This window comes from Umezawaea endophytica (assembly GCF_025061645.1).
GTDB lineage: Bacteria > Actinomycetota > Actinomycetes > Mycobacteriales > Pseudonocardiaceae > Umezawaea > Umezawaea endophytica.
This window is the reverse complement of the sequence record NZ_JANYMP010000002.1, coordinates 228,583-286,253: the sequence shown is the minus strand read 5'-3', so window position 1 is coordinate 286,253 and position 57,671 is coordinate 228,583. Positions and strand designations below refer to the sequence as shown.

Below are 57,671 nucleotides of genomic sequence, written 5' to 3'. Positions count from 1 at the left end.
CCGCGTCGCCGTCACCGTCCGCCCGCCGGTCCGACCGGCGGGCGTCGCGGTTGTCGGACCTGGCCCACTGCACGAGCAGCGCCACCATCACGACCAGCAGCGGCAGTTCACCGGCCGCCCAGGCGATACCGCCGCCGAGCCGCTGGTCCTCCAGCCTCGACGTGACCCACGGCAGGCCGAGGGCGCGGTAGAAGTTCTCGCCGATGACGGTCTGCGAGCTCATCAGCGTGATGCCGAAGAACGCGTGGAACGGGATCGACGCGAACAGCAACCCGAGGCGCCCCAGCGGGGGCAGGCGGTTCGGCGCCGGGTCGATGCCGATCACCGGCCAGTAGAAGACGTAGCCGACCAGGATGAAGTGGGCGTTCATCGCGAGGTGCGCCCAGTGGCTGGGCAGCGCGGCGTCGAACAGGCCGGAGAAGTACAGGCCGTAGAACGAGCCCACGAACAGGAACAGCGCGACGAACGGGTTCGTCAGCAGCTTCGCGACCGGCGACTGGACGAACGCCAGGATCCAGTCGCGCGGACCGGTCGGTCCGTCCTTGCCGGACGTCGGCAGCGCGCGCAGCGCGAGCGTCACGGGGCCGCCGAGCACCAGCAGGATCGGCGCCAACATGGAGAGCAGCATGTGCGCCCCCATGTGCACGCTGAACATCGCGGGCGCGTACCGGCCGATGCCGGAGGACGTGGCGAGCAGGATCGTGGCGCAGCCGAGCACCCAGGCCACCGTGCGGCCGACCGGCCACGCGTCGCCGCGCTTGCGGAGCCTGCGGACGCCCGCCAGGTACAGGACCGCGAGCGCGATGGACGCGGTGCCGAAGATGAGGTCGAACCGCCAGTCGAAGAACAGCCGGAACGAGGTGGGCGCGCCCGCGAGGTCGTAGCCGATGTACAGCTCGACCCTGCTGGGCAGCGACCTGCCGTCGGTCGGCGGGGGCGTGCGGCTCAGCGCCGCCGCGATGCCGAGCGTGACGAACATCAGCAGGACCTCGATGCCCGCCAACCGCAGCAGCGCGGAGCTGGAACCGGTCCGCACGACGTCGCGGACGCCGCGGACCCGTTGCAGGTAGCCGAACCCGCCGAGCAGGAGCAGAGCAGCGATCTTGGCGACCACGAGCAGGCCATAGTTCGTGGTGAACAGGTCGCCCAGCGGCAGCCGCACCAGCGCGTTGATCACGCCGGAGACGGCCATCACGATCCAGCAGACGAGCGCGATGGCGGAGAACCTGGTCGTGGCCAGCGCCAGGTCGGACCCCCTGCGGCGGCCGTGGGTCAGCAGCGCGATCAGGCCCCCGACCCACAGCGCGGCGCCCACGAGGTGGAACAGCAGGCTGTTGGTGGCCATGTCGTGCGAGCCGCCACCGGAGGAGTGCCCGGTGACCGCGACCGGGAGCAGGGCGAACAGCGACAGGAAGAACAGGACCGCCGTCCAGCCCCACGACAGGACGATCGTGCTGCCCAGCGCGATCAGCGCCACGACGACGGCGGTGATCATCCACGCGCGGGCCTGCTCGATGAACCCGGCGGCCTGGAGCAGCTCGGCCGGGTTGAACATGACGGACACGGGTTGCCCGACGGCGTCGGCGGCGGTGAACGGCACGGCCAGCACGGCGCCGAGCGTCCACAGCAGCGCCGTCCACCCGGCGGTGCGCAGCGCCGCGTACCCGTCGGCGGCCAGCAGCCCGGAACTCTGCGGCGGCACCAGGAACGCGGCCAGCAGCAGCGACCCGATGGTCACCACCGCCGCGGACTCGGTGAGGACCCGGACCACGATCAGGCCGGTGCGGTCGTTGCCCGTCGCGGCCAGCAGTCCGGCCGCGACCAGAGCCGCGACGCCCGCGCCGACCACCAGCAGGGGGACGAGTCCCGTGCGCCTCCTGCGGGGGCTCGGCGCGGACTCGACGTCGGTGAGGGCTTCGGATGACACGCATCGAGCCTAGGCCGCCTGTCACGCCCCTGTTCCCCGGCCTGTTCCCGCACGTCGGCGGCGGGCGTGGCCGAGCGGAGGCGGCACGCGCGCCACCCACTACGGTTTCGCCCCGTGAACCGCCCTTCTCGCGCGCTGCCGTTCGCGGTGGCGGCCTTGGCCCTAGCGGGCTGCAGCTACTCGATCAACGGCTCAGCGCTGCCCGATCCGAGCGTCCAGACGACGACCTCGACGAAGTCGTCGGCACCGTCGTCGTCGGCCCCCGGTGGGCCCGCCCCGAAGGTCGCGACGCCCCGCACGGTCGCGGGCGTCGACCCGTGCAAGATGCTGGACGCGAACGACCTCAAGGGCATCGGCGTGCTCAAGCGCGACCCCCGCCGCCAGGACGACACGATCCAGGAGTCGTGCCAGTACCTGCTGAACGACGGCAGCCAGAACGGGCGGACCGTCGTCACGGCCCTCTACCAGCGCTACGAGCAGGTGCGGGAACGGCAGAAGGGCGGCAAGGAACAGCTCGTGGAGGGCCACTCGACGTGGATGTTCTGCCAGTTGAGCGGCCCGGAGGAAGTCTGCACCGCGACGGTCGCCGTGAACGCGAACCGCAGCATCCTGGTGGCGATGGCCCAGACGGGCGGTGTGCCCGACCAGATGGTGGTGGTCATGGCTCCGCTGCTCAAGGCCGCGCTGGCACGGATTCCGGTGGCGTAGCGGCGAGTTCTCGGGCGCGGGAGCGGGCGGCGAACCAGACGGCGGGCACCATGAGCGCGCAGACGCCCGCGACCACGCCGAGCGACACCGTGAGCGAGCTGAGGTGGGCCAGCCCGCCGACGATGGGCGGCCCGGCCAGGAAGCCGGTGTACGCCACGGTCGTGACCAGGCCCAGTTCCCTCTCGCCGCCGGTTCCGTCGGCTCGACGTCCCGCCTCCCCGGCCAGGTCCATGACCACCGGGAACGCGAACGCCAGCCCCAGCCCGGCGAGCGCGAACCCGAGGTAGCCCGAGGCGGGTGTCGGGACGACCACGGCGGTGGCCAGTCCGATGGACGCGACGACCGCTCCGCCGATCAGCAGCCGGTAGGGGCCCCACCGGCGCTGGACGGGCTCGCCGGACAGCCGGGCGACGGCCATGGTGATGGAGAACACGGCGTACGCGGCGGCAGCGGCGGCGTCGCCCATCCCCCGTTCCCGCACCAGGAACAGCGCGGACCAGTCGGCCGACGCGCCCTCCGCGATGGCGGAGCAGAACGCGATGCCCGCCAGCAGCCACAGCACCGGACGGCGCAGCACGGTCGGCTGCGGGCCGACGGCGACCTCGCGGTCGCGTTCACCGGACTCGCCGGGCACCCTGCGGTGGACCAGCAGCAGGACCAGGAGTCCCACCGCCGCGGCGACCAGGAAGTGCGGCAGCGGCTTCCAGGACGCGGCGGCGGCGACCGCGGCGCCGATCGAGCCGATCAGGCCGCCGAAGCTGAAACCCGCGTGGAACTGCGGCATCAGCGGCCGGTCCAGCTCCCGCAGGACGCCGACCGCCGCGATGTTCATCGACACGTCCAGCGCCGCGATGCTCGACCCCAGCAGGAACAGCACCAGGCCGAGGTGCAGCGGGGTCGACGCGAGCGCCAGCAGCGGGAGGACCAGCGCGCTGGCGACGCCGCTGGCCAGCACGACGCGGCGGGCGCCGAGGGCCGCGCAGACGCGGGCGGCGAACGGCGCGGTGAGCGCGAGGCCGACGCTGGCGCCGAGCAGCGCGAGTCCGAGCGTGCCCTCCTGGGCGCCGACCTGGGTCGCGAGCGCGGGCACGCGGGCGGCCCACGAGCCGAAGACCGCGCCGTTGAAGACGAAGACGACGAAAACGGCCAGTCGGGGTGACGGCAAGGCGGTCCTCCTCCACGGATCGCCACCAGCATGACTGAAGCGCTTCAGATCCGTCCAGTCCGATCATCGCGGCCGATGGCTACCCTCTGCGGTGTGGACATCGCCCGACCGCGCAAGCCGACCCTCGACACCGTCGCCGGTGTCGTCGGGGTTTCGCGCGCCACGGTGTCCAACGCCTACAACCGGCCGGACCAGCTCTCCACCGCGCTGCGCGAGCGGATACTGGCCGCCGCGCTCGAACTCGGCTACTCCGGCCCGGACCCCGTGGCCCGCAGCCTCGCGACCCGGTCCAGCGCCGCCGTGGGCTTCATGCTCGGCCAGCCGCTGACCGCGGCGTTCTCCGATCCGGCGGTCAGCGTGGTGCTCGACGGACTGGCGTCCACTGTGGACGGTCGTGACCACTGCCTGGTGCTGATGCCGGGGAACGAGACCGGTGGCCCGAGGCCGGAGACCGTGGCCAGGGCGCAGGCCGACGTGTTCGTCGCGTACTCCCTGCCCGACGACGCGCCCGCGCTCGCCGCCGTGCGCGCCCGCGGGCTGCCCATGGTGGTCGTGGACCAACCCGTGCTCGCGGGCGCCGCGCGCGTCGAAGTGGACGACACCGGTGGCGCCCGTTCGGCCGCAGAGCACCTACTCCTGTTGGGGCATCGCCACTTCGGCGTGCTCACGTTCGCGCTGCGCCCCGGCGGCAGGACCGGACCGGTGGACGAGCGCCGCCGGGCCGAGGCGTCGTTCCGCGTCACCAGGGACCGGCTGGCGGGCTACCTCGACGTGCTGGCGGACGCCGGGATCACCGACGTGCCGGTCTGGGAGGCCAGCGGCAGCAGACGGGAACTGGGCCGCGCGGGCACGAGATGGCTGCTGGAGCGGGATCCCAGACCCACCGCCCTGCTCTGCGCGTCCGACGAACTCGCCTTCGGCGCCCTGCGGGCCGTGCGCGACGCCGGGCTTTCCACGCCGGACGACGTGTCGGTCACCGGCTTCGACGACGTGCCGGACGCCAAGCACGCCGACCCGCCGCTGACGACGGTCAGGCAGCCACTGGCCGAAAAAGGGCGAAGAGCGGGCGAACTGGCGCTGAGACTGCTCGACGGCGAGAGCCCCGGCGGACCGATCAGGGTGCCGGTGGAACTCGTGTTGCGGGCATCCACCCGGCCCCCAAGGTGATCTGCGTCACTTTCGGCCTTTCTTAACCAGTATTCGGGTCTCCGAACGGAAACGACCAAACGTCCTCCGGCGATGAGACCGTTGGGGACGGCTACGCTGCTACGGCACGTGGTCGGCATCCCCTCTAGCCTCCGTAGCTCAGTGGAGAGAGCGAGGGACTTCTAATCCCGAGGTCGCAGGTTCGAATCCTGCCGGGGGCGCTGCTGGTCAGATCGATTCGGAACACCGGGCATGGTCGAAAGTCGCCCGGTTCCCGATCGGTCGGAGCGGATCGTGTGGTCGCATGTGGACGGTTTTGCCGGTCACATGCGACCACATCCGCGGAACGCAAACGAGTGACTGTCACCGAAGGTACGCGTCGAATCACGCAGTGCTTCGCGAACGGTCACCCGTTCACCGATCTCGACGGCTTCCCGTCATGATCCGCCCGGTTCTCGGGCCTACTCGAAGTCCGCGCGGTGGTCGCGCGCCCACTCGGCGAGGGTGCGGCCCGGCCTGCCGGTCACCCGCTCGAAGTCCGGCGAGACCTCCGGCGGCTCCTCGGCGAATTCCGCCTGGTAGCACAGGATGTACTCGGCGATCTCCATCGGGAACCCGCCCTCGATGTAGCTCCGCCGCGCCTGGCCGAAGGTCAGCGGTTCGAACCTGAGCGGCCTGCCGATGCCCTCGGCGACGGCGGCGGCCTGCTGCCGGTGCGTGAGCCTCTCCGGGCCGGTCAGCGTGTACGCCCTGCCGTGGTGCCCGTCCTCCAGCAGCGCGACGACGGCGACCTCGGCGATGTCGGCCTCGTGCACCGGAACACCCGTGCCGTCCGGGAAGGCGTTGCGGACAACGCCTTCCGTGCGAACCGAGTGCGCCCACACGTCGAGCTTGTTCACGGCGAACTCGTGCGGCCGAACATGCGTCCACTCCAGTCCGGATGCCTCAATGCGTTGCTCCACCTGGAGCAGCAGCTCGAAACTGCCGGGCCGACGGGTGGTGATCGCGCTGCCGGTGAGGGCGACCACGCGGCGCAGCCCCGATTTCACCGCCAGCGCGAGGAAGTCCTCCGCCCGGTCGACGGCCTGCTGGTCGCGGGCCCCGGCAGGCAGGTAGTAGACCCGGTCGACGCCGTCGAGCACGGCGCCCAGGTCGTCGGGGCGGTCGAGGTCGCCCTTGACGACCTCGACGCCGTCGGGCAGGTCCGCGGTCGCCGGGTTTCGGGTGAGCGCGCGGACTTCCTGCCCCGCGGTCAGGAGTGCGTGGACGACGGCGCGGCCGGTGGTGCCGGTCGCGGCGGTTACCAGGACGGTCACTGGACTTCCCTTCGGTATTAAAACTTGAATACCGACGCTAGCGAGGCCGAGGGCTTACGTGCACATGGAAATTTCTGTGACTCAGGTCACCAGGCCGCTACAGGCTCCCGGCGGAGGCAGTTCCCCGGCCGCGAACCGACCCGGCGAAACACCCATGACGTCGCGGAACTCGGCCGTCATGTGGGACTGGTCGTAGTAGCCCGCCTCGGCCGCCAGGCTCGCCAACCCGCCCGGCCGAACCCCTTCGAGCACCGTGCGGACGCGGTCGATGCGCACGAAGTGCTTGGGCGAGACGCCGACGGCCTCGGTGAACACCGAACGCAGGTGCCGTTCGCTGACGTTCAGCTCGCGGGCCGCGGCGCCGACCGGCCGACCCCGCAACAGGTCGACGGCCGCGCGCACCAGGTCCCCGCGCTCGTCGCGGGTCGATCGGCGGGCGAGGGCGCGGCGGACCGCGGTGACGTCGGCGGAGTCCCGCTCGCCCCAGAGCTCCCGCAGCGGCACGACCCGGTCGACCAGGTCCCGCGCCGGGAGTCCCAGCAGGGCACCGGCCCGGCCGGGCTGGAGGCGGATCATCACGCAGGACCGGAACCGCTTCGGCACGTGGTAGCGGGCACGGGTGCGCGGACCGATCACCACGAACGCCCCCTCCCGCAGGGCGAGCGTCGTCGCGTGGTCGGGTTCGGCGAGCACCGCGTTCACGGTGGCACCGCCCGGCGTCGCGACGGTGACCCGCGCGATCCACGGCCGCAGCCCGTCGGGCACGCGCAGGACCTGTTCGTCGAAGCTCACCCGGTCGACGGTAGGCGCGTTCGCGGCTCGCGGGTGTGCCGGAACTTCCTATCCGGCGGGTGGTTCCCGGCGGCACCGTGGCGGCATGATCCTGATCTCCGGTGCCACCGGCACCATCGGCCGCGAGGTCGTCCGGCAGTTGACCGACCTCGACGTCCCGCTGCGCGCCATGTCCCGCGGCGGCGGTGGACCCCACGGGGTGCGCGCGGACTTCGACGACCCGAAGTCGCTGCGCCGCGCGGTCGACGGCGTCGACGCCCTGTTCCTGCTCACCGCTCCCGCCACGGCGACCTCCCGGCACGACGTGGCGATGCTCGACGCGGCACGCGAGGCGGGCGTGGCGAAGGTCGTGAAGCTGTCGGCGATCGGGACCGGCTCGACCACCGCCGACGGTCGGGTGATCGGCGCGTGGCACCTGGCGGGTGAACGGGCCGTGCGGGCGAGCGGGGCGGCGTGGACGATCCTGCGGCCGTCCAGCTTCGCGTCGAACGTGCTGCGGTTCGCGGCCGAAGGGCGGCTCGCCAACCTGACCGGGGACGGGAAGCAGGGCGTGGTCGACCCCCGCGACGTGGCGGCGGTGGCCGTCGCCGCGCTGACCGCCGACGGCCACGCCGGGCGGACGTACACGCTGACCGGTCCGGAGCTGCTGAGCGTGCCGGAGCAGGCCGCTCAGCTCGGGCAGGTCCTCGGCAGGGCGGTCGGGACCGTCGAGGTGCCACTGGAACACCTGCTGGGCTCCGGGATGGACCCCGCCGCCGCGGAGGAGGTGACCCGCGGCACGGCGTGGGTGCGCGCGGGCCACAACGCGGTCGTGACGGACGACGTCGAGCGGGTGCTCGGTCGCCCGCCACGCCGGTTCGCCGACTGGGTGCGGGACAACGCCGGGTTGTTCGGCTAGCCGTCGAGCCTGCCGTGCGCGCGGTCGGGCTGGGTGACGACCTGGCCGACGGCCAGGTGGGTGGTGGCCTCCGGAACCGCGCCGACCACCGGCAGCCGCACCGAGGTCCCGGCGAGGTCCAGCATGACCTTGGGGAGCCGGGACGGGGCGCTGATCTGGCTGGTGTCGGCACCGGCGATCACCAGGCCGAGCCGGTGGCCCTGCCGGACGACGTGGTCCGTTGTGGACAGTCGGAAGGTCATCGTGTACTTCGTGCCCGCGACCAGGGTTGTCGGCGTGGTCAGCGACGCGTGGTTGGCCAGGTCCGCCCAGCCGCGCGCGATGATCTCGGCCGTGACGGACGTGGTGGTGGTCGCGGTGTCGAGGTAGCAGGCGTCGTCGCCGGTGCGGCTCTCGCCCCAGCACGACTCCGTCGTCAACGTCCGGATGCCCTCACCGCTGCGGATCGTGGCCGGGCCGTAGTCGACCAGGAACGCCGAGAGGTGCGCGGTCGACGTGGACGGCGTGGCCGCCACGGTCAGGGAACTCGTGCCGGAGATCCTCAGGTCCGACGTCAGCGCGCCGGTGCGGAACAGCGTCCTGGACGCCGAAGTGCTGTCGGGGGAAGCGATCCAGGCGTTCGCGGAGCCGCTGCCGTTGTCGGTGAACGCGGCGGCGCCGGTCGACGGCGAGGTGGTCAGCCCGCCGGACTCGGAGGGGCGGAACACCTGCCGGGCCGTGCCGGCGGGCGGCCAGGTCAGGTCCTCGGTCCAGGTGTCCGGGGTGCGCTCGACGCTCGCCTGCGGCTCGGTGTCGATGCCGTTCTGAACGTCGAGCAGGTAGTGGTCGAACCAGCGGTGCAGGGTGTCGACCCACGCGCCCCGGCGGAAGTCGAACGGGTCGACGTGGCCGGTCTGGGAGAGCCAGAGCTTGCGCGGGGTGCTCGCGGGCAGGGCGTCCCACCACTGGCCGTAGTTCAGGGTCTTCACGTTGAGGTCGGCCTGGCCGTGGACGGCGAACACGCTCGCCTTGACGTTGGCGGCGTTGCGGACGAAGTCGCGCTGGGTCCACATCGGGGTCACGTCGCCGTTCGACGGCGAGCCGTTGGTCATCTCGGTGCGGACGGCTCCGCAGCGGGACCTGGCGTTGGCGTTCTCGTGGCCGGAGGCGAGGCTCGTCGGGGAGCCGAACCCGCTGAAGGAGACACCGTCGGAGCGGAACCAGTCGTACCAGGAGCTGATCGCCGCGATGGGGACGATGGTCTTCAGGCCCGCGACGCCGGTCGCGGCGACGCCCTGGGTGATGGTGCCGTCCCAGGACTTGCCGATCATGCCGGTGGCGCCGGTCGACCAGGTCGCGGCCACCGCCGTGCCGCCCGTGACGGCGGTGTAGCCGGTGGCGCGGCCGTTGAGCCAGTCGATGACGGACTTGCCGGAGGAGATCTCGGCCCGGCCGCCGGTGTCGAGGCAGCCGCGTGACCGGGAGGTGCCCGCGAAGTCGACCAGGACCACCGCGTAGCCGCGGGGGACGAAGTAGTTGTCGTAGAAGAGGGGGAACTTGACCGCCCTGCCCGCCGAGTCGTAGGTCTTCCGCTCGCTCTCGTTGCCGCGGCCCGCCGACTGGTAGTACGGGCTGGCGTCCATGATCACGGGCACTTTCTGGGCGGTGGCCGGGCGGATGACGTCCGCGGCCACCCGGTCCCCGACGCCGTCCGCGTCGAGGTCGAGGCCGGTGTCCACGTAGACGGTCTCGCGGATCGCGTCGGCGAAGGGGAAGACGGGTTGCGTCACGCCGTCCCTGATCGTGGTCGACGGAGGGGCGGCGGTCGCCGGGGTGACCCCCGCGGTGAGGACCAGGAGGGTTGCGGCAGCAGCGATGAGCGATCCGCGACGCGTCATGAGGTGGACAGTACGAAGGGGTGCCGGAGGTGGGGAAGAGCCGAAAGTCGGATGCGGTGGTTTCGTCACAGCGGGACGCGGCGAGGTGGGAGCCGAACGGAGCAGCGGACGAGGCGTTTGGCGCGCGCGTTTTTTGTCGGACCTCGCCCGTAACGTCAGGGGTGGTGGTTCGGTCGTCTCGGTCGTTCGGAGGGGAGCGCTGTGGACACGATCAGTGTTACGGCCCTGTCGTTCACGGAGTACGTGATGAGTGGGCAGCGGGGGCGGATCAGCATCCTCGGGGAGCAGCGGGCGATGTACCTGGCTGAGGACCCGAGGATGTGCGGGTTCTACAACCCGGTGCGGGACGCGATGCGTCGGGCGGTGTCGTCGCCCACGCCCGAGGTGGAGATGCGCGAGGCGGTGTTGGCGGCCAACCGGAACGGGCAGTTGCGGGCGTTCGAGGAGTTGGCCGAGGGGTTCCTGCCGTGGTTGCGGAAGGCTCGGGTCACCGGGGTGCCGGTGTCCTCGGCTCGGTGGACGGCAGGGGACCTGACGCTGAAGGTGAGGCCGCACCTGGGGTTGCGGCTGGCCAACGGGTCGCTGGCGGCCGTGCTCGTGTACGTGAAGGAGGCGCCGTTGACGCGGGAGGCGGCGACGGTGGGGCTGCGGATCTTGCAGCAGACGATGGACGAGACGCTGCCGGGCGGGGAGCCCTGGGTGCTGGACGCGCGGCGGGGGCGGGTGTTCCGGCTGGGGAAGCGGACCAACCTGGGGAAGTTGGACGCGTTGATCGCCGCCGAGTCGACCGGGTACGTGACGCACTGGCGGTTGAGCGCCTGAGGGGTGGCCCCTCTCCCGATCCGGCCGAGGGGGAGGACTGAGGACCTGCCCGGTCGTCGGTCCGCCGGATCGGAACCCCCAGTAAGGTCGGCCACGCCGTGCGCCGGTCGGGGTTGGGGCCCGGCAGGCCGCGGGGTGGTTCGTACGGGTGGTGTGCGCGGTCGAGTTCGCCGTGCGCGTGCTCGTGTCGAGGGTGGTCGGGTGCGGGTCGGGGATGCCGCACCCGACCATCCGTCGTGTCAGGCGCCGTCGAGGTTCGCCGGGTTGTGCACCGGTTCGCCGCCGACGAGGGTGGCGAGCACCTCGATGGCGCCGATCTTCTCCGCCTCGCGGCTCCTCGGGTCGTCCGCCAGCACCGCGAAGTCGGCCAGCTTGCCCGCGGCGATCGTCCCCCTGGTGTCCTCGACGCCGCAGGCGTAGGCGGAACCCCTGGTGTAGGCGGCCAGCGCCTGGTCGACGGTGATCGCTTCCGCGGGCCCGATCCTCGCGCCGTTCCGCGCGGTGCGGGTGACCATGAACTGCACGGCCCTCAGCGGCGCGCCCTCGGTGACCGGGCGGTCCGAGCTGCCCGCGATGGTGATCCCCTTGTCCAGGAACGACTTCCCCCGGTAGAGCCAGTCCGTGCGGTGCTCGCCCATGATGGCGCTGTAGTCGTCTCCGTTGTCGTAGAGGAACGTCGGCTGGATGACCGGGATGGCGTTCAGGTCGGCGATCCGGTCCAGTTGGTCCGGCCGGGTGGTGCCGCAGTGCTCGACGCGGTGCCTGGTGTTCTCGCGCGGGTGGCGCCTGCGGGCTTCTTCCAGGGTGTCCAGGGTGAAGTCGAGGGCGCGGTCGCCGATGGCGTGGATCGCCAGTTGCCAGCCCGCGGCGTGGCCGTCCAGGATCGCGGCCGTCATGCGCTCCGGGTCGTCCTGGAGCTGGCCGCTGTTGTCGGTGCCCTCGTAGGGTTCCGTCATGGCCGCCGTCCTGGCCATCATGCCGCCGTCGGTGAAGACCTTGAGGGCGCCGAGGCCGAGCCGGTCGCCGCCGAAACCGGTGCGCAGGCCGAGGTCGATCGCCCTGGTGACGCGGTCGTCCCGGTGGGACGTGATCGGGTGCAGCACGTCCGCCGAGACCATGAGCTGCACGCGCAGCGGGAGCCGGTCCCGTTGGTACGCGGCGATCTCCAGCGGGCTGCTGCCCACGATGCCGCCCGCGACGCCCGCTTCGGCGGCGGTCGTGACGCCCTGGGCGAGGCACTGACGGGCGCCGAGCGCGACGTGGTCGGCGATCTCGTCGACCGAGTAGGGCAGGCGCAGGGCGCGGACGGCCGTCTGGGCGCCTTCCGCCAAGCCGCCGGTGGGGGTGCCGTCGCGGTCGAACTCGACGCCGGGGGTGCCGGGGGCCAGCACCGCGGCGGGGAGTTCCCGCAGGACCAGGGAGTTCACCACGCAGGCGTGGCCGGAGCGGTCCTGGACGTAGACGCGGCGGTCCCGCGTGACGGCGTCGAGGTCCGCGGCCGTCAGCGGCCGGTCCAGGACGCGGTGGTCGTAGCCCGCGACCTCCAGCCAGCCACTGGTGGGGGTGATCTCCCGCAACCGGGCGATGATCTCGGCGACGGTGCGGCAGCCGGACACGTCGGCGGTGACGCTCGCCCGGCCCGCCCACGCGAGGTGGGTGTGGGCGTCGACGAAGCCGGGCAGGAGCACGGCGCCGTCCAGGTCGACGGTCCGTTCGGCCCTGAGGCCCGCGACCTCCTCGTCCAGGCCGACGATCTGCCCCCGCCACACGCCGACGGTGGTCGCTTCGGGTCGTTCGGGGTCCATCGTGATGATTCGGCCGCGCACCAGCTTCATATCGAGGATCACAAATCGGCAGGTTACGCAGCTTCGTCCAGTTCGGTTAGCCTTCGGTTACTTAGGTTAGGCTGACTTGTCTTTTATCGAAGAAGGGATGGCCATGCGGGTTGTCATGTTCGGCTACCAAACCTGGGGGCACCGGACCTTGCAGGCGTTGCTGGATTCCGAGCACGACGTCGTCCTGGTGGTCACCCACCCGAAGAGCGACCACCCGTACGAGCAGATCTGGAGCGACTCGGTCGCCGACCTCGCGGCCGAGCACGGTGTCGAGACGCTGATCCGCAACCGGCCCGACGACGAGGAACTGGTGTCGCGCCTCAAGGAGGTCCAGCCGGACGTCATCGTGGCGACCAACTGGCGCACCTGGATCCCACCGCACATCTTCACCCTCCCCGAGCACGGCACCCTGAACGTGCACGACTCGCTGCTGCCGTCCTACGCCGGGTTCTCGCCGCTGATCTGGGCGCTGATCAACGACGAGAAGGAGGTCGGCGTCACGGCGCACATGATGGACGACACGCTGGACGCGGGCGACATCGTGCTCCAGAGGTCGGTGCCGGTCGGGCCGCGCGACACGACGGCCGACCTGTTCCACAAGACGGTGGAGCTGTTCGGGCCGATCACGGTCGACGGGCTCGCGGAGATCGCGTCCGGCAAGACCGAGTTCACGAAGCAGGACCGCGCCAAGGCGTCGTTCTTCCACAAGCGCGCGGACGAGGACCTGCGGATCGACTGGACCTGGTCGGCGGAGGAACTGGACCGGCTGGTGCGGGCCCAGTGCGCGCCCTACCCGAGCGCGTACGCGTTCCACCGGGGCAAGCGGCTGGAGATCGTGGAGGCCGAGGTGTCCGAGGCGAAGTACGGCGGAACGCCCGGCCGGATCTTCTACCGCGAGGGTGACGGCGTCGCGATCGTCGCGGGCGCGGAATCCCGCCGCGGCCGGAACCACGGGCTGCTGGTGAAGCGCGTGCGGACCGAGGACGGCACCGAACTGGGGGCCGCGCAGTACTTCACGACCATGGGCGGTTACCTCGCCAGCCGCCCGTAACGGGACCTGCCCGCAGCCCGTCCTCGGTGATCGCTGATCATAGGCCCGTCGATCACCGAGGACGGGAGAGCCGGGCGCATGGACCGCAAGCAGGCCACGGCGTTGACGAGCCTGGTCATCGTGATCGTCCTGGCGGCGCTCGCCTGGTACCTGGACAGGGCGAACACCGACTCGCCCACGACCGCGCCTCCCCCGTCCGCGGGCGACTCGACGGCTCAGCTCGCCGGGCTCGCCATCGCGCCCGAGGGCAAGATGGCCGGTTACAGCCGCGACCGGTTCCCGCACTGGGCGGGCCAGGGCAACTCCTGCGACACCCGCGAGGTCGTGCTCCAGAAGCAGGGCACGAACGTGAAGAACGACAAGGACTGCAAGGCCGTCGAAGGCACCTGGGTGAGCCCGTACGAGGGGCTGACGATCACCAACGCGGGTGAGATGGACATCGACCACACGGTGCCGCTCGCCGAGGCGTGGCGCTCCGGCGCCGCCGCGTGGACCGACGACCAGCGCAAGGCGTTCGCCAACGACCTGGGCGGCGTCCAGTTGATCGCCACGTCGGCCAAGACGAACCGGTCCAAGGGCGACCAGGACCCGGCGAAGTGGAAGCCACCGGCCCAGGGCTACTGGTGCAAGTACTCCAAGGACTGGATCGCCGTGAAGGCGGCCTACAAGCTGACGATCGACCAGGCCGAGCACGACGCGCTGGCGTCGATGCTCACCACCTGCGCCCCCTGACCGGGGTCCGCGCCCCCTACAGCCGCAGGCCCTTCATCTGCTCCGACACGTCGCCGTAGACCTCCGTGCGGCGCACCCACGCGGCCGAGCCGGAGGACGCGGACGGGATCGGGCCGAGCGGCCGCACGGGGTCCGTCACCCCGTACTCCAGGCGGTACGCCACCAGCCCGGTCGCCGCCAGCAGCCACGGGGCCGGGTCCGGGCAGATGATCTCGCCGAGACCGATCCGGAACCACACCGGCAGCCGCAGGTCGGCCGCCAGCGCCCGGTCGATCTTGGACCGCGCGGCGGCCCAGATCTCCTCGCGCGCCTTCTCCCCCGCGACGATGGCCTCCAGCCGCCACGCCTCCTGGGTCGCCCGCTCGTCGGCGGCGAGCCGGTCGGCCGCCTCCTGGGCGTTGCTCTGCCGCGCGCCGATGTGCCAGTCCAACTGGTGGATCTCGTGGCCGATGCTCTCGCGCTCGAACTTGGGCTTGCGCCCGGCCTCCAGCCTGCGCCGCCCCGCTTCGCGGCGGGCCTTCAGCTCCTCGAACTCGGCGACCTCCTGGCGGACCCGCACGCGCACCGAGTCGGCCAGCACCTCCTGCTCGGCGTCCCACGCCTTGCGCAGCGCTTCCACGACGTCCGCGATCTCCTCGTCGACGGCGTCGAGGTCCTCGTCCAGACCGGCACCCGCGCCCGACAGGCGGCGTTCGAGCACCAGCAACCGCGCGCTGACCCTCCTCAGTTCGAGGTCGAGCCTCTTGGCCTCAGTGTCGAGGCCTGCGACCGCGGGCTCGACTACGTCGAGCCGCTCCTTCTCCGTGGGTGCCACACGTCCAGCCAACCGCAAGTGGCGCTCCCGCTGACGGCTCGACCGCGAAAACCACGCGGACGGGCCCACGACTACCCCCGGCCAGGTCAACGGTCGGACACGGAACGTGACACCCCCCTGAACAGGACTGAACGGACATCGGAAGGTGTATGTCTAGAAGATGTCGACCTCCGTGCACGAGACCGAACGCAAGTACGAAGCCCCGGCGGGCAGTGACCTGCCGCCGCTCGACGGGTTCCCCGGCGTGGCCGCGGAGGCCAGGCCGGAGCGGATCGAACTCGAAGCCGTCTACTACGACACCCCGGACCTGCGGCTGGCCCGCGGTGGCGTGACGCTGCGCAGGCGCACCGGAGGGGACGACGCGGGCTGGCACCTGAAGCTGCCGGTCGGCGAGGACACCCGCGAGGAGGTCCGGGTGCCGCTGGGCAAGGCGAAGAAGCCGCCGAAGGAGCTGACCGGCCTGGTGCAGGTGCACGCGCGGGGTGCGGCGCTGGCGCCGGTCGCGCGGATCCGGACCACCCGCGAGCGGTGGCAGCTCGTCGACGAGCACGGCGACCTGCTGGTCGAGGTGGTCGAGGACCTGGTGTCGGCGGAGGTCGTGGACGAGGGGTCCACGACGGACTCGTGGCGGGAGATCGAGGTCGAGCTGGGCGAACGCGGCGGGCGCGAGCTGCTCGACGTCGTGGAGCGCAGGCTCTACACCGCGGGCATCCGCAGGTCGACGTCGTCGGCGAAGCTGACCCGCCTGCTGGCCGACCGGATGGGGCCCAAGCCGCCCGGTCCGCGCACCGGGCGCAAGGCGACCACGGGCGACGTGGTGCTGGCTTACCTGCACGAGCACGCCGCCGCGCTCAAGCACTACGACCCGGCGGTGCGCCGCGACCAGGACGACGCCGTGCACCAGATGCGGGTGGCCACCCGGCGGATCCGCAGCGCGCTCCAGGCCTACGGCAAGGTCGTCGACCGCGAGCGGACGCGGGAGTTGACGACGGAGCTGAAGTGGCTGGCCGGGGTGCTCGGCGAGGCGCGCGACCTGGAGGTGCTGCGGGAGCGGTTCTCCGACGGCGTCGCTCGGCTCGACCCGGACCTGGTGCTCGGCCCGATCGCGGCCCGGCTGACCAGGCACTTCTCCCCGCTGGAGCAGGCCGCGCACGCGACCAGCGTGGCGACCCTCAACAGCGCCCGCTACTTCGCGCTGCTCGACGCGGTCGACGCGCTGCTGGCCGCGCCGCCGTTGACCCCGCTCGCGGCGGAACGGGCGACCAAGGCGCTGCCCGCCCTGGTCGACAAGAGCTACCGCAGGCTGGCCCGGCACGCCGAGGAGGTGCTCGACACGTCACCCGGCGAGGTGCGCGACGTGGCGCTGCACGAGTCGCGCAAGGCGGCCAAGCGCTTGCGCTACACGACGGAGGCGGCCGTGCCGGTGTTCGGCAAGGGCGCCAAGGCGTACCGCAAGCGGATCAAGGGGATCCAGACGCTGCTCGGTGAGCACCAGGACAGCGTGGTGGCCCGGCCCGCCCTGCGGGAACTCGGCGTGCAGGCGCACCTCGACGGCGAGAACGGGTTCACCTTCGGTCTGCTGCACGGCCTGGAGAGCGGCGCGGCGGCCCTGATCGAGCAGCGGTTCCCGGCCGTCTGGCGGAAGGTCGGGAAGCCGAAGCTGTCCTGATTGGTCTGGACCTTGACAGCTCCAGGGCTGGCTGTAACGGTGAAATCAGCCGCCGCCGCACGGTTGGTTCCAGCCTGGCCAGGAGGATTTCGTGGGGATCGGTGGAAAAGCACGGCGGGTGCGCGGTGCCGCTCTGGCACTGCTGCTCGCCGGAACCACAGCGGTCGCGGTCGGCGCGGCGAGCCCAGCTCAAGCAACCCCGGAGACGTCGTTGCGCCAGATCGTGCCCGCGCCCGTCAAGGTCACACCCCGTCCAGGGGTGTCCTACTCGCTGACCGCGAACGCGAGGATCCAGACCCAGCCCGGTTCGCCGGACGCGCGGAAGGTCGGCGAGTACGCGGCCGAACTGCTGCGCCCCGCGACCGGCTACCGCCTGCCGGTGTCCTCCGGCGTGACCCCGAGGGGCGTGACGCTGCTGCTCGTCGGCGCCGACCCGAAGGTCGGCAAGGAGGGCTACCAGCTCGACGTGACGCCGTGGGGCGTCGTGATCCGCGCACGGGCCGCGGCTGGCCTGTTCGCGGGCGTCCAGACGCTGCGGCAGCTACTGCCCGCGAAGATCGAGGCGAAGACGAAGCAGTCCGGGCCGTGGACCGTGCCCGGCGGCAGCGTCCTCGACTACCCGCGCTTCGGCCACCGCGGCGCGATGCTCGACGTGGCGAGGCACTTCTTCTCCGTCGACGAGGTGAAGCGGTACGTCGACCAGATCGCCGCGTACAAGGTCAACTACCTGCACCTGCACCTCGCGGACGACCAGGGCTGGCGCATCGAGATCAAGAGCTGGCCGAGGCTCGCGACGTACGGCGGCAGCATCGAGGTCGGTGGCGGCAAGGGCGGCTACTACACCCAGGAGCAGTACAAGTCCCTGGTGACGTACGCCGGATCCCGTGGTATCACGGTGATCCCGGAGATCGACATGCCGGGCCACACCAACGCGGCCCTCGCGTCGTACGCCGAGCTGAACTGCGACGGCGTCGCGCCGCCGCTCTACGACGGCACCGAGGTCGGGTTCAGCTCGCTGTGCATCGACAAGCCGATCACCTACCGGTTCGTCGACGACGTGCTGCGCGAGCTGGCCGCGTTGACGCCCGGCCCGTTCCTGCACATCGGCGGCGACGAGGCCCACTCCACGACCGAGCCGGACTTCAAGACCTTCATGGACAAGGTGCTGCCGCTGGTGAAGAAGCACGGCAAGCTGGCGCTGGGCTGGCACGAGTTCGTGAAGACGAACCCGGCCACCTCCGCCGTCGCCCAGTACTGGGGCACCGACACCGAGGACGCCGACGTGGCCGCCGCGGCCGCGCGGGGCAACAAGGTCCTGCTCTCGCCCGCGTCCAAGGCGTACCTGGACATGAAGTACGACGAGAACACCGAGCTGGGCCTGGACTGGGCGGGCTACACCGACGTCCAGGACGCCTACGACTGGAACCCCGGCGCCTACCTGAAGGGCGTGCCGGAGTCGGCCGTCCGCGGCGTCGAGGCTCCGCTGTGGACGGAAACCCTCGACGAGTCGTCCGACGTCGAGCAGATGGCGTTCCCGAGGCTGCCCGCCATCGCCGAACTCGGGTGGTCGCCGCAGTCGACGCACGACTGGACGGACTTCTCCAAGCGGCTCGCCGCCCAGGGACCCCGTTGGCAGGCTGCGGGGGTCAACTACTACGCCTCGCCCCAGGTGCCCTGGGGGAATTGATCGCGCAACGGGGTGAGGACCCGCGCGTAGGTCCTCACCCCGCTCGCTCAACGACCGTTCAGGCCGTCGAGGTACTCCTGCTCGAACTTCTCACGGTCGGCGCCGTAGGCGACCCGGATCTTGTTCCCCCGCTGGGAAACCACGGTTCGCCCGCTCTGCGGGCCGTCCTGGACGACGGTGATCCGGGTGTCGCGCTCCTCGGTGATCACGCCCTCGTCGCGGAACGCGCGCAGCGCGGCCACGGCGTCCCACCAGAAGTAGATGCCGAGCGGAATTCCGTTCCTCATCACGGGTTGCGTCATGATCGCGTGGACGATCCGGGCGCTGGGCGTGGTGAGGTCCGCGCCGAGCCGGTCCACGTAGTCCTGCGTGATGGGAACGTGGTTGGTGGTGTCCAACGGGGTCAGGTGCACCCCTGGCAGCGCGCGGAGCACGGCGGCGGTGGCCGCCGGGTCCATCCAGGCGTTCAACTCCTGGGTGTTGTCGAACCCCGGCAGGGCCGAGCCGAACAGGTTGCCGGGCACGTGGACCGCGCCGTTCATGGCGTGCACCGCCGCGATCCGGCGGGTCAGCCGGTCCCCCTCGGGCAGGGCTGTCGCCAGGTTCGACAGCGGGCCGGTGGCCAGGATCGTGACCTTGCGCGACGACGACGCCAGTGTTCGGCGGATCAGGTCGGCGGCGGTTCCCGTTGCGGGACCGGGGTTCTCGTCCCGGTCGCCGAGCGCGCCGGACAGCACGTCCTCCACGTCCACGCGCGCTTCGGCGGGCGCCGGGTGCACGGCCTCGTGGACGCCTTCGGCGACCGGGACGTTCGGCAGGCCGCACTGGCGGAGCACGCTGATCGCGTGCTGCCGCACCCGGCCGGGATAGCCGAAACCGCTGGTGGTGACCGTGACGGCCCGCAGGTCGATCCGGCCGCGGTGGTGTTCGGCGCACAGGTAGGCCAGGGTCGCGGCGTCGTCGATGTCGAGGTCGCTGTCGTAGATGACCGGCGGTGGCCCGCCGGCGGACGCGGGTGTGGCGAGTGAGAGCAGGCCCGCGACGAGCGCGAGCAGCAAGGTCCTCATCGAGTTCCCCCCGGAGTGGTCGATGGATCACGACCACGATAGCGAGGGGAACCCGACGAGGAGGGCCTAACCGTTCAACGCCAACGATTCCTCGTCGGTGAGCAAGCGCGAGCGGATCAAGAAGCGCACACCTAGCGGAGCCTCCAACGAGAACCCGCTGCCTCGCCCCGGCACGACGTCGATGGTGAGGTGGGTGTGGCGCCAGTACTCGAACTGCTTGGCGGACATCCACACCGGGACGGGCTCGTCGTCCACGACGAGGTCGCCCAGGTGGGTATCCGAGCCGCCCGTGCGGAACTCGCCCGCCGGGTAGCACATCGGGGCGCTGCCGTCGCAGCACCCGCCGGACTGGTGGAACATCAGCGGCCCGTGGTCCGCCCGGAGGCGGCGGATGAGTTCCGCCGCCTCCTGCGTGAGGGCTACCCGGTCCATCAGAAGAAGCCCTGCGCGTTCTGCGAGTAGCTGACCAGCAGGTTCTTCGTCTGCTGGTAGTGGTCCAGCATCATCCGGTGGTTCTCGCGGCCGATGCCGGAGTCCTTGTAGCCGCCGAACGCCGCGTGCGCCGGGTAGGCGTGGTAGTTGTTCACCCACACCCGGCCCGCCTGAATGTCGCGGCCCGCGCGGTACGCCGTCCCACCGTCGCGGGACCACACGCCCGCCCCGAGCCCGTACAGCGTGTCGTTGGCGGTCTTCACGGCGTCGTCGTAGTCGTCGAACCGGGCGACCGACACGACCGGGCCGAAGATCTCCTCCTGGAAGATCCGCATCTTGTTGTCGCCCTCGAAGATCGTCGGCGTGACGTAGTAGCCGCCGGACAGGTCGCCGCCGAGGTCGGCGCGCTCGCCGCCGGTGACCAGCTTGGCGCCCTCCTGCTTGCCGATGTCGATGTAGGAGAGGATCTTCTCGAGCTGGTCGTTGCTGGCCTGCGCGCCGATCATCGTGTCGGTGTCCAGCGGGTTGCCCTGCTTCACGGCCTTGGTGCGCTCGGTCGCGTCGGCCAGGAACTGGTCGTAGATGGAGCTCTGGATGAGCGCGCGCGACGGGCAGGTGCAGACCTCGCCCTGGTTGAGCGCGAACATCGTGAAGCCCTCGAGGGCCTTGTCGTAGAACGAGTCGCGCGTCGCGGCCACGTCCTCGAAGAAGATGTTCGGGCTCTTGCCGCCCAGCTCCAGCGTCACCGGGATGATGTTCTCGCTGGCGTACTGCATGATCAGCCTGCCGGTGGTGGTCTCACCGGTGAACGCGATCTTCGCGATCCGGCTGCTCGACGCCAGCGGCTTGCCCGCTTCGACGCCGAACCCGTTGACCACGTTGAGGACGCCCGGCGGCAGCAGGTCCGCGATGAAGCTCAGCAGCACGTGGATCGACGCGGGCGTCTGCTCGGCGGGTTTGAGCACGACGCAGTTGCCCGCCGCCAGCGCGGGGGCGAGCTTCCACGTGGCCATCAGGATCGGGAAGTTCCACGGGATGATCTGGCCGACGACGCCGAGCGGCTCCTGGAAGTGGTACGCCACCAGGTCCTGGTCGATCTGCGAGATCCCGCCCTCCTGGGCGCGGATGACGCCCGCGAAGTAGCGGAAGTGGTCGATGGCGAGCGGGATGTCGGCGGCCAGCGTCTCGCGGACGGGCTTGCCGTTCTCCCAGCACTCGGCGACCGCTATCGCCTCGAGGTTCTCCTCCATGCGGTCGGCGATCCGGTTGAGGACGTTCGCCCGCTCGGCCGGGGAGGTCCGGCCCCACGCGCGTGAGGCGCCGTGCGCCGCGTCCAGCGCCTTCTCGACGTCCTCCGCCGTGCCCCTGGCGATCTCGGTGAACACCTGCCCCGTGACGGGGGTGGGGTTCTCGAAGTAGGCGCCCTTGGCCGGGGCCACGTACTCGCCTCCGATGAAGTGGTCGTACCGCTCCTGGTACGCCACGACGCTGCCCTGCTGACCAGGTGCCGCGAACTCCGCCATGTGTCGCCTCCCGCTTCTTTGCGTGATGTGGGTCTCACGGTAGGCAGCCCTACGTTGCATGTTCGTTTCATCCGTTCGGGTGAACCGGCAGGTTGCGGTCACGGGTAATCGCGGGTCATCCTGGGTGTTGGAGGTCGCATGCACCCAGCCGACGACGCCCAGCGGCGCTCGCGCGCGCTCAGCCGGGTGTACGACTCGGTGCTGTCGGGTGTCGGCGGCGAACCCCGCCCGGTCATCTCCGAGTCGTGGCACCGGTCGCTGGCGGCGCGGGTCGACCCCGAGCAGCGCGTGGCGCCGGTCGTGTACGAGGCGTCGCAGGTCGTGGACCTGCGGGACGCCCACCCGCTCGCGTCCGTGCTGCCGCTGCTGCGCGAGACGCTGGTGAGCATCGCGGACGAGGCCATGCACGTCATGATCATCACCGACGCCGACGGGAACGTCCTGTGGTGCGAGGGCGAGTCGGGGATCCGCCGGGCCGCCGACCGCGTGCACCTGACCGAGGGCGCGCAGTGGAGCGAGTCCGCCAGCGGCACCAACGCGATGGGGACCGCGCTGGCGCTGGGCAAGCCGGTCACCGTGCACTCGGCCGAGCACCTGGTCCGGGCCTACCACGGGTGGACGTGCGCGGCGAGCCCCGTCCGCGACCCCGACACCGGTCGGATGCTCGGGGCGGTCGACATCAGCGGCCCGCTGCGGACCGTGCACCCGGCGATGGGGGCCCTGGTCTCCGCCGCGGCCCGGCTCGCCGAAGGGCAGTTGCAGGTGCAGGTCGCCACCCGCGACGAGCGGTTGCGGGCGCGGAACATGCGTCACCTCACGGCGTTGCGGGGTGAGCCGGGCGCGTTGCTGAGCCCCACCGGGCGGGTGCTGGCGACCGAGCCGCTGGGGATGCTGCCGAACCGGATCCCGGTGGCCGTCGACCGACTGGTGCTGCCCGACGGACGGATCGGGGTGCTCGAAGCGCTGGCCGAGGGGTACCTGCTGCGCGTGCCCCGTACCGGTGGCCCGGCCCGGAAACCGTTGCTGTCACTGGATTTCCTCGGCACGGACCACCCCGTGGCCGAGTTGGACGGTCGGCGGCTGCCGTTGTCGCTGCGGCACGCCGAGATCCTCACCGCGCTGGCGCTGCACCCCGCAGGGCTGACGGCGGAGCAACTGGCGCTGCGGCTGTACGGGGACCGGGGGAACCCGACGACCGTCCGGGCGGAGATGCACCGGTTGCGGGCCCAGTTGGGTGATGGCGTCCTGCTGACCCGGCCCTACCGGCTGCTGGCGGACGTGCGCGGGGACTTCGTCGCCGTCCGGAAGGCCGTACGGGGTGGGGACGCCACCGCCGCCGTTGCCGGGTACCGGGGCGCGCTGCTCCCGAGGTCCGAGGCGCCCGTGGTGTGCGAGGAGCGGGAAGACCTGCTGGCCGGGGTGCGCCGGGCGGTGATCAGCCGCGGTGACGCGGAGAGCCTGTGGGAGTTCACCCGCACCGACGACGGGCGCGACGACGCCGAGGCGCTCGACCGCCTCGCCGGTGCGCTGCCCCGCGAGGACCTGCGGCGGGAACTGGTGGTCGCGCAGCTCCGCCGGGCGTTGGCGGACGACTAGGGCCCGCCGGGTCCGATCAGTACGCCACCACCATGTTCTTCGTGTGCTGGTAGGACTCGACCAGGTCGCGGCGCTCGGCCAGGAACCCCGCGTGCGACGGGTGGTTGTTCACCCAGACCCGGCCCGCCCTGATGGCCCTGCCGGTGCGGTAGCCGACGCCCGCGTCCCGCGACCACACGCCCGCGGACGGGCTGGGCGGGACCTCGTTGACGGCCTTCACGGCGTCGTCCACGTCGTCGAAGCGGCTGACCAGGGTGATCGGGCCGGTGAAGTCCTCGTGGACCACGCGGGTCTTGTGGTCGATCTCGAAGATCGCCGGCGCCACGTAGTAGCCGCCGCCCAGGTCGACGGGGTCGCCGCCCATGACGAGGCGGGCGCCCTCGCGGACGCACTGGTCGACGCGGGTCAGGGTGCGGGCCAGGTGGGCGGCGCTGACCTGCGGGCCGGCCGTGGTGGTGGGGTCGAGCGGGTCACCGAGGCGGACGGCTCCCGTGCGGGCCGTGGCGTCCAGCAGGAAGTGGTCGTACGCCTTGTTCTGGACCATCGCGGTCGAGGCCCGGTTGAGGGTGAACCCGGCGAACCCGTCCAGGGCGCCGGTGTAGCGGGCGTCGTGCTGCCGGGTCAGGTCGGCGAAGTAGACGGTCGGGGTCCAGCGGGTCTGCTCGGGGACGATCACGGCCTTCGCGATGCGGCGGTTCGCGGACATCGGCGCGGCGGCCTCGACGTCGAAACCGGTGACGACGTTCAGGACCCCCGGCGGGAGCAGGTCGCTGATCAGGCCCACGAGCACGTGGATGGACGCCGGGGTGTGCTCGGACGGCTTCAGCACCACGGTGTTGCCCGCCGCGAGCGCGGGAGCGAGGTGCCAGGCGGTGGTGAGCAGCGCCGACGTCCACGGGACGGCGATGCCGACCACGCCGAGCGGCTCGTGGAAGTGGTGGGCGACCAGGTCGCCGTCCGACCTGGAGATGCCGCCCTCCTGGGCGCGGGCGACCGCGGCGCAGTAGCGGAAGTGGTCGGCCGCGGCGGGGAGGTCCGTGAACAGCGTCTCCCGGATGGGTCTGCCGCTGTCCCAGGTCTCGGCGACCGCGATGACCTCCAGGTTGTCCTCGACGCGGTCGGCGATCTCGCACAGCACGGTGGCGCGGTCGGCGGCCGACGTGCGGCCCCACGCCCGTGCCGCGCCGTGGGCGGCGTCGAGCGCGTGGTCGACGTCCTCGGCCGTGCCCCTGGCCACCCTGGTGAACACCTCGCCCGTGACGGGTGACGGGTTGTCGAAGTAGAAGCCCCGTGAAGGCGGCACGTACTCGCCACCGACGAAGTGGTCGTACTGGTCGCGGAACGCGACGATGCCGCCCGATCGGCCCGGTGCCGCGTACTTCGCCATGTCGGGGTCTCCAGCCTGGGGTGCGTCGAGGGAACCAGGACGGTAGGAAGATCGACGTTGCAGTCGCGTTGCATCGCGGGCGGCTTGCCGCGACGACCCGGCGCGCGTCATCCTGACGGCGGAAGCGGGGGGAGGACCGATGCACCGGGGTGACGACCAGCGCGTGGTGGCGCGCGTGTTGAGCCGGGTGCACGAGGAGACCCTCGCCGGAGGACCGACCGGGGTCGCGCCCCGCGCGCTGATCTCCGAGTCCTGGAGCCGTTCCCTGGCCGCCCAGGTCGATCCGTACCGGCACGAGGCGCCGATCGTCCTCGGTCCGGACGAGGTCGCGGAGCGCTGGGCCGGGCACCCGCTGTCGACCGTGCTGCCGGTGCTGCGGGAGACGTTGATGGGCATCGCGGAGGACGCGATGCATGTCATGATCATCACAGACGCGGGCGGTCACATCCTGTGGACCGAGGGCGAGCGGGAGGTGCGCCGCAGCGCCGAGGACGTCGGCCTGACCGAGGGCGCGCGGTGGACCGAGGAGGCCATCGGCACCAACGCGATGGGCATCGCGCTCGCGGTCGACACGTCGGCGGTCGTGCACTCCGCCGAGCACCTGGTCCGGACCTACCACGGGTGGACGTGCGCGGCGAGCCCCGTGCACGACCCGGACACCGGGCTCACGATCGGCGCGGTGGACATCAGCGGACCGCTGAGCATCATGCACCCCACCATGGGCGCGCTGGTGTCGGCCGCGGCTCGGCTGGCGGAGAGCGAGCTGAAGCTGCGGCTGGCCGCGAGCGACGAACTGCTGCGGTCGCGGAACATGAGGCACCTCATCGGGTTGCGCGGCGAGCCGGGCGCGCTGCTCAGCCCCACCGGCCGGGTGCTCGTCGCGGAACCGCACGGTCTGCTGCCCCGGCGGGTGGACCTCACCTCGGACCGGGTGCCGCTCGGCGACGGCCGCGAAGGCGTGCTGGAACCGCTGGCCGAGGGTTACCTGCTGCGGGTGGCGAGGCCGACCGGACAGCAGCGGCAACCGTTGCTGTCGTTGACGTTCCTGGGCGTCGAGCACCCCCGCGCCGTGCTGAACGGCCGCGAGCTGCCGCTGACGTCCCGGCACGCGGAGCTGCTGACCGCGCTGGTGCTGCACCCGCGGGGGCTGACCGCGGAGCAGCTCGCGCTCAAGCTGTACGGCGACCGGGGGAACCCGGCGACCGTGCGGGCCGAGCTGCACCGGCTGCGCGCGCAGGTCGGCACGGGCACGCTGCTGACCAAGCCCTACCGGCTGCGGGCGGACGTGCAGGGCGACTTCGTCGCGGTGCGGGAAGCGGTGCGGCGCGGGGACGTCGCCGCCGCCGCGGTGGGCTACCGGGGAGCGCTGCTGCCGCGCTCGGAGGCGCCGGTGGTGCGCGAGGAGCGGGAGGACCTGCTGGCGGGCGTCCGCCGGGCCGTGCTCACGCTGGGGGACGTGGAGAGCCTGTGGGAGTTCACCCGCACCGACGGCGGGCGCGACGACGTGGAGGCGCTGCGCCTGCTCGCGCGGGAGCTGCCGCGCGACGACACGAGGTGCGAACTCGTGGCCGGGCAGTTGCGCCGCGCGCTGGCCGCGGACGGCTGAGGGGGAGCCCGACGTGGGCTCCCCCTCAGGTCGTTCCGGTGAGCACCGCCCACCACCGGGACTAGTAGATGACGTCCGAGCAGGAGTAGAAGGCCTCCGGGCTGTCCGAGCGCTGCCAGATCACGTAGATCAGGTGGCGGCCGGTCTTGCCGGACGGGAGCTTCACGTTGATCTGGTACGCGCCGTTGGCGATCGTCGGCTCGGTGACCTTCGCGAACGACGAGTCGAGGTCGCTCCACTTGAGCGGGGCCGAGGGGTTCCAGCCGGTCTTGGTGCTGAACAGCTCGAACGTGCCGCGGTGCGGGGCGGTGGCCTTGAGCTGGAAGGTGATGTTCGCGCCGCTGGTCAGCTTCGTGGCCGCCCAGTCGGTGCGCGGCAGGTCGAGGCCCTTGTACTTGTCGCGGCCCGCGCTGCACAGCTTGCCGTCCGGGATGATCGACCGGCTGTTGCCCGCCGCGTTGGCGATGTTCACCTCGTGCCAGTCGTACATGGCCTGCGTGCCGCCCGCGGCGATGGCGGCCTTGCAGCCGCCGGACGTCGGGGCTTCGGGGTTCTCGTTCCACCGGCAGTTGTACGTGCGGCTGAACGGTCCCTGCGCGGAGCCGTGGCCCTGCGCCACACCGGTCATGAGCATCGGCAGCGCGACGGCGATGGACGCGAGGACGGCCACCAGACCGAGTTTGCGAGCTTTCACGTGGTCACTCCCTACAGTGTTCGGTTGGCGGCCTGGCACCCAGCAGAGGACTAGACCTTTAGTCTCATAGGTCCAGACCTGTTGCACCAGGACCGGATGGGCGTATCCACCCCTCTAGGCTGGGCGCATGGGGTATTTCCAACCGGGGGCCACGGTTCTGCGTCGCGAGGTCCTGCACGGCGCTCCGTGGGTGGTGACGCCGTCGCGGGTGGTCGTGGACGAGCCGGACCTGCTGGTCGTGTTCCTGGTGCCGGGAACGAGGTTCGGCTACCCGCCGCACCCGTGGCCGCACGAGAAGCAGCTCGCGGGGAACGCGACCTGGCGCGGGCACGGGAAGCTCCAGATGCACCGGCCGGACGACGCCTACTCCGTCGACCTGTACTGGGAGGGGCCGTCGCGCCGGTTCCACGGGTGGTACCTGAACCTCCAGGACCCGTACCGGCGGACGCCGCTGGGGTTCGACACGCTCGACCACGAACTGGACTACTGGGCGCCCGCGGACGGGCCGTGGGTCGAGCGGGACCGGGAGGACTTCGAGCGGCAGGTGGTCGAGGGCAAGTACTCGGCGGAGCTGGCCGAGCGGGTTCGACGGCAGGGCAAGGAGATCGAGGCGATGCTCACCGCGGGCACGACGTGGTGGGACCCCGCGTGGGCCTCGTGGGAACCCGACCCGGACTGGCCCGTGCCGACCCTGCCCGACGGCTGGGAGGACTACCCGCAGCCGTGAAGGTCCGATCGCTGACACCCGAGACCCTCGTCGCCGAACTGGTCGAGCGGATCGACGCCCTCCCCCGCGCCGGGTGGACCCGCGTGGTCGTGGACGGCGCCGCACCCGCCGCGCCCGGCTCGCTGGCCGACGCGCTGGTCGACCCGCTGAGGGCTCGCGGCCGTCCGGTGCTGCGGGTGTCGGCCGCCGACTTCCTGCGGCCCGCCTCCGTCCGCCTGGAGCACGGCCGCACCGACCCGGACGCGTTCCGCGACGACTGGCTCGACGCGGGCGGCCTGCTGCGCGAGGTGCTGACCCCGTTGGAGCCGGGAGGCTCCGGCAAGGTGCTGCCGTCGCTGTGGGACGCGGCCGCGGACCGGGCCAGCCGCGCGTCCTACGTGACGCTGGGCGAGGGCGGGGTCCTGCTGCTGGACGGCACGCTGCTGCTCGACCGCGGCCTGCCCGCCGAGCTGACCGTGCACCTGTGGCTCTCCGCGGGCGCGCTGGACCGCAAGACGTCCGCCGAGCAGCGGTGGACGCTGCCCGCGTACGACGGCTACGACCCCGCCGCCGACGTGCTGCTCCGCTACGACCACCCGGATCGCCCCGCCCTGGTGCTCTGAGTCGGTACAGTGGCGCCATGACGAAACGGCAGCGGCTGCAACTGCTGCTCGTCATGCTGTTCCCGGCCCTGTACGCGGTCACCCTCTTCACCCAGCCCACCGAACTGCTGGCCGCGATCACCGCGCTGGCCGTCGTGCTGCTGCTGGTGGCCGGTCCCGTCGTCCCGCGGGCCGCGCCCGCGTGGACCCGCTCGCTGTCGTTGCGCGAGAAGGCGATGCGCACGGCCTTCCTGCGCCTGCGCGACCCCGACGCGGCGGGCCGCCCCCGTCCCCGAGCGCCCGGACGCAGCGTTCTCGCTGCCTAGTCCGGTTTTCCGCTCGAACTGACGGAGTGCTCCCTTGTTCTACTCGCTGGGCTCTGCCCTGGCCGGGTTCGTCGCGCCCGCCGCCGCCATCGTCCTGTTCACCATCCTCATCCGACTCCTCACGCACCCGCTGACCCGGTCGGCCGTCCGGGCCGAGAAGGCCAGGAACGCCCTCGCGCCGGAGGTGCGGAAGCTCCAGGAGAAGCACGGCAAGGACGTCGTGAAGCTCCAGGAAGCCACCATGAAGCTCTATCAGGACTCCGGGACGTCGATGTTCGCCGGGTTCCTGCCGATGTTCGCCCAGATCCCGTTCTTCATGGTCGTGTACCGGCTGGTCACCACGCCGAACCCGCTGCTCGACTCGACGTTCCTCGGCGCGCCGCTCGGAACGGGGTGGCTGACCGGGTTCGGGCACACGCCCGTGTTCCTCGGGCTGTTCGCCGCGCTGGCGCTGGTCGCCCTCGGCAGCGTGCGCTGGTCGGCGATGATGGCCGAGCGGAACGGGGTACCGCAGACCCCGTTGACGCGGGTTCTGCGGTACCTGCCGTTCGGCACGGTGCTGATGGCCGCCGTGCTGCCCCTGGCGGCCGGGATCTACCTGCTGACCACGACTACCTGGACGCTGATCGAGCGAGCTTGGCTGCACCGCGCAGCGGCGCGCCCGCCTCGTGCAGGTGCTGGAGCACGTAGCCGTACGACCTGAACAGGCCGCACTTGGCGTAGGAGATCGAGTGCTGCTCGCAGAAGTCGTGCACCAGCGCCTGCGCGCGGCGCAGGTTCGGCCGCGGCATGCTCGGGAACAGGTGGTGCTCGATCTGGTAGTTCAGGCCGCCGAGCGCCAGGTCGGTGAACCAGTTGCCGTTGACGTTGCGGGAGGTCAACACCTGCTTGCGCAGGAAGTCGAACTGGTGCTCGTCGGTCAGGACCGGCATGCCCTTGTGGTTCGGGGCGAACGAGACGCCCATGTACAGGCCGAAGATCCCCTGGTGGACGAGGATGAAGAGGACGCCCTTGAGCGGTGACATGACCAGGAACACCGCGGCGAGGTAGCCGACGAAGTGCACGGCCAGCAGTGCCGCCTCCAGCGCCCAGCCCTTGACCTGGCGGCGGAACACGGCGTTGACGCTGATGACGTGCAGGCTGAAGCCTTCGAGCAGGAGCAGCGGGAAGAAGAAGATCGCCTGGTGCTTCGTGATGAAGCGGAAGATCCCCTTCTTCGTGAGCGACTGCTCGGAGGTGAAGGCGAGCACGGAGATGTCGACGTCCGGGTCCTCGTCGATGTGGTTCGGGTTCGCGTGGTGGCGGTTGTGCTTGCCGATCCACCAGCCGTAGCTGACACCTGTCAGGAGGTTCCCGTGAACCAGGCCGACGAGGTCGTTGCCCTTCCGGCTCTGGAAGATCTGGCGGTGGCCCGCGTCGTGGCCGGTGAAGGCCAACTGGGTGAACACCACACCCATCACGACCGCGACGGCCAGTTGCCACCACGAGTTGCCGACCACCACGAAGGCGGTCACGGCGAGCGCGAGCGCCAGCGCGTTGCCCGCCAGCCGGAACGTGTAGTAACCGATCCGGCGGTCGAGGAGACCCGCCTGCTTGATGGTCCGGGACAGCTCAGCGAAGTCGCTGCCCCGCTTGCCTGCCGCGTCGACGGTCAACAGCCCGGTTTCCTTTCGATGTGCCCCCTTCCCGCAGAGTAGAGGGGCGTCGCAAGAATCGGGTAAAGCATGAGGAGAACCTCAGCCCAACCTCAGTTGCAGTTGGGCGAACAGGCGCTGCAACGGGTCGCCCAGATCGACCCCGGAGACCTCGGCCGCCCGCCGCACGCGGTAACGGAGCGTGTTCGGGTGGACGTGCAGGAGCTTCGCCGCCGACCGGACGTCGCCGAACGCGTCGAGGTAGGCGAGGACGGACCTCGCGAGCTCCCCGTCCAGCTCCGCCAACCGGGGGTCGCGGATGCGCGGGTGCTCGGCGAGCAGGGCGAGGGTCTCGCCGATGAGCACGCGGGACCGGACGTCGTCCAGGGTCGCCACGTCGACGTCCAGGTCGCGGTCCATCGCGTCGAGCACCCGGTCCGCCTCCTGCCGCGACGTCCCCGCCTCGTCCAGGGTGGGCACCGTCGAGCCGACGGCCGCGCGGACGCCGAGGCCGATGTGCTTGTGCGCGGCGGCGACGATCTCCTTGGTGAGGCTCAGGAGTTGGGCTCCGGGCGGCAGGTCGGGCAGCAGCGCGTAGGTGCGCGCGCCGACCTGCGTCACGAGCGCGCTGCGCCGGTACGCCGCCGCGTGCACGGAGATCAGGCCGGTCAGCTCGGACCGCCGGAGTTCGGCCTCGGTGCGGTCGGCTGACTCGTCGTGCGAGGCGAACACGACGACGGCCGCGGGTTTGCCGGGGTCCGCGCCGATCTGCCCGGCCACCGACTCGGCGTCCGTCCGACCGTCCAGCAGGGACGCCAGCAGGTTCTCGCGGAACGCCACCGTCGGCTCGTTGCGGCGTTGGACGAGGTGCAGGGCGGTCACGCGGGCCGCTCCGAGCAGCGCCCGTTCGGCCTGCTCGGTCAGCGGTGCGTCACCTTCCTGGACCCAGATCGTGCCCAGTGGAGTGGTGCCCGCGTGGATGCCGATGGCGATCCGCCGCCGGATCCCGAGTTCCGGCCGCTCGTCGATGCGCACGACCTCCTCGCCGGACCGGAGGAGCTGGTAGACGCCCCAGTCGCGAAGCATCTTCAGGTACGGCTCCGGTCCCTGCCTGCCGAGGATCGACAGCCGCCGCAGCTCGTCGACCTCGTCGCTGGACCGCGAGTACGCGAGCACCCGGCTGGAGGTGTCCTCGATGCTCACGATGCCGCCGGTCAGCGCGGCGATCGTCTGGGCCAGCGCGAACAGGTCGCCGAGCACCTCACCACCCGCCGCCGGACTGACCAGAACGCCCCTGACCAGCGACTCCAGGTGCTCCCACCGCACTTCGGGGCGCACGGCGACGAGCGCCACGCCCGCGTCCAGCGCGGCCTGCCTGAGCAGCGGCGACAGCACCCCGTCCGCCTTCACCACCACCGCGGCGGCCCGGCGCGCGGCCCGCACCAGCGGCACCGCCGCCCGGCCGCGCGCGCCGATGACCAGCGCCAGGTCACCCGGCCGGACGTCGGGGACGTCGTCCGGGTCCAGGATCACGACGTCCAGCACGTCCACGTCGAGGCCCTTCGGCGCGACCTGGAGCTCGACCAGCGGGTCACCGAGCGCGATCAGCACGTCCTGGAGGCTCATCTTTGTCCGTTCAGCCAAATGGGTACCCCGATATTAGCCAGTCGAACAAAGGTCGGACGGTCTCCGAGACCTACCGTTGGAGGGGACATCCGCTGTTGTGGAGGAGCTGCTCGTGGACGCTGTGACCAGGGTTCCGTCGCCGGTGAACGAGCCGGTCTTGCAGTACGCCCCCGGTTCGCCGGAGCGCGCTGAGCTGCAAGCGAAGCTCGTCGAGCTGGTCAAGGAGCCGCTCGAGGGGACCCTGACCATCGGCGGCGAGCAGCGGGCGGGAGGCGGCCCGAAGTTCGACGTCGTGCAGCCGCACAACCACCGCGCCGTGCTCGGCACCTTCACCAGCGCGACCCACCAGGACACCGAGGCCGCCATCGCCGCGGCCCGCGCCGCCGCCCCCGCGTGGCGGGCGCTGTCCTACGACGACCGCGCCGCGATCCTGCTGCGCGCGGCCGACCTGCTCGTCGGGCCGTGGCGGTCGACCATCAACGCCGCCACCATGCTGGGCCAGTCGAAGACCGCCATCCAGGCCGAGATCGACGCCGCCTGCGAGCTGGCCGACTTCTGGCGCTACAACGTCGCGTTCGGCCGCACGCTGCTGGCCGAGCAGCCCACCAGCTCCGCGGGCGTGTGGAACCGCACCGACCACCGGCCGCTCGAAGGCTTCGTCTACGCGATCACGCCGTTCAACTTCACCGCCATCGCGGCCAACCTGCCCACCGCGCCCGCGCTGATGGGCAACGTGGTGCTGTGGAAGCCGTCCCCCACCCAGAGCTTCGCCGCGCAGCTCACCATGCGCCTGCTCGAGGAGGCGGGCCTGCCGCCGGGCGTCATCAACCTGCTGCCCGGCGACGGCATCGCCGTGTCCGACGTGGCGCTCGCGTCCCCGGACCTCGCGGGCATCCACTTCACCGGCTCCACCAAGACGTTCCAGCACCTCTGGGGCCAGGTCGGCGCGAACATCGCGAACTACCGGAGCTACCCGCGGATCGTCGGCGAGACCGGCGGCAAGGACTTCGTGCTCGCCCACCCGTCGGCCGACGTCGACGTGCTGCGCACCGCGCTGGTCCGCGGCGCCTTCGAATACCAGGGCCAGAAGTGCTCGGCGGCGTCCCGCGCCTACGTGCCCCGCTCGGTGTGGGCCCGGATGAAGGACGCGTTCCTCGCCGACGTGGCCGCGCTGACCGTCGGCGACGTGACCGACTTCGACAACTTCATGGGCGCGGTCATCGACCGCCGCTCGTTCGACAAGCTCTCCGGCGTGCTGACGGCGGCGCGCGGCACGGACTCGCTGGAGGTCGTCGCGGGCGGCACGGCCGACGACGGCGTCGGCTTCTTCGTCCAGCCGACCGTCCTGCTCGGCACGGACCCGGCGCACGAGGTGTTCACCACCGAGTACTTCGGCCCGGTGCTGGCGGTGCACGTCTACGACGACGCCGACTACGACAAGGTGCTGCGCCAGATGGAGAGCGCGTCCCCGTACGCCCTCACCGGCTCGATCATCGCGCGCGACCGCGGCGCCATCGCCCACGCCCAGCAGGAGCTCCGCTTCGCGGCGGGCAACTTCTACGTCAACGACAAGCCGACCGGCGCGGTCGTCGGCCAGCAGCCGTTCGGCGGCGGCAGGGCGTCGGGCACGAACGACAAGGCGGGTTCGATCCACAACCTGCTCCGCTGGGTCAGCCCCCGTTCCATCAAGGAGACCTTCGTGGCTCCGACCTCGTACCGCCACCCGCACCAGGGCTGAGGGAGAACCGCCATGCTCCGCTCCACCCTCCTGGCCGCCGCCCGCTCGACCGGCGCGCGCAAGCTCGTGGAGAGCACGCCGTTCACGCGCCCGGTCGTGGACCGCTTCATCGCGGGCGAGGACGTGGACGCGGCGATCCGCGCCACCGGCGCGCTGGTGGCCGACGGCCGCACCGTGACGCTCGACCACCTCGGCGAGGACACCCTGGACGCGGAGCAGGCGGACGCCACCGTCGCCGCGTACGGGGAGCTGCTGTCCAGGTTGGACACCGCGGGCTACGCGGACCGGGCCGAGGTGTCGGTCAAGCTCTCCGCCGTGGGCCGGTCCCTGGCGGAGGACGGCGAGAAGATCGCGCTGGAGAACGCCAGGCGGATCTGCTCGGCGGCCGAGGCCGTCGGCACGACGGTCACGCTGGACATGGAGGACCACACCACCACGGACTCCACCCTGGACGTGCTGCGCGAGCTGCGGGTGGACTTCCCGTGGGTCGGCGCGGTGCTCCAGGCCTACCTGAAGCGCACCGAGCAGGACTGCCGCGACCTCGCCCACGCCGGGTCGCGGGTGCGGTTGTGCAAGGGCGCGTACCAGGAGCCCGCTTCGGTGGCGTTCCAGGACAAGGCCGACGTCGACCTCTCGTACGTGCGCTGCCTGAAGGTCCTCATGGCGGGCGAGGGCTACCCGATGGTCGCCTCGCACGACCCCAGGATGATCGCCATCGCCGCCGACCTGGCAGGCACGAGGCCGCTCGACGGCTACGAGTTCCAGATGCTCTACGGCATCCGCCCGGAGGAGCAGAAGCGGATCGCGGCGGCGGGCAACACCATGCGCGTCTACCTGCCGTACGGCGACGAGTGGTACGGCTACTTCATGCGCAGGCTGGCCGAACGCCCGGCCAACGTGGCGTTCTTCCTCCGGTCGCTGGTGACGACCGGCTGACCAGAGCCGCGGTAGGGCGGTTCGGGTTCGGTTGACGGCGGGCGTCGCGGGAGCGGTGCCCGCCGTTTCCCGTGCTAGCCAAGGCCGAGCAGCGGGCGGAGCCAGGTCGCGATGGCGGCCAGCGTCCGGTCCGCCTCGGGGGCGCGGCCTGCCATCGTCGTGTGGACGTGCTGCATCCCCGGCACCACCTCCAGGGTCACGTCGACCCCCGCGGCGCGGGCCAGTTCGGCGAAGCGCTGGGCGTTGTCGAGCAGCCCCTCGTCACCGCCCGCGCTGAGGTACACCGGCGGCAGCCCGGTCGGGTCGGAGCGCAGGGGGTTCGCGAGGGGGTCCCGCGGGGAGCCGTCCGCACCGAGGTACATGCCCGCCATGGCCTGGATCAGCGGTCGGTTCAGGAAGGCGTCCTTCGCGGCGTTCGTGTCGAGCGTCCCCTCCGCGGCCTCCAGGTCGTACCACGGCGACATCGCCACGATCGCGGCCGGAACGGGCCTGCCCTCGTCGCGGAGCCTCAACACCGTGCCGGTGGCCAGGTTCCCCCCTGCCGAGTCACCCGCGGTGGCGATGTTCCCGGCCTCGAAACCGTTGTCCAGCAACCACCCGTAGGCGGCGACGGCGTCGTCGAGCTGGGCCGGAAAGGGGTGCTCGGGCGCGAGCCGGAACTCGACCACGAGCGCGCGGATCCCGGCGGCCTTCGCCAGGTGCGCGGCCAGCTTGCGGTGGCTGCTAGCGGAGTTGCCCAGGAACCCGCCGCCGTGGAAGTACAGGACGACGCGGTCGTCCACGGCTCCCACGGGGTTGCACCAGAGCGCCGGACGATCGCCCGCGACCACCTCCTCGTAGGTGACCCCGGTCGGTTCACCGGCCATGGTGGACAGTCCGTCCACCATGTCGCGCAACTCCGGGAGACCCATCGCCGGGTTGGCGGTGGTGCGCTCCGTCATCCGCGTCATGAGGTCCCGGAGCGCGTCGGACTGGGTGCTGGGCATGGCGGTTCTCCGTTGTCCGGTAGGCGGAACAGCCCTGATCGGCTGCTGCTCCGGAGTTTCCGCAGGCAAAAATGGAATGTCAATTCCAGTCCGTGCTACCGTCGCCGACCGTGTCGACCGGTGAGAAGAACCTGACCAGCCGAGGCCGCGCCACCCGCGACCGGATCGTCGAGACGGCGGCGCGGGTGATCATGGCCCGCGGTGTCGCGGGCACGACGATCCAGGACGTCATGGCCGAGGCCCAGGTCAGCACTTCGCAGGTGTACCACTACTTCTCGGACAAGGCCGCGCTCGTCGCGGCCGTCATCGAGTTCCACGCGGGCCTCGCCGAACCGGCCGAACCGGCGGACCCCGACAGCGTCGAGAAGCTGGAGAGGTGGTGCCGCAACGCGATCACCACCCAGATCGAGCGGGACTTCGTCGGGGGCTGCGAACTCGGCAGCCTCGCCAGCGAACTCGCCGAGACCTCCGAGGGGGTCCGGATTCAGCTCGTGCAGGCGTTCGCGCGCTGGGAAGCCCCGCTCAGGCGGGGGCTGCGGGCCATGCGCGCCCGCGGCGAACTCCGTCCGGACGCCGATCCCGACGCGCTCGCGCTGGCGCTGCTGGCGGCGTTGCAGGGCGGCATCCTGCTGACGCAAACGCGCCGGAACATCGACCCGCTGCGCGCCGCGCTGACCACGGTGATGGCCCAGGTGCGCAGTGCCGTGATCACGCCGTCCCCCTGAGTCCTCAGCGCCACAACGGTTCCGCGCTACCCTGCGGCATGGCGGAAACCCAGCGGGAACCTGTGCCACGGGTCGACTCGGGCGAACTCGACACGGCGCTGGCGTTCCTGTCCTTCGCCCGGCACTGCGTGCTGAAGAAGGCGGACGGCCTGACCGACGAGCAGTCGCGCCGCGCCCTGGTCGACAGCGGCACCTCCGTCCTGGGGCTGGTCCAGCACCTGGCCGAGGCCGAGCGCTACTGGTTCGGCCACCACCTCGCCGGGGCCGCGTGGACCGGGGACGGGGAGCTCGGCATGGCCGTCCCCGCCGACCGCGCCGCCGAGGACGTGCTGCGGGACTACCGCGAGGCGATCGAGGGCAGCGACCGCGCGATCCTCGCCGCGGGCGATCCGGACGCGCGCTTCGCCGTGCCGGTCGACGGTACGCGGCACACGCTCCGGTGGGTCCTCGCCCACATGACGAGCGAAACCGCCAGGCACGCCGGGCACGCCGACATCCTCCGGGAGCGGCTCGACGGCACCACGGGTCGCTGACGCCCGTCAGGACGGCGTGGCCACGGCGTCCAGGACGAGGTCCACAGCGGTCAGGGCGCGGGTCAGGCCCGCTGGCGAGGTGTTCGCCGTGCGGGCGACCCGCACCGCGCGGTGGGCGGCGTCGAGGGCGTGTTCGAGGGCGGTACCGGTGGCGGCGCAGAGCCTGGCGTAGGTGGCGAGCGCCTCGGAGTAGCCGATGTCCGCCGCCAGGTTCTCCGGGGTGCGGAGCAGGTGCCAGAGGACGACGGCCGTGTGCGCCACGTCGCGGGCCTCGTCGTGCCGACGGGCTTGGCCGAGCGCGAGTGCGAGGCGGTGCAGGGCGTACAGGTGGGCGGCCGGGTCGGTGAGGTCGCGCCACAGCACCACCACCAACTCGGCCAGTTCCACGGCCTTCCCGTGGTGCCGGACGGCGGACAGCTCGTCCGACAGCGCCACCACCGCCCGCGTGACCCGAGGCCCGTCGACGACCAGCGCCTGCCGCGGGAGCAGCCGGACGATCAGCAGCACCTCGTCCACGGCCCGGTGGGCCTCGTAGTCGCGCCGGTCGTAGAGCAGCACCCCGGCCAGCGTCGCCCACGCCACCGCGAGGTCGACGCGGTGCCCGCCGGTGCGGCGCAGCAGGTCAACGGCCTCCTCGGCCGCGGCGAGCCGGTCCTCGAACCGGTCGGACGTCTCCACGAGGTGGCACAGCGCGGCGGCCAGCGACGCCTGGTGCCCCGGCAGCCCGGACTCGGCGACCCGCCGCCGAACAGCCACCGCCTCCTCCGCGAACCGGACGGCGTCGACCCGCCGGTCCGCCTCCAGCAGCAGCGACGAGCAGGACGTCAACGCCACGGCCAGGTCCGGCTCGAAACCCCGCGGGTTCACGGCGACGAGCCGCCGCAGCACCACGATGGACTCCTCGACCACCTCCACGGCCTCGGCGCGCAGGTCGTTGCTGCGCAACACCATCCCGATCTGGGCGAGGGTGCGGGCGAAGTCCGGTTCGAACCGCGGATCGGCCTCCGCGACGACGCGCCAGGCCTCGACGGTCCGCTCGGCGACCTCCGACGCCTCCGAGGTCCGGCCCACGTCGAACAGCCGAACGGCCAACTGGTGCCCGGCTTTCGCGAAGTCGAGCCGGAACAGCCCCGGACTGGCCACCGCCAACCCCTGGTACAGCGCCGTGGCCCTCCCGATCGCCTCCACGGCTTCCTCGCGCAGCCCCAGGGCCGTGCACCGCTGGGCGAGTTGCTCGAACGCGGCGGCCAACTGCGGCGTGCGCTCCGGGTCCTCGCCCACGACCTCCTCGCACAGCGCCACCGACTCCCGCGCCGCGAGCAGCGCCTCACCGGGCTCCCCGACGGCGACGAACCGGAGTCCCAGGTCCCCCAACGCTTCCGCGAGCGCCGGCCGGTGCTCGGTCTCGTCGTCCACGGCGAGTTCCCGGTACAGCCCGACTTCACGGTGAGCGGCGACCAGTGCCTCGTCCCGCAACGAGGCGAGCGCGGCCCGAGCCCCCAGCATCCCGTACAGCTCGGCGTGCTCCAACGGGTCCGACCCGACGGCGACGGCGTGCTCGACCAACCGACGGGTCAGCACCGCGGGCAGCACGTCCCCGGTCAGCCGCTGCTCGTCGAACACGTGCGGGGCGATGGCCCGCAGCAGCGGGATCGACGACATCTCCACCAGCGCCAGCAGGGTCGACGCGCTGGCCGTGCGCGCGAGTTCGGGATCGGCCGTGAACAGGGCCTCGGCCCGCTTCCGCAGGTGCGGCCACCGCCGAGCGGCCTGCACCAGCGTGCCCAACCCGGCGGCGGACACCTCGGCTTCGATCCGGGGGTCCAGCAGCGCGACCGCCAGGAAGTCCTCACCCAGCCTGGGCGACCCGACCGGAACGCCGTCCCGGCTCATCAGGTGCCGCACCAGGTCGGAGCGCCCGGACCCCGGCGCCGCGCCGAGCACGAACGCGAGCGCCGCCATGTGCACGTCGAACGTCGTGTCCGCGTGCCGCGGCTCGGCCGACGGCCGGTCCACCCCGAGCGTCCTCGCGAACGTCGAGCAGGCCACCGCGTACTGCTCCGCGTGCTCCTCCGGCCGGTCCACCAGCGGCAGGTCCGTCATCACGTGCCCGATTTCGGCTCCGCGCTGCCGGGTCGACGACCACCACCAGCCCGCGAGCCGGGACAGCAGCAGCACCCGGCTCTCGGCGGACGTGCGCTGCCACGGTTCCCGCAGCAGGTCGCGCAGGTCCGCCCACGGCCACCGGTCGGCGTCGTCGACGACCACCAGCAGCCGGGTGGAACTGGCGGCGGGGCGCAGGTCGGCGGAGCCCTCACCGTGCCGGGCCACCAGCACCGTCCACCCCGCGGCGCGGCTGTCGACGACGAACTTGTTGGCCAGCCTGGTCTTCCCGACCCCCGCGACGCCGTGCAGCAGCAGGGTCGCCATCCGTGCCGGGTCGTCCCGCCAGCGGGTCAGCGCGCCCAGTTCGCGGATCCGGCCGTGGAAGGGGACGACCTCGTTGCGCGCGTCCAGCAGACCGCCGGGCCCTGTGTCCGCGCCGACCACCGCCGTGCCGTTCGGCGGGGGGTCGAGTCGGTAGGAGGCGCCGCGATTCCGTTCCACTGCGCCATAGTGCACTCCCCCGTGAGGCCATTGGCACCAACCACGGGTTTCCGCGTTGACCCGCGCGGTATCGCAACACTACTTTCGAAACATGTCTTTCGAACGGCGTCAGCTCACGGACGCGCGTGACCTCCGCGCGTTGAGCCACCCGCTCCGCGTGCGGATCACCGAGCTGCTCGCCAGGGAGGGCGCGCTGACCGCGACCGAGGCGGCGGCCGAACTCGGCACCACCCCCTCGAACTGCTCGTTCCACCTGCGCCTGCTGGCCAGGCACGGTTTCGTCGAGGAGGCCGAGGGCGGGGTCGGCAGGCAGCGGCCGTGGCGGCTCGTGGAGCAGGACACGCGCATCGTGTCGCGCGAACTGGACGAGGAGGGCTTGACGGCGCTGCGCGCGCTGGACGAACTCCGCCAGGTGCGGCGCGGGCACCAGCAGGCGGAGTGGTGGCGCACCAGGGAGGACTACCCGGCCGAGTGGCAGGGTGCGGCTTCGGACTTCCACGCCGTGCTGCACCTGACCGCCGCCGAGGTCGTCGAGCTGCGCGACGCGCTGCACGCGGTGGCCGAGCGCTACCTGGACCGCGGCGTGGTGTCCAACCGCCGCCCCGGCACCGCCCCGGTCGACATCTCGGCCTCGATGATCCCGCTCCGACTTCCACTACCAGGGGGAGAAAATGGCTGAACCACAGGACTTCGCACCGAAGCAGCGGTTCCGCTCCAACATCGCGCCGTCGCCGGACGGGAGGTCCGTCGCCTACGCGGCCAACCCGGACGGGCAGCACAACCTCTACGTGGCACCGGTTTCCGGTGGCGAGGCCCGCAAGCTCACGGACCACGAGCACAACTCGGTCCGCCAGATCGCCTGGTCGCCGGACGGGAAGTCCCTGCTGTACACCGCCGACTTCCAGGGCAACGAGCAGTTCCAGCTCTACCTGGTCGACGCCGACGGCGGCCAGCCCAGGGCGCTGACCGACACGTCGGACCGCCAGCACGTGCTCGGCACCACCCTCGACGACGCCGTCCCGGTCGCGCCCTTCACCCCGGACGGCCGGGCCGTGGTCTACGCGGGGAACGACCGCGACGCGGCGCTGCAAGACCTGCTGGTCCAGGACCTGGACACCGGCGTGGTCACGCGGTTCGAGACCACTCCCGGCACGGAGCTGCACGCCGCGTCCGTGTCGCCGGACGGGCGGTGGCTGCTCGCCTCGGGCTTCCACAGCCAAGCGGACAACGACCTCCTGCTGGCGGACCTGCACGAGCCGAACGCGCCGCTGCGGCTCCTCACCGCGCACGAGGGCAGGCGGCTGCACCAGCCCGGCCCGTGGACGGCGGACTCGTCGGGCTTCCACGTGCGGCACAACACGGCGGGCGAGTTCCTCACGCTCGGCCGGTACTCGCTGTCGACGGGCGCGATCACCGATCTGGTGACCCCCGCCTGGGACGTGGAGCAGGTGGCGACGTCCGGCACGACGACGGCGTGGACGGTGAACGAGGACGGCGTGTCCCGGCTGCTGGTGCGGCGCGACGACGAGCTGCTGGTCCTGCCCGAACTGCCCGCGGGTGTGATCGGGTCGTTGACGATCGCCGGGGACCTGGTGGCGTTCCTGCTGACCACCGGCACCAGGCCGACCGAGGTGGTGGCGCTGGACCTGGCCACCCGCACCCTGAGCTACCTGACGGACAGCGCGCCGGAGGTGGCCGTCGCGTTCGTGGAGCCCGCACTGGTCCGCTACCCGACCCACGACGGCCGCGAGGTCCCGGCGTGGCTCTACCGCCCGCACGGCGACGGCGTCCGGGGCGTGGTCGTGTCGATCCACGGCGGTCCGGAGGCGCAGGAGCGGCCGTCCTACAACTACGCCGGGCTCTACCAGTACCTGCTGTCGCAGGGGGTCGCGGTGCTCGCGCCGAACGTCCGCGGTTCCACCGGGTACGGCAAGACCTACCAGGGCCTCGTCCTGCGCGACTTCGGCGGCGCCGAACTGGGCGACTTCGAGCACGCGGTGGAGTCCCTGCGCGGCCTCGACTGGGTGGACCCCGAGCGCATCGGCGTCTGGGGCGCGTCCTACGGCGGCTTCGCGACCCTGTCGTGCCTGTCCAGGCTGCCGGACCTGTGGGCGGCGGGGGTCTCGATGGTCGGACCGTCGAACCTGCTGACACTGGCGCGGTCGGTCCCGGAGACGTGGCGGATCGAGATGGTGGACCTGCTCGGCGACCCGGACACCGAGGCGGACTTCCTCCTGGAACGCTCGCCGATCACCTACGTCGACGCCATCAAGGCACCGCTGTTCGTGATCCAGGGGGCCAACGACCCACGCGTCGTCAAGGCGGAGAGCGACCAGATCGTGGCGGCGCTGCGCGAACGCGGGGTGGACGTGCGGTACGACGTCTACGACGACGAGGGCCACGGGTTCACCAACCGGGCGAACGAGCTGAAGGCCATCGGCGACACGGCCGAGTTCCTCCTGGCACACCTGCGGCAGTGAGTTCCGCGAGGCCGACTCCTGGCGGCCGAGCCGCCGTCTCCGGAGGAGCGGCCATGTTTCTGTCGGACCTGTGACGCACAATCACGGTTGTGCTGGTCGCGGTGGTGTCCGAAGGCGAGAACAGCGGCAGGTTCCAGCCGTTGTCGGACTCCGGCGTGCCCGAAGGGCCTGTTCAGGCCGCTGACGACCTGAGCAGAGCCGTCGCGGAGATGGAGGCGGCGTTCCGCCCGCGGTGGATCTGGGCCCACACCACCGAGGTGTACCCGGACCTGCTGGCACGGGGTGTCCGGGTGGAACGCTGCCTCGACCTGTGGCTGGTCGAGGGCCTGCTGCTGGCCTACCAGGGCAGGCACCGGGAGCCCCGGCACTTCGCGGCGGCGGTGGCGCGGCTCAGGGGTCTGCCCGTCCCCGAGGACCACGGGCCGCGCAAGAAGGACTCGCAGCCGACCCTGTTCGAACCCGAGCAGGAACGGCTGCCCGGCGACGCCGACCCGCTGGAAGCCGTCGTCGCCGTCCACGCGGAACAGCAGCGGACCCTCGCGGCGCTGGGGCACGCGGACCGGCTCCGGCTGCTGGTCGCCGCCGAGTCGGCCAGCGCGCTGGCGGCGGCGGAGATGACGCACTTCGGTCTGCCGTGGAGGGTGGACGTCCACCAGGACCTGCTGGAGGAGATGCTCGGTCCCAGGCCGCGTCCGGGGGCCAAGCCGCGCAAGCTGGCCGACCTGAGCGACCGGATCTCACTGGCGTTCCACGGGAAGCCGATCAACCCGGACAACCCGGCGAGCATCGTGAAGGCGTTCGGGCGGGAGGGCATCGACGTCCCGTCGGCGCGCGCGTGGGTGATCAGGGAGGTCGACCACCCCGCGGTCGAGCCGATCATGGAGTACAAGGAGCTGTCGCGGCTCTACGTGGCGCACGGGTGGTCGTGGATCGAGCAGTGGGTCGCGGACGGGCGGTTCCGGCCGGACTACGTGGTCGGCGGCGTGGTGTCGGGGCGGTGGGCGACGAACGGCGGCGCGGCGCTGCAACTCCCCCGCACGCTGCGCACCGCGGTTCGCGCCGATCCCGGCTGGCTGCTGGTGGCCGCGGACGCGGCGCAACTGGAGCCGCGGGTGCTGGCGGCGCTGTCGAACGACCGCGAGCTGGCCGAGGTGGCGGGCGACGACGACCTGTACACGAACCTGGCCGGGGACGCGTTCGACGGCGACCGGGGTCGGGCCAAGATCGCGATGCTGTCGGCGATGTACGGGGGCACGAGCGGCGAGGCCGTGCCCGCGCTGGCCGTGCTGCGCCGCCGGTTCCCGGTCGCGGTCGGGTACGTCGAGGCGGCGGCGCAGGCGGGCGAGCAGGGCCGGATGGTGCGGTCCAGGCTGGGGCGGACGAGTCCCACGCCGTCGGAGGCGTGGCACGACATCACCGGGAACACCGACGGTGGCGAGGACGCCCAGCGGAGGTCGCGGCGGGCCGCGCGGGACTGGGGCAGGTTCACCCGCAACTTCGTCGTCCAGGCGAGCGCGGCGGACTGGACGGCGGCGCTGCTGGGGGCGTTGCGGCGGCGGTTGCACCAGCGGGCTCCGGGCGCTCACCTGGTGTTCTTCGTGCACGACGAGGTGCTGGTGCACTGCCCGGCCGAGGTGGCGGAGGTGGTGCGCGAGGAGATCACGGCGGCGGGCGCGGAGGCGTCGCGGCTGGTGTTCGGTGACACGCCCGTCCGGTTCCCGCTCAAGGCCGTCGCGATCAGCAGCTACGCGGACGCCAAGTAGGTGTTGGGCCGTTCGGCTGCTTGCCCGGTCCGGGTGAGAGCGCTCTCATGGTGACCAGCACCACCCGAGTGACAAGGAGGTCACCCGCGCATGGAGCTCATCACCGGTCGCAGACGTCGACTCCTCGCAGCCGCCGCCGCGCTGCTCGCCGCCATCCCGATCACGCTGGTCGCCACGGCCAACGCGTCCATCCCCACGCCCCCGGCAGGCTGGACCCTGGCCTGGGGCGACGACTTCAACGGCACCAGCGGCTCCCCGCCCTCGTCGGCGAACTGGATCGTCGACCTCGGCCACGCCTACCCCGGCGGCCCGGCCAACTGGGGCACCGGTGAGGTCCAGAACTACACCAACAGCCCCAACAACCTGAAGCTCGACGGCGCCGGGAACCTGCGCATCACCGCCCTGCGCGACGGCTCCAACAACTGGACGTCGGCCCGCATCGAGACGCAGCGCGCGAACTTCCGGCCACCGTCCGGCGGCAAGGTCGCCATGGAAGCCCGCATCCAGATGCCGAACGTCACGGGCAACGCCGCACTCGGCTACTGGCCCGCGTTCTGGGCGCTGGGAGCGCCGTACCGCGGCAACTACTGGAACTGGCCCGGCATCGGCGAGTTCGACATCATGGAGAACGTCAACGGGATCAACTCCGTCTGGGGCGTCCTGCACTGCGGCGTGAACCCCGGCGGGCCGTGCAACGAGACCACCGGCATCGGCGCGAACCGGGCGTGCCCCGGATCGAGCTGCCAGTCCGCGTTCCACACCTACCGGTTCGAGTGGGACCAGAGCACCAGCCCGCAGGCGTTCCGCTGGTACGTCGACGGCCAGCAGTTCCACAGCGTCACGCAGAACCAGCTACCCGCGGACACGTGGGCGAACATGACCAACCACGCGGGCTACTTCATCCTGCTGAACCTGGCCATCGGCGGCGCGTTCCCCGACGCGCTCGCGGGCCCGACGCCCACGGCCGCGACGGTCCCCGGCCACTCGATGGTCGTCGACTACGTCGCCGTCTACACCGCGGGCGGCGGCACGACACCTCCGACCACCACGACGACGACCCCGCCGGGCGGCAGCGGTTTCGACGCCTACAGCCAGATGCAGGCCGAGAGCGCGACCTCCCGCAGCGGCGGCACGATCGAGACGACCTCGGACACCGGCGGCGGCCAGGACGTCGGCCAGCTCGCCAACGGCGGTTCGCTGCGCTTCTCCGGCGTCCGCTTCGGCGGCACCACGGCCACGCAGTTCACCGCCAGGGTGGCGTCCGGGGCCGGTGCCGGGATCAGCGGACTGGTCGAGGCGCGGATCGACAGCCCGACCGGCGCGGTCGTGGGCAGCTTCGCGGTCGCCAACACCGGCGGCTGGCAGAGCTGGCGCACGGTCCCGGCGAACATGTCCGGGGTGACCGGCACGCACGACGTCTACGTCACCTTCACCAGCGGCCAGCCCTCGCCGTACGTGAGCGTGAACTGGGTGCGCTTCGGCACCTGACGGGAGCGGGTGGCGGGCCGTCGTCGCGTGCGGCCCGCCACCCGCCACCGCTACCGTGGCGGCATGCGCGTAGCGGCGATCCAGACCACCCCGATCGCGCTCGACGTCGAGCGCAACGCCGTCGAGCACGCGCGGCTGATCTCCGAGGCGGCCTCGGACGTGTGCGTGTTCCCCGAGCTGTCCCTCACCGGGTACGAGCTGGACCCGCTGTCCCCGATCACCGAGGAGGACGGTCGGCTCGACCCGATCCGCCAGGTGTGCCGCACCGACGAGGTGTACGCGCTCATCGGCGCTCCCCTGTCCACACCGGACGGTCCGCTGGTGGCGACGCTCGTCGTCGGGCCGACCGGGGAGGTGCTGGGCCACTACGGGAAGAAGCACCTGCACGGCGTCGAGAACGAGCTGTTCGTCGCCGGTGACCACCACCTGGTGCTGGAGGTCGACGACTGGCGGTTCGGCGTCGCCGTCTGCTACGACGCGGCCGTGCCGGAGCACGCGGAGGCCGTGCGCGAGGGCGGCGCGGACGTGTACCTGGTGAGCGCCCTGTTCGAGGAGGGCACCGAGCAGCGGCTGGTCGACCAGGCGACCGCTGCGGCCGGGCTGGGCATGTGGGTCGTCCTCGCCCAGTACACCGGCCGCACCGGCGGCTACGACGCGTTCGGCGGCAGCGGGGTGTGGCGGCCCGGTGGCGGGGTCGAAGCGCGGCTCGGTCGCGAACCGGGCATCGCGAGAGCGACCCTGGTCCGCCCGTGAGCTACGAGGAACGGCCCGCGCTCGGCGGCCTCGGACTGGCCTGGACGAAGACGTCGTCCGGGGCGGGGCCCAGCCGAGTCGTACCGGATGGCTGCACGGACATCATCTGGTCGCGCGACGCGAACGAGCTGTTCGTCGCCGGGCCGGACACCTGCGCGAAGGTGGGCGCGGGGTCGTCGAGCACCCTGTTCGCCGTGCGCTTCAAGCCCGGTGTCGGTCCGGCCGCGTTCGGCGTGCCCGCGCACGTGCTGCGCGACCTGCGGGTGCCGCTCGCCGACCTGTGGCCGAGCGCCGACCGCCTGGTCGACGAGCTGAACGCCGCGACCGACCCGTGCGCCGTGCTGGTGGACGCCGCGGGGCGCAGGCTCCGCGAGACGCCGCCGGATCCGGCGCTGGGCGCCGTCGTGGCGGCCGTGCGGGACCACCGCGTGCCCGAGGTGGCGGACCGGCTCGGCATCGGCGCCCGGCAGTTGCACCGGCGGTCGCTGGCGGCGTTCGGCTACGGCCCGAAGGTGTTGGCGCGGGTGCTGCGCTTCGACCGCGCGATGGGCCTGGCGTGGGCCGGGGTGCCGTTCGCCGAGATCGCCCACCGCGCGGGCTACGCCGACCAGGCCCACCTCTCGCGCGAGGTGAAGGACCTGGCGGGCGTGCCGCTGGGCGTGCTACTCGGCCGGTAGCCGCCCGTAGGCCTTCAGCAGCACCAGGTTCTCGATCGTCACGATCGGGCCCCACTCGTACTTCGTGCCCGGCGTCCAGCTCGGCCAGGCGAACGTCCAGCCGCCGTCGTCCTGCTGCCCGGCGGCGACCTCGTCCAGCGCGCGGTCGAATTCGGCGTCGCTGAACCACTTCCGGGCGAGGGAGGACGGTTCGGGCGCGTAGTCGGTCGGCTGGTGCACCTCACCGGCCGAGTAGCCCTCGACGGCCTCGATCGGCTCGCCGAGGTCGACCAGCCGCTGGTCGCGGACCAGCCCGCCGACGCGGGCCATCTGCGCTTCGGCCCGCTCGCGGTCCGGGACGTGGTCGAGGAACCGGGCGGCGGCGTTCGCCTCGTACGGGTGGGTCTTGGTGAGCGCCTCGATCCGGTCCCAGCAGAACCCGGTGGCGGCGGTGAGCCACGGGTGGTCGACCTCGTTCTTGTGCAGCAGGCCGGAGATGAGCGCGGTCGGCAGCAGCGAACCGGCGTCCTCGATGGCCCACCACGGCGAGTGCGGGTGGTGCTCGGAAGCCTTGACGCCGGTCGGCACCCCGCCGTCCGGGAACGTCACCGTCGTCAGGTAGTCGCACGCGTCCAGCGCGTGCTGGGAGCCACCGAGCCCGAGTTCGTCGAGCCTGCTCAACGCGCTGAACACGTGCAGCGGCTGGCTGTTCGGCCCACGCCCGTCGGGTTCGAGCGCGTGGCCGAACCCGCCGTCGGCGTTGCGGTAGGCCAGCAGGGCGTGCAGCACCGGCTCGACGGGACCGCCGTCGAACAGGAACTCGAACCGCCGCTGCTCCAGGACGCGGGCGTGGTGCCAGAGGAAGGACCGGGCTTCTTCGATCATGCGAGCCACCCTAGGCACGGCACCACGCCGCGGTCTTGCAGGAATCGGACGTCAGCGCCTGGCCCGCAGCGCGTCCCGGTTCAGCTCCGCCGGGCTGCGGTGCCCGGACAGGCCGAGGGTGAGGTCGAAGTCGGCGAGCAGGCTGCGGAGCACGTGCCGGACGCCGACCTGGCCGCCGTGCGCGAGGCCGTAGGCGAACGGCCTGCCGACGAGCACGGCCTTCGCCCCGAGCGCGACGGCCTTCACGATGTCCGCACCCGTCCGGATGCCGGAGTCGAACAGCACGTCGACCTGCTCACCCACCGCGTCGGCGATCTCGGGCAGTACTTCGAGCGACGCGACCGCGCCGTCGACCTGCCTGCCACCGTGGTTCGACACGACGATGCCCTCCACGCCCGCGTCGACGGCCTTGCGCGCGTCGTCGACGTGCTGGATGCCCTTGAGCAGGATCGGCCCGTCCCAGTTCTCCCGCAGGAACGCCACCTGGTCCCACGACTTGTCGGTGCCGGTGAACAGGTGCACCCAGCGCAGGATCGCCATCGGCAGGTCGTCCTCCGGCGACTTCTCCAGTCCCGCGCGGAACGCCGGGTCGGTGAACGGGATCGCGGTGCCGACCGCGCGCAGGAACGGCAGGTAGGCGCGGTCCAGGTCGTGCGGGCGCCACGCGAGCGTCCACGTGTCCAGGGTGACGACGAGCGCCGTGTACCCGGCCTTCTTGGCGCGGTCGAGGATGCTCAGGCACACCTCGGGGTCGTTCGGCCAGTAGAGCTGGAACCAGCGCGGCGAGTCGCCGCCCGCCTCGGCGACGTCCTCCAGCGAGTGCGACGCCGCGGTCGACAGGATCATCGGCACCCCCAGCTCGGCGGCGGCGCGGGCGGTCGCCAGCTCGCCGTCCGGGTGCAGGATCGACTGCACGCCAACGGGTGCTAGCAGTACCGGAGCGGGCATCGCCGTGCCGAGCACGGTCGTGCCGAGGTGGCGGGTCGTCGCGTCGGTCAGCATCCGCGGCACGATCCGCCAGTCGTCGAACGCCTCCCGGTTCGCCGCCGCCGTCGCCCCGGACCCCGCGGCACCCGCCACGTACCAGAACGGGCCAGGTCCCAGCCGTTCACGCGCGGAGGCCTCCAGCCCGTCGGGGTCCGTCGTGAACGGCGGCACGCCGCCCGAGAGGCCCTGGAGGTAGATCTCGTTCTGATACCCGGCGAAGGTCATCCCGGAAGTCTGCTACCGAGCCCGCGACACGTCCACCTGGGCGGGACCGGCCGCACGGGATCCCGTGCGGCCGGCCGGCCGTCAGACGACCGCGCCGTGACCGGAGCGGACCTTCGGCTTGGCGCGCTTGGGCGCGCCGCGCTTCGTGCCGGGGTACTTCCCCTCCAGGACGATCGCTACGGGCGCGGCGGTCAGCACGGTCGACGCCGTGCCCGCGACCAGGCCGATGAGCAGCGCGGTCGCGAAGTCGGCCAGCGACCCGTCACCGAGCACCAGCAGCGCGGCGAGCACGAACAGCACGCCGATGCCGGTGTTCACCGTGCGCGGCACGGTTTGCAGGACCGCCGAGCTGACGACCTCCGCGTACGGCCGTTTCCCGCGCGACCGCGCGAGTTCCCGGACCCGGTCGAACACCACCACCGAGTCGTTGACCGAGTAGCCGATCACGGTCAGCAGCGCCGCGAGGAACACGCCGTCGGCGGTCTTGCCGAGCCAGGCGAACAGGCCGACCAGCACGACGACGTCGGTGACCAGCGCGACGACCGTGGCGACACCGAGCCGCCAGTCGAACCGGACCGCCAGGTAGCCGAGCTGCGCCGCGACGGCGATGGCCAGCGCGATCAGGGCGTTGCGCCGCAGCTCCGAGCCGAGGCTGGGGCCGATCAGCTCGTTGCCGACCTGCTCCGCGCCGCCGGTCGCGCCCGCCACGACGGTGCCGAGCCGCGCGGACGTGGCCTCGTCGATCGGGCCGACCCGCACGGACACGCCGGTCTCGCCGGACGTGGCCACGACGGCGTCGGAGAAGCCCGCGTCGGCGAGCGCCGCGCGCACCCGGCCGGGGTCGACGGCCTGCGCGGCGGTGTAGTCGAGCATCCGGCCGCCGGTGAACTCGACGCCGAGGTCGAGACCCCGGAAGGCCAGTCCGGACAGGCACAGCACGGCCACGGCGACCGCGGCGAGCAGCCAGCGGACGGGACGGCGGAAGAGCTGCCCGCCCCGCTCGACCAGCCAGGACCGCACCCGGCCCAGCGTGTGCAGACCGCTCAGCCACGGCCTGCGTTCGACGAAACGGCTGCCCAGCACCAGTTCCAGCAGCACCCGGCTAAGCACCAGGGCGCTGAACATCGACGCCAGCACACCGATCGACAGCGTGACGCCGAAGCCCTTGACCGGCCCGGTCGCCACCCAGAACAGCAGCCCGGCCGCCAGCAGCGTGGTGATGTTCGAGTCGGCGACCGCGCTCAACGCGCCGCGGAACCCGCCCTGGACGGACTTCAGCAGCCGTCCGCTCCGGGGTCCCTTGGCCGCGTACTCCTCGCGGGCCCGTTCGAACACCAGGACGTTCGCGTCGACCGCCATGCCGATCGCCAGCACGAACCCGGCCAGGCCGGGCAACGTCAGCGTCGCGCCGATGGCGAGCAGCGCCGCGTAGGCGACGGCCGCGTACCCGACGAGCGCGGCCACCGCGAGCAGGCCCGCGAGCCGGTAGACGACGATCAGGAACAGGCCGGTCAGCGAGATGCCGATGATCGCGGCCCACGAGCTGGCCTCGATGGCCTCCGCGCCGAGGGTCGCGCCGACCGTGCGCTGCTCGATCACCTCCACCGGGACCGGCAGTGCGCCGGACCGGACGACCAGCGCCAGTTCGGAGGCCTCGGCCTGACTGAACGAGCCGGTGATCTGCGTCGTGCCGCCCATGATGCCGGTGCCGCACGGGACGTCCGTGCCGACCTGCGGGGACGACACGACCTTGTTGTCCAGCACGAACGCGATCTGCCGGGTCGGGGCGCCCGGTGCTTCGCACGCGGCTTGCGCGGTGATCCGCTGCCAGGTGCTCGGTCCGTTGCCGCCGAAGTCGATCGAGACCTCGTGGCCCGCGCCGCGCTGGCTCGCGGACGACTGGGCGCCCTTGATCTCCTCGCCGGTCATGACGGCGGGGCCGAGGAGCAGCGGGACGCCTTCCGGGCTGGGCAGCGCGATCTGGTTCTCGGCGGCTTGCTGGCCCGCGCCGACGACCGGGTGCACGGCGAGCTGCGCCGTGCGGCCCAGGACCTCGAGGGCTTCGGCGGGGTCCTGCACACCCGGCAGCTCGACGAGGATCCGGCGTTCACCGGACCTCGCCAGGACGGGTTCGGCGACACCGAGTTCGTCGACGCGCCGGCGGAGGACCTCCATGGAGCGGTCCGTGGCCTCGCCGTCGGCCTTCGTGGTGGGTGAGTCCTTCGTCTCCAGGACGATCTGGGTCCCGCCCCGGAGGTCGAGGCCGAGTTGGGGCTGGCTGGTGAGCAGCAGGAAAGCGGACGCGGCGAGAACGCCGAGGGACAGGAGTCCTCGGACGAGCGGTTCTCGCCGCGCTGGGGTGCGCGGCATGGGGTTGTTGCCTTCCGGGCAGGAGCGGGTGTGGGCTCTGCTACACGGAGGTCGCCGGCGGGGCGCGGTCGCCCAGCGGGGTGCTGCTGATGGTCTCCGGGGCGCGGTGGACGCGCTGGGCGACGTCGATCAGGACGCGCAGCCGGATCGGGCGGGCGCGGTGGGTGAGGTCCACCGGGGCGTGGCCGATGAAACCCTGCTGCTGGATGTTCGTCGGGTTCGACCTGGTGGTCGAGGTGGGCAGGTGGACGGCCTGGACCAGGGCCGTCACGGCGGCCGTGTGCTGGTCCGGCTGGTCGGACTGGGGCAGGGCGACCACGGCGAAACCGGCGATCAACGCCAGGACCGCCAACAGCGCGCGCCTCGTCATGACCCTCCCCTCCGGTGGTCCAGGCTACAGAGGTGCTGGTGGGGGTGGCCGCCGCTAGCGGTGGTGGCCGCCCAGCACGACGACGCCGCCGCCGATCAGCGCGGTGATCCAGGCGATGACGACCGGCTGGAGCGTCGTGGCGCCGAAGGCGACGGCGATCGTCCAGCCGACCAGCAGCAGCGTCGAGACGGCGAACAGGCCGAGCACGAAGGCGAGTTTCGGGCGGTGACGCGGTAGGTGCAGGACCGCCCGCCGGTTGCCCTTGCCCGCGAACAGCACGGTCTTGCCGATGAGGCCCGCCGCCACTACCACCAGCAGGGCCGAGAACCAGCCGAGCAGGGGTGAGGGGCTGGGCATGCCCGACAGGAGCAGCAGCAGTTCACCGCCCACCAGCACCGCAGCCACACGGGTCAGCGCCTGCCAGCCGGAGGTCTGCACGGCGGCCAGCGCGTCCGGGGTGGGCGGGGCCGTGCCGGGCCGCGGGGCCTTCCTGCGCTGCTGCGCGGTGGCGAGGTTGGCGCGGACGTCCTGGTCGGTCGGGTCGAGCTTCAGCGCCGCCCGGTACGCCCACTCGGCGGTGCCCCAGTCGCGGGCGCGGAGGGCGGCGTCACCCAGGACCTGGAAGGCGCGGGCTTCGGTGGGGGCCAGGCCGGTGGCGTGCTTGGCGACCCGCACGGCTTCGGCGCGGGTCTCGGGGGCGACCGCCAGCACCTCCGACAGCACGACCTGGCACCGCCAGTCCGCCGGTTTGCGGCGCACCGACTCGCGGGCGGCCACGACGGCTTCGGCCTGCCTGCCCAGTTCGCTGAGCGAGAGCGCCGCCAGGCGCTGGGCCCAGGACTGGTCGCCGTCCAGGACCAGGGCGCGCTTGGCCGCGACCAGGGCCGGGTCGGGTTCGCCCGCGTCCAGGTGGGCGGCAGCCAGGCGGCACCACGCCTCGGCGTGGTGGGGGTGCGCCGCCACCGCGGGCCGCAGCAGGTCGATCGCCTGGCGCGGCCTGCCGGAGGCGGTGAACTCGGCGGCCCGCACCAGTACCGCGGTGATCGGCTCGGACATCACACCTCCCGGATCGCCGACCAGTGTGACAGCGCCGCTCCACCCCCACGTTCGGGTGACGGGCGGAAAGCGTTCGAACGAGAGTGAACAAAAGCGCACAGTGACCCGATGAATGGCCTTTCGGAGCGGTAATTCACGACACAACTACCCTGAGTCATCCGATGATCGATGTGAGACGGTCGCGGTCGGAATATCCGCCTTTTGCTCACCCGGAATACACCGAACGGCCTAGCTGAAGACCGATCAGTCCGAAGAAATGGTCACAATCTGTTGCGATTTTGGCACTTTTCCACCATCCAGGTGACTCAGCGAGAGCTACGTGCGACGCTGTCTGAGCTCGGCACGGTTGCCGACCGGGTAGCGCGAACAATTCCGTCCGCGTCCCGTCACGCCACCAATCCGCGTGCGTCTCACCCCCGCGAGCGCACGGATTGGTCCGAGCACCCGTGACGAGATATCAGGAGGTTGGGGGCCGTGAGCACTGGCAAGGAATGGCAGATCACCTGCCGCGACATCGCATCCCGCAGACGCGACATGACCGTGTTCGTCAGCCAGGGGCATGTGGTGGTGACCGTGCCGCCCGGCGAGGCGGCCGTGCTGACCCCGCTGGAGGTCGGACGACTGCGCGCCGCGCTGCGCGACGCCGTGGTCAACGCCTCCGGCGCGCCGGAGGCGTGATCGTCCGTCCCGGCGGTCCTCCGGACGTCGGCGTCGTGCTCGGCCTGCTCGACGAGGCCGTGCGCTGGCTGATGTCCCGCGGGCGGACCGGGCAGTGGGGTTCCGAGCCGTTCTCGACCAACCCGAAGCGGGTCGAGGCGCTCGAGGCCTGGACGGACGACCTGCACCTCGCCGAGGTGGACGGTGAGGTCGTCGGCGCGCTGGCGATCGGGCCCGCGCCGGAGTACGCGCCGCCCGCCGTCGGGCCGGAGGTGTACGTGACCGCGCTGGTCGGCAGCCGTCGCGGCCCCGGCGCGGGACGGCTGCTGCTGGAGCACGCGCGCGCCCAGGCGGTGAGCCGGGGCGTGGACCGGATGCGGGTCGACTGCTACGCGGGCGGTGGTGGCGCGCTGGTCGCGTACTACGTCTCCAGGGGCTTCACGCCGACCGCGACGTTCACCGTGGAGGGCGACTGGCCTGGTCAGGTGCTGGAGATGCCGCTGCGGGGGTGAAATCCGGCCCAACTCTTCCTACTCGCGGGTAGGTAGTGCGAGTATCGGACTCGTGACCACCTACTTCGTGACCGGAGCGACGGGTTTCCTCGGTCGGCGGCTCGTCGCGGCGCTGCTGGCGCGCGCCGCGTGCGAACAGGTGTTCGCGCTGGTCAGACCGCACTCGGTGGGCAAGCTGCCCGAGCACCCGAAGCTGACCGAGGTCGTCGGCGACCTGACCGGGCCGATCGACGGGCCGCGGGTCGACCACGTGGTGCACCTCGGCGCGCTCTACGACCTCACGGCGTCGCTGGAGGACCACACGGCGGCCAACGTGGACGGCACGCGCGCGGTCGTGGAGTTCGCCGCGCGGACCGGCGCGGGCCTGCTGCACCACGTGTCGTCGATCGCCGTGGCCGGTGACCACCGCGGCCGCTTCACCGAGGCCGACTTCGACCTCGGCCAGGGCTTCGGCTCGCCGTACCACTCGACGAAGTTCGAGGCCGAGAAGATCGTCCGCGAGCAGGCCGTGCCGTGGCGCGTCTACCGGCCCGGCGCCGTGGTGGGCGACTCCCGGACCGGCGAGATCGACAAGGTCGACGGCCCGTACTACTTCTTCTCCGCGCTCGCCGCCGTCGCGCACGTCCCGTCGTGGCTCCCGCTGGTCGGCCCGAACGGGGGCGCGACGAACCTGGTCCCGGTCGACTTCGTCGTCACCGCGCTCGACCGGCTGATCCACGCCGACGTCGAGCCCGGCAGCACCTTCCACCTCACGGCGCCGAGACCGCAGCCCCTCTCCGAGGTCTACAACGCGCTGGCACGGGCCGCGCACGCGCCGCGGATCGCGTTCACGGCGCCGCTCCCGCTGCCGACGAGGACCGGCGCGGTCGGCACCGCCGTGCTCGCCGAACTGGGCGTCCCGGCCGCCGTCCTGCCCCACCTGACCACGTCCGCGGACTTCGACTCGACCGCGACCCGCGCGGTCACCGGCCTGGAACCGCCCGCGTTCGACACCTACGCGAAAGCCCTGTGGCGCTACTGGCTGCGGCACCTCGACCCCGACCGCGCGGCCGGCGGTCCGGCGCTGGCCGGACGGACAGTGCTGATCACCGGGGCATCGTCGGGCATCGGGCGGGCAACCGCGCTGGCCGTCGCCCGGCGCGGCGCGATCCCCCTGCTGGTGGCCCGGCGCGCGGACGAGTTGGCGAAGGCCGTCGCCGAGATCCACGCGGCGGGCGGCAAGGCGTTCGCCTACCCGTGCGACCTCACCGACGGCGACGCGGTGGACGCGCTCGTGAAGCAGGTGCTCGCCGAGCACGAGGGCGTCGACGTGCTGGTGAACAACGCGGGCAAGTCGATCCGCCGCTCGGTGCTGCGGTCCGTCGACCGGCTGCACGACTACGAGCGCACGATGGCGTTGAACTACTTCGCGCCGCTGCGGCTCATCCTCGGGCTGCTGCCGCACCTGACCGAACGGCGCGGCGGGCACGTCGTGAACGTGTCCACGATGGGCGTCCAGGTCCACACCCCGCGCTTCTCCGCGTACCTCGGGTCGAAGGCGGCGCTCGACGAGGTCTGCCGGGTCGCCGGGGCCGAGACGATCGCCGACGGCGTCACCTTCACGTCGGTGCGGATGCCGCTGGTGCGCACGCCGATGATCGGCCCCACCAAGGCGTACGACGCGCTGCCCGCGCTGACGCCGGAGAAGGCGGCCGACCTGGTCGTGCGGGCGATCGTGGAGAAGCCGGATGAGGTCAACCCGCCGTTCGGCGTGGTCGCGGACCTCGCCCGCCGGGTGGCCCCGAGGACGACGAGGGCGTTGGCGCACCTGGCCTACCGGGTCTTCCCGGACGACTCGACCCCTCCGCTCGCGTCGGTCGCCGCGGGGGTCACCCGCCTGGTGCTGAGGGGTCTGCGGTGAAGCCGGTGCGGGACCTGGTCACGCTGGTGCGGGCGGGCGTCGTGCGGCCGATGCGCCCGGACCGGCTGGTCGGCGTGCTGGCGGGGTACGTGCACTGGGACATCACGGTGGCGTGGGGCTACGCGATGGGCGCGGCCCGGCACCCGGACCGGCCCGCGATCGTCGACGACGACGGGGTGCTGACGTTCGCCCAAGTGGACCGGCGCACCACCAGGCTGGCCAACGGCCTCGTCGGACGCGGGGTGCGGGCGGGCGGCAAGGTCGCCGTGCTGTGCCGCAACCACCGGGGTTTCGTGGAGACCATGGTGGCGTGCGCCAAGATCGGCGCGCACGCCGTGCTGCTCAACACCGGTCTGAGCGCGAGCCAGCTCGCGACCGTGCTGCGCGAGCAGGAGGTGGCGGTCGTGGTGGCGGACGAGGAGTTCACCGACCTGCCGCCGGACGTGCAGCGGGTCACCGACGTGGCCGAGCTGATCTCCGAGGGCGCGGCGACCCCGCTGCCCAGGAGGCCGCCGCGCGGCAGGCTCATCGTGCTCACCTCCGGCACGACCGGCGCGCCGAAGGGCGCTCGCCGTCCGGAGCCCGCGGGCCTCTCCCCCGCCGCCGCGCTGCTGTCGCGGATCCCGTTGAGGGAAGGGGAAACCATCGCCGTGCCCGCCCCGCTGTTCCACACGTGGGGGTTGGCGGCGTTCCAGATCGGCCTGGTCCTCGGCGCGACCCTGGTGCTGAGGCGCAAGTTCGAGCCTGAGGTCCTGCTGGCCGACGTGCGCGAGCGGGGGTGCGGCGCGGTGTTCGTCGTTCCCGTGATGCTGCAACGGGTCCTGGAGCTGGCGGACCGGGACGTGCCGAGCCTGCGGGTGATCGCGTCGAGCGGGTCCGCGCTGCCGCCGCCGGTGGCGACGAGGTGCCTGCGCGAGTTCGGCCCGGTGCTCTACAACCTGTACGGCTCGACCGAGGTGTCGTGGGTCAGCATCGCGACCCCGGCCGAGCTGGCGGAGCACCCGTCGACGGTCGGGCGGCCACCGCGCGGCACCCGGCTGGCGATCCTCGACGAGCACGGGGCACCGGTGCCGCCCGGCGGCACCGGGCGGATCTTCGTCGCCAACGAGATGCTGTTCGACGGCTACACCAACGGGATGGGCAAGGAGGTGCGCGACGGGCTCATGTCCACCGGGGACGTCGGGTACCGCGACGGGACCGGTCTGCTGTTCGTGGCGGGCCGGGACGACGAGATGATCGTGTCCGGCGGCGAGAACGTCTACCCGGCGGAGGTGGAGGCGCTGCTCGCCGGTCTGGACCAGGTTCGGGAGGCCGCCGTCGTGGGGGTGCCGGACGAGGAGTTCGGCCAGCGGCTGGCGGCGTACGTCGTGTGCGACCGGCCGGGAGTGCTGGACCCCGAAGCCGTGCGCGACCACGTTCGGACGCACCTGGCCAGGTTCTCCGTGCCGCGCGACGTGGTCTTCCTGGACGCGCTGCCGCGCAACGCGACCGGCAAGGTGCTGAAGCGGGACCTGCCTCCGTATCCTGTCCGAGGCGAAACCTGAGCTGTATTGGCGGGCGGATGACGATTCCTTTGCCTCGCACGGAAGAGGCGGGCGATCCACGGGTGAACGCCTCGGTGAACCTCCGGGAGGCGCGCATCGCGCTCGACGAGGACCGGTCGGGCGACGCCGTGGAGTTCGCGGAGAAAGCGCTTGCCGCCTACGCCTGGCTGGAGGACGCCGAGGGCGTCGCGGAGAGCGTGCTCGCCCAGTCCGTCGCGCTGGGCCAGCGCGGTCTGCTGGCCGAGGCGCTGGACACCATCGACCACGTGCAGGGGATCGCCGTGGCGAACCGGCACGTGCGGCTCCAGTCCCGCTGCGGGCTGTCGCGGGCGCTGGTGGAGCTGCGGCTGGACTCGTCCGAACGGTCGCTGCGCTCGCTGGCGCGGGCGCTCGGGCTGGCCGAGGTGGGCGGCGACCCCGAACTGATCGGCACCATCCTGTTCGAGCAGGCCAAGGTGCTGCGCGGTCCCGGCGCGCACGAGCGGGAGCTGCGGCGTGCCGAAGCCCTGTGCGCGCACGTCCGGGACCGCTGGAAGCAGGTCGACGACGGTGTGCGGCTGGCACGCGTGACGGTGCTGCTCGCCCACGTGCGACTGGACCTGGGCGAGGTCGAGCGCGCCCACCGGTCGTGCCGCCGGGCGGAGGAGTTGCTCGCCGGGCACGACCGGCCCGCGCTGCGCGCCGAGCTGCTGCTGGCGCAGGCCAGGGTCAGCGGCGCCCGCGACCGGGTCGGCGAGCAGATCGCCCGGCTGCACCGCGCCGCCGAACTGGCCGTGGGCGGCCTGGCGCGCGGGGTGGCCGTCCGGGCGCACGACGCGCTGAGCGCGGCCTACGAACGGGCGGGCCAGCTCGGGCCCGCGCT

General features: G+C 72.1%; 50 protein-coding genes and 1 tRNA gene (2 of these 51 only partly in view). 30 read left to right on the top strand and 21 right to left on the bottom strand.

The window, feature by feature from the left end:
- Positions 1–1,927, bottom strand: the 5' portion of a protein-coding gene (locus NZH93_RS04870; RefSeq protein ID WP_259621688.1) for a bifunctional copper resistance protein CopD/cytochrome c oxidase assembly protein. The gene continues 47 nt to the left of window position 1, outside the view; only the first 1,927 of its 1,974 coding nucleotides appear in the window; it begins with the start codon at positions 1,925–1,927; its stop codon lies beyond the left edge, outside the window.
- 114 nt (positions 1,928–2,041) lie between these two features.
- On the opposite strand from NZH93_RS04870, the gene NZH93_RS04865 reads away from it, so the two are divergent.
- Positions 2,042–2,635, top strand: coding sequence for a DUF3558 family protein (locus tag NZH93_RS04865; protein WP_259621687.1), 594 nt, complete (start codon positions 2,042–2,044; stop codon positions 2,633–2,635).
- Here NZH93_RS04865 and NZH93_RS04860 read toward each other — a convergent pair.
- Positions 2,601–3,800 (bottom strand): MFS transporter, encoded by a 1,200-nt coding sequence (locus NZH93_RS04860; protein WP_259621686.1) that lies wholly within the window; start codon positions 3,798–3,800, stop codon positions 2,601–2,603. The genes NZH93_RS04865 and NZH93_RS04860 overlap by 35 nt on opposite strands.
- 93 nt (positions 3,801–3,893) lie before the next feature.
- Between NZH93_RS04860 and NZH93_RS04855 the strand changes: the two genes are divergently transcribed.
- A complete protein-coding gene (locus NZH93_RS04855) occupies positions 3,894–4,967 on the top strand; it encodes a LacI family DNA-binding transcriptional regulator (RefSeq protein WP_259621685.1) in 1,074 nt (357 codons plus the stop codon).
- A 127-nt stretch (positions 4,968–5,094) separates the two neighbouring features.
- Positions 5,095–5,167: transfer RNA gene (locus NZH93_RS04850), tRNA-Arg, on the top strand.
- Positions 5,168–5,407: 240 nt separating this feature from the next.
- Here the strand turns inward: NZH93_RS04850 and NZH93_RS04845 are convergent.
- On the bottom strand, positions 5,408–6,262 hold the full coding sequence (locus NZH93_RS04845) for an NAD(P)H-binding protein (RefSeq protein WP_259621684.1): 855 nt from the start codon (positions 6,260–6,262) through the stop codon (positions 5,408–5,410).
- A gap of 81 nt (positions 6,263–6,343) precedes the next feature.
- Positions 6,344–7,054: a helix-turn-helix domain-containing protein gene (locus NZH93_RS04840; RefSeq protein WP_259621683.1), complete on the bottom strand. Its 711-nt coding sequence runs from the start codon at positions 7,052–7,054 to the stop codon at positions 6,344–6,346.
- A gap of 85 nt (positions 7,055–7,139) precedes the next feature.
- Here NZH93_RS04840 and NZH93_RS04835 point away from each other — a divergent pair, with 85 nt between their 5' ends.
- Complete coding sequence (locus NZH93_RS04835) at positions 7,140–7,952, top strand: NAD(P)H-binding protein (protein WP_259621682.1); 813 nt, start codon at positions 7,140–7,142, stop codon at positions 7,950–7,952.
- Here the strand turns inward: NZH93_RS04835 and NZH93_RS04830 are convergent.
- Entirely contained in the window at positions 7,949–9,829 is a 1,881-nt protein-coding gene (locus NZH93_RS04830) for a Xaa-Pro dipeptidyl-peptidase (RefSeq protein WP_259621681.1), read from the bottom strand. The genes NZH93_RS04835 and NZH93_RS04830 overlap by 4 nt on opposite strands.
- Before the next feature lie 201 nt (positions 9,830–10,030).
- Here NZH93_RS04830 and NZH93_RS04825 point away from each other — a divergent pair, with 201 nt between their 5' ends.
- Entirely contained in the window at positions 10,031–10,651 is a 621-nt protein-coding gene (locus tag NZH93_RS04825) for a hypothetical protein (protein ID WP_259621680.1), read from the top strand.
- 239 nt (positions 10,652–10,890) lie between these two features.
- Here NZH93_RS04825 and NZH93_RS04820 read toward each other — a convergent pair whose 3' ends face one another.
- Positions 10,891–12,498 (bottom strand): amidohydrolase, encoded by a 1,608-nt coding sequence (locus NZH93_RS04820; RefSeq protein WP_259621679.1) that lies wholly within the window; start codon positions 12,496–12,498, stop codon positions 10,891–10,893.
- Between the two features lie 91 nt (positions 12,499–12,589).
- On the opposite strand from NZH93_RS04820, the gene NZH93_RS04815 reads away from it, so the two are divergent.
- Positions 12,590–13,537: a methionyl-tRNA formyltransferase gene (locus NZH93_RS04815; RefSeq protein WP_259621678.1), complete on the top strand. Its 948-nt coding sequence runs from the start codon at positions 12,590–12,592 to the stop codon at positions 13,535–13,537.
- A gap of 78 nt (positions 13,538–13,615) precedes the next feature.
- Entirely contained in the window at positions 13,616–14,269 is a 654-nt protein-coding gene (locus NZH93_RS04810) for an HNH endonuclease family protein (protein WP_259621677.1), read from the top strand.
- 16 nt (positions 14,270–14,285) lie between these two features.
- On the opposite strand, the gene NZH93_RS04805 is transcribed toward NZH93_RS04810, so the two are convergent.
- Positions 14,286–15,083, bottom strand: coding sequence for a hypothetical protein (locus tag NZH93_RS04805; protein ID WP_259621676.1), 798 nt, complete (start codon positions 15,081–15,083; stop codon positions 14,286–14,288).
- Positions 15,084–15,243: 160 nt separating this feature from the next.
- Between NZH93_RS04805 and NZH93_RS04800 the strand changes: the two genes are divergently transcribed.
- Together NZH93_RS04800 and NZH93_RS04795 are read left to right on the top strand one after the other, a co-directional pair.
- Positions 15,244–16,752 carry a CYTH and CHAD domain-containing protein gene (locus NZH93_RS04800; protein ID WP_259621675.1) on the top strand — a complete coding sequence of 503 codons (1,509 nt, stop codon included), beginning with the start codon at positions 15,244–15,246 and terminating at the stop codon, positions 16,750–16,752.
- Positions 16,753–16,843: 91 nt separating this feature from the next.
- Positions 16,844–18,439 (top strand): beta-N-acetylhexosaminidase, encoded by a 1,596-nt coding sequence (locus NZH93_RS04795; RefSeq protein ID WP_259621674.1) that lies wholly within the window; start codon positions 16,844–16,846, stop codon positions 18,437–18,439.
- A 47-nt stretch (positions 18,440–18,486) separates the two neighbouring features.
- On the opposite strand, the gene NZH93_RS04790 is transcribed toward NZH93_RS04795, so the two are convergent.
- The 3 genes from NZH93_RS04790 to adh form a co-directional block, all read right to left on the bottom strand.
- The gene (locus NZH93_RS04790; RefSeq protein WP_259621673.1) at positions 18,487–19,506 is read right to left on the bottom strand and encodes a nucleoside hydrolase; all 1,020 of its coding nucleotides are present in this window, start codon (positions 19,504–19,506) and stop codon (positions 18,487–18,489) included.
- Positions 19,507–19,572: 66 nt separating this feature from the next.
- Positions 19,573–19,938, bottom strand: coding sequence for a DUF779 domain-containing protein (locus NZH93_RS04785; protein WP_259621672.1), 366 nt, complete (start codon positions 19,936–19,938; stop codon positions 19,573–19,575).
- On the bottom strand, positions 19,938–21,461 hold the full coding sequence (gene adh, locus NZH93_RS04780; protein WP_259621671.1) for an aldehyde dehydrogenase: 1,524 nt from the start codon (positions 21,459–21,461) through the stop codon (positions 19,938–19,940). The genes NZH93_RS04785 and adh overlap by 1 nt, the downstream gene beginning before the upstream one ends.
- Positions 21,462–21,599: 138 nt before the next feature.
- Between adh and NZH93_RS04775 the strand changes: the two genes are divergently transcribed.
- Positions 21,600–23,057, top strand: a complete 1,458-nt coding sequence (locus NZH93_RS04775; RefSeq protein WP_259621670.1) for a helix-turn-helix domain-containing protein — start codon at positions 21,600–21,602, stop codon at positions 23,055–23,057.
- A 16-nt stretch (positions 23,058–23,073) separates the two neighbouring features.
- Here the strand turns inward: NZH93_RS04775 and NZH93_RS04770 are convergent, their stop codons facing one another.
- Positions 23,074–24,444, bottom strand: coding sequence for an aldehyde dehydrogenase family protein (locus NZH93_RS04770; protein WP_259621669.1), 1,371 nt, complete (start codon positions 24,442–24,444; stop codon positions 23,074–23,076).
- Positions 24,445–24,583: 139 nt separating this feature from the next.
- On the opposite strand from NZH93_RS04770, the gene NZH93_RS04765 reads away from it, so the two are divergent.
- Positions 24,584–26,050, top strand: a complete 1,467-nt coding sequence (locus tag NZH93_RS04765; RefSeq protein WP_259621668.1) for a helix-turn-helix domain-containing protein — start codon at positions 24,584–24,586, stop codon at positions 26,048–26,050.
- Between the two features lie 61 nt (positions 26,051–26,111).
- On the opposite strand, the gene NZH93_RS04760 is transcribed toward NZH93_RS04765, so the two are convergent.
- Complete coding sequence (locus tag NZH93_RS04760; protein WP_308214164.1) at positions 26,112–26,744, bottom strand: lytic polysaccharide monooxygenase auxiliary activity family 9 protein; 633 nt, start codon at positions 26,742–26,744, stop codon at positions 26,112–26,114.
- 127 nt (positions 26,745–26,871) lie between these two features.
- On the opposite strand from NZH93_RS04760, the gene NZH93_RS04755 reads away from it, so the two are divergent.
- Genes NZH93_RS04755 through NZH93_RS04740 form a run of 4 tightly spaced genes read left to right on the top strand, consistent with a single transcriptional unit; the run spans position 26,872 to position 29,081 of the window.
- Complete coding sequence (locus NZH93_RS04755) at positions 26,872–27,471, top strand: ribonuclease FAU-1 family protein (protein WP_259621667.1); 600 nt, start codon at positions 26,872–26,874, stop codon at positions 27,469–27,471.
- The gene (locus NZH93_RS04750; protein ID WP_259621666.1) at positions 27,468–28,073 is read left to right on the top strand and encodes a nucleoside/nucleotide kinase family protein; all 606 of its coding nucleotides are present in this window, start codon (positions 27,468–27,470) and stop codon (positions 28,071–28,073) included. Before NZH93_RS04755 ends, NZH93_RS04750 begins: the two co-directional genes overlap by 4 nt.
- Positions 28,074–28,090: 17 nt before the next feature.
- The gene (locus NZH93_RS04745) at positions 28,091–28,378 is read left to right on the top strand and encodes a DUF6412 domain-containing protein (RefSeq protein ID WP_259621665.1); all 288 of its coding nucleotides are present in this window, start codon (positions 28,091–28,093) and stop codon (positions 28,376–28,378) included.
- Between the two features lie 34 nt (positions 28,379–28,412).
- Entirely contained in the window at positions 28,413–29,081 is a 669-nt protein-coding gene (locus NZH93_RS04740) for a YidC/Oxa1 family membrane protein insertase (RefSeq protein WP_259621664.1), read from the top strand.
- Here the strand turns inward: NZH93_RS04740 and NZH93_RS04735 are convergent.
- Together NZH93_RS04735 and NZH93_RS04730 are read right to left on the bottom strand one after the other, a co-directional pair.
- Complete coding sequence (locus tag NZH93_RS04735; protein WP_372506588.1) at positions 28,990–30,036, bottom strand: fatty acid desaturase family protein; 1,047 nt, start codon at positions 30,034–30,036, stop codon at positions 28,990–28,992. The genes NZH93_RS04740 and NZH93_RS04735 overlap by 92 nt on opposite strands.
- A 78-nt stretch (positions 30,037–30,114) precedes the next feature.
- Positions 30,115–31,638, bottom strand: a complete 1,524-nt coding sequence (locus NZH93_RS04730; RefSeq protein ID WP_259621662.1) for a PucR family transcriptional regulator — start codon at positions 31,636–31,638, stop codon at positions 30,115–30,117.
- 112 nt (positions 31,639–31,750) lie between these two features.
- Between NZH93_RS04730 and pruA the strand changes: the two genes are divergently transcribed.
- A complete protein-coding gene (gene pruA / locus NZH93_RS04725) occupies positions 31,751–33,376 on the top strand; it encodes an L-glutamate gamma-semialdehyde dehydrogenase (protein ID WP_259621661.1) in 1,626 nt (541 codons plus the stop codon).
- Between the two features lie 12 nt (positions 33,377–33,388).
- Positions 33,389–34,312 (top strand): proline dehydrogenase family protein, encoded by a 924-nt coding sequence (locus tag NZH93_RS04720; protein WP_259621660.1) that lies wholly within the window; start codon positions 33,389–33,391, stop codon positions 34,310–34,312.
- A gap of 74 nt (positions 34,313–34,386) precedes the next feature.
- On the opposite strand, the gene NZH93_RS04715 is transcribed toward NZH93_RS04720, so the two are convergent.
- Positions 34,387–35,298 (bottom strand): alpha/beta hydrolase, encoded by a 912-nt coding sequence (locus tag NZH93_RS04715; protein WP_259621659.1) that lies wholly within the window; start codon positions 35,296–35,298, stop codon positions 34,387–34,389.
- 110 nt (positions 35,299–35,408) lie between these two features.
- Here NZH93_RS04715 and NZH93_RS04710 point away from each other — a divergent pair, with 110 nt between their 5' ends.
- Positions 35,409–36,023, top strand: coding sequence for a TetR/AcrR family transcriptional regulator (locus tag NZH93_RS04710; RefSeq protein ID WP_259621658.1), 615 nt, complete (start codon positions 35,409–35,411; stop codon positions 36,021–36,023).
- A 38-nt stretch (positions 36,024–36,061) separates the two neighbouring features.
- Entirely contained in the window at positions 36,062–36,556 is a 495-nt protein-coding gene (locus tag NZH93_RS04705; RefSeq protein ID WP_259621657.1) for a DinB family protein, read from the top strand.
- A 6-nt stretch (positions 36,557–36,562) separates the two neighbouring features.
- Here the strand turns inward: NZH93_RS04705 and NZH93_RS50520 are convergent, their stop codons facing one another.
- Positions 36,563–39,163, bottom strand: a complete 2,601-nt coding sequence (locus tag NZH93_RS50520; protein ID WP_259621656.1) for a tetratricopeptide repeat protein — start codon at positions 39,161–39,163, stop codon at positions 36,563–36,565.
- 91 nt (positions 39,164–39,254) lie between these two features.
- Here NZH93_RS50520 and NZH93_RS04695 point away from each other — a divergent pair, with 91 nt between their 5' ends.
- The 6 genes from NZH93_RS04695 (at position 39,255) to NZH93_RS04670 (ending at position 46,324) form a co-directional block, all read left to right on the top strand.
- Positions 39,255–39,842 (top strand): ArsR/SmtB family transcription factor, encoded by a 588-nt coding sequence (locus tag NZH93_RS04695; RefSeq protein WP_259621655.1) that lies wholly within the window; start codon positions 39,255–39,257, stop codon positions 39,840–39,842.
- The gene (locus tag NZH93_RS04690) at positions 39,835–41,643 is read left to right on the top strand and encodes a S9 family peptidase (protein ID WP_259621654.1); all 1,809 of its coding nucleotides are present in this window, start codon (positions 39,835–39,837) and stop codon (positions 41,641–41,643) included. Before NZH93_RS04695 ends, NZH93_RS04690 begins: the two co-directional genes overlap by 8 nt.
- 89 nt (positions 41,644–41,732) lie before the next feature.
- The gene (locus NZH93_RS04685; RefSeq protein WP_259621653.1) at positions 41,733–43,406 is read left to right on the top strand and encodes a bifunctional 3'-5' exonuclease/DNA polymerase; all 1,674 of its coding nucleotides are present in this window, start codon (positions 41,733–41,735) and stop codon (positions 43,404–43,406) included.
- 90 nt (positions 43,407–43,496) lie between these two features.
- Positions 43,497–44,894 (top strand): carbohydrate-binding protein, encoded by a 1,398-nt coding sequence (locus tag NZH93_RS04680; protein ID WP_259621652.1) that lies wholly within the window; start codon positions 43,497–43,499, stop codon positions 44,892–44,894.
- Between the two features lie 63 nt (positions 44,895–44,957).
- Entirely contained in the window at positions 44,958–45,647 is a 690-nt protein-coding gene (locus NZH93_RS04675; protein WP_259621651.1) for a carbon-nitrogen hydrolase family protein, read from the top strand.
- Entirely contained in the window at positions 45,644–46,324 is a 681-nt protein-coding gene (locus NZH93_RS04670; RefSeq protein ID WP_259621650.1) for a helix-turn-helix domain-containing protein, read from the top strand. The genes NZH93_RS04675 and NZH93_RS04670 overlap by 4 nt, the downstream gene beginning before the upstream one ends.
- On the opposite strand, the gene NZH93_RS04665 is transcribed toward NZH93_RS04670, so the two are convergent.
- The 5 genes from NZH93_RS04665 to NZH93_RS49560 all read right to left on the bottom strand — a co-directional run bounded on the left by NZH93_RS04665 (position 46,310) and on the right by NZH93_RS49560 (position 52,196).
- Entirely contained in the window at positions 46,310–47,188 is an 879-nt protein-coding gene (locus NZH93_RS04665) for a hypothetical protein (protein ID WP_259621649.1), read from the bottom strand. The two genes, NZH93_RS04670 and NZH93_RS04665, sit on opposite strands and share 15 nt — an antisense overlap.
- 51 nt (positions 47,189–47,239) lie before the next feature.
- Positions 47,240–48,400 carry a lactate 2-monooxygenase gene (locus NZH93_RS04660; protein ID WP_259621648.1) on the bottom strand — a complete coding sequence of 387 codons (1,161 nt, stop codon included), beginning with the start codon at positions 48,398–48,400 and terminating at the stop codon, positions 47,240–47,242.
- Between the two features lie 81 nt (positions 48,401–48,481).
- Entirely contained in the window at positions 48,482–50,770 is a 2,289-nt protein-coding gene (secD, locus tag NZH93_RS04655) for a protein translocase subunit SecD (protein WP_259621647.1), read from the bottom strand.
- Between the two features lie 40 nt (positions 50,771–50,810).
- Complete coding sequence (locus NZH93_RS04650) at positions 50,811–51,140, bottom strand: hypothetical protein (protein ID WP_259621646.1); 330 nt, start codon at positions 51,138–51,140, stop codon at positions 50,811–50,813.
- 54 nt (positions 51,141–51,194) lie between these two features.
- Positions 51,195–52,196, bottom strand: coding sequence for a tetratricopeptide repeat protein (locus NZH93_RS49560; protein ID WP_276022783.1), 1,002 nt, complete (start codon positions 52,194–52,196; stop codon positions 51,195–51,197).
- A gap of 474 nt (positions 52,197–52,670) precedes the next feature.
- Here NZH93_RS49560 and NZH93_RS04640 point away from each other — a divergent pair, with 474 nt between their 5' ends.
- The 5 genes in view from NZH93_RS04640 to NZH93_RS04620 are tightly spaced (at most 52 nt apart) and all read left to right on the top strand, a layout consistent with a single transcriptional unit that may run on beyond the window.
- Positions 52,671–52,874, top strand: a complete 204-nt coding sequence (locus NZH93_RS04640; protein WP_259621645.1) for a hypothetical protein — start codon at positions 52,671–52,673, stop codon at positions 52,872–52,874.
- Positions 52,871–53,365, top strand: coding sequence for a GNAT family N-acetyltransferase (locus NZH93_RS04635; protein WP_259621644.1), 495 nt, complete (start codon positions 52,871–52,873; stop codon positions 53,363–53,365). The genes NZH93_RS04640 and NZH93_RS04635 overlap by 4 nt, the downstream gene beginning before the upstream one ends.
- Before the next feature lie 52 nt (positions 53,366–53,417).
- Entirely contained in the window at positions 53,418–55,265 is a 1,848-nt protein-coding gene (locus tag NZH93_RS04630; RefSeq protein ID WP_259621643.1) for an SDR family oxidoreductase, read from the top strand.
- A complete protein-coding gene (locus NZH93_RS04625) occupies positions 55,262–56,809 on the top strand; it encodes an AMP-binding protein (protein WP_308214163.1) in 1,548 nt (515 codons plus the stop codon). Before NZH93_RS04630 ends, NZH93_RS04625 begins: the two co-directional genes overlap by 4 nt.
- 17 nt (positions 56,810–56,826) lie before the next feature.
- On the top strand, positions 56,827–57,671 hold the 5' portion of the coding sequence (locus tag NZH93_RS04620) for a helix-turn-helix transcriptional regulator (protein ID WP_259621642.1). 418 nt of this gene lie beyond the right edge of the window; only the first 845 of its 1,263 coding nucleotides appear in the window; it begins with the start codon at positions 56,827–56,829; the stop codon falls past the right edge of the window.

Coding starts and splice junctions, on each gene's coding strand:
- NZH93_RS04695 (WP_259621655.1), top strand. CDS start 39,255: ATGTCTTTCGAACGGCGTCAGCTCACGGACGCGCGTGACCTCCGCGCG.
- NZH93_RS04675 (WP_259621651.1), top strand. CDS start 44,958: ATGCGCGTAGCGGCGATCCAGACCACCCCGATCGCGCTCGACGTCGAG.
- NZH93_RS04790 (WP_259621673.1), bottom strand. CDS start 19,506: ATGAGGACCTTGCTGCTCGCGCTCGTCGCGGGCCTGCTCTCACTCGCC.
- NZH93_RS04785 (WP_259621672.1), bottom strand. CDS start 19,938: ATGGACCGGGTAGCCCTCACGCAGGAGGCGGCGGAACTCATCCGCCGC.
- NZH93_RS04835 (WP_259621682.1), top strand. CDS start 7,140: ATGATCCTGATCTCCGGTGCCACCGGCACCATCGGCCGCGAGGTCGTC.
- adh (WP_259621671.1), bottom strand. CDS start 21,461: ATGGCGGAGTTCGCGGCACCTGGTCAGCAGGGCAGCGTCGTGGCGTAC.
- secD (WP_259621647.1), bottom strand. CDS start 50,770: ATGCCGCGCACCCCAGCGCGGCGAGAACCGCTCGTCCGAGGACTCCTG.
- NZH93_RS04705 (WP_259621657.1), top strand. CDS start 36,062: ATGGCGGAAACCCAGCGGGAACCTGTGCCACGGGTCGACTCGGGCGAA.
- NZH93_RS04660 (WP_259621648.1), bottom strand. CDS start 48,400: ATGACCTTCGCCGGGTATCAGAACGAGATCTACCTCCAGGGCCTCTCG.
- NZH93_RS04800 (WP_259621675.1), top strand. CDS start 15,244: ATGTCGACCTCCGTGCACGAGACCGAACGCAAGTACGAAGCCCCGGCG.
- NZH93_RS04770 (WP_259621669.1), bottom strand. CDS start 24,444: ATGGCGAAGTACGCGGCACCGGGCCGATCGGGCGGCATCGTCGCGTTC.
- NZH93_RS04720 (WP_259621660.1), top strand. CDS start 33,389: ATGCTCCGCTCCACCCTCCTGGCCGCCGCCCGCTCGACCGGCGCGCGC.
- NZH93_RS04680 (WP_259621652.1), top strand. CDS start 43,497: ATGGAGCTCATCACCGGTCGCAGACGTCGACTCCTCGCAGCCGCCGCC.
- NZH93_RS04690 (WP_259621654.1), top strand. CDS start 39,835: ATGGCTGAACCACAGGACTTCGCACCGAAGCAGCGGTTCCGCTCCAAC.
- NZH93_RS04755 (WP_259621667.1), top strand. CDS start 26,872: ATGGGGTATTTCCAACCGGGGGCCACGGTTCTGCGTCGCGAGGTCCTG.
- NZH93_RS04765 (WP_259621668.1), top strand. CDS start 24,584: ATGCACCGGGGTGACGACCAGCGCGTGGTGGCGCGCGTGTTGAGCCGG.
- NZH93_RS04810 (WP_259621677.1), top strand. CDS start 13,616: ATGGACCGCAAGCAGGCCACGGCGTTGACGAGCCTGGTCATCGTGATC.
- NZH93_RS04830 (WP_259621681.1), bottom strand. CDS start 9,829: ATGACGCGTCGCGGATCGCTCATCGCTGCTGCCGCAACCCTCCTGGTC.
- NZH93_RS04815 (WP_259621678.1), top strand. CDS start 12,590: ATGCGGGTTGTCATGTTCGGCTACCAAACCTGGGGGCACCGGACCTTG.
- NZH93_RS04665 (WP_259621649.1), bottom strand. CDS start 47,188: ATGATCGAAGAAGCCCGGTCCTTCCTCTGGCACCACGCCCGCGTCCTG.
- NZH93_RS04715 (WP_259621659.1), bottom strand. CDS start 35,298: ATGCCCAGCACCCAGTCCGACGCGCTCCGGGACCTCATGACGCGGATG.
- NZH93_RS04650 (WP_259621646.1), bottom strand. CDS start 51,140: ATGACGAGGCGCGCGCTGTTGGCGGTCCTGGCGTTGATCGCCGGTTTC.
- NZH93_RS04775 (WP_259621670.1), top strand. CDS start 21,600: ATGCACCCAGCCGACGACGCCCAGCGGCGCTCGCGCGCGCTCAGCCGG.
- NZH93_RS49560 (WP_276022783.1), bottom strand. CDS start 52,196: ATGTCCGAGCCGATCACCGCGGTACTGGTGCGGGCCGCCGAGTTCACC.
- NZH93_RS04730 (WP_259621662.1), bottom strand. CDS start 31,638: ATGAGCCTCCAGGACGTGCTGATCGCGCTCGGTGACCCGCTGGTCGAG.
- NZH93_RS04745 (WP_259621665.1), top strand. CDS start 28,091: ATGACGAAACGGCAGCGGCTGCAACTGCTGCTCGTCATGCTGTTCCCG.